Annotated in this window: 53 protein-coding genes and 1 tRNA gene (2 of these 54 only partly in view); 30 read left to right on the plus strand and 24 right to left on the minus strand. The window is 63.2% G+C overall.

The genetic code is table 11. From position 1 onward, the window contains the following. The 6 genes from AC5ZGW_RS11560 to AC5ZGW_RS11585 form a co-directional block, all read right to left on the minus strand. Positions 1–70, minus strand: the beginning of a protein-coding gene (locus AC5ZGW_RS11560) for a putative motility protein (protein WP_028163775.1). The gene continues 119 nt to the left of window position 1, outside the view; only the first 70 of its 189 coding nucleotides appear in the window; its start codon is at positions 68–70; its stop codon lies off the left edge, out of view. 99 nt (positions 71–169) lie between these two features. Beyond that, the gene (locus tag AC5ZGW_RS11565) at positions 170–1,051 is read right to left on the minus strand and encodes a 3-hydroxybutyryl-CoA dehydrogenase (RefSeq protein ID WP_028163776.1); all 882 of its coding nucleotides are present in this window, start codon (positions 1,049–1,051) and stop codon (positions 170–172) included. Between the two features lie 243 nt (positions 1,052–1,294). After that, positions 1,295–2,245, minus strand: coding sequence for an electron transfer flavoprotein subunit alpha/FixB family protein (locus AC5ZGW_RS11570; RefSeq protein ID WP_130229358.1), 951 nt, complete (start codon positions 2,243–2,245; stop codon positions 1,295–1,297). Continuing rightward, entirely contained in the window at positions 2,246–2,995 is a 750-nt protein-coding gene (locus AC5ZGW_RS11575; protein ID WP_130229359.1) for an electron transfer flavoprotein subunit beta/FixA family protein, read from the minus strand. It abuts the gene before it with no gap. Positions 2,996–3,115: 120 nt separating this feature from the next. After that, on the minus strand, positions 3,116–3,688 hold the full coding sequence (locus tag AC5ZGW_RS11580; protein WP_130229360.1) for a cob(I)yrinic acid a,c-diamide adenosyltransferase: 573 nt from the start codon (positions 3,686–3,688) through the stop codon (positions 3,116–3,118). A gap of 50 nt (positions 3,689–3,738) precedes the next feature. Further along, entirely contained in the window at positions 3,739–3,933 is a 195-nt protein-coding gene (locus AC5ZGW_RS11585; protein ID WP_035690040.1) for a twin transmembrane helix small protein, read from the minus strand. A gap of 121 nt (positions 3,934–4,054) precedes the next feature. Between AC5ZGW_RS11585 and AC5ZGW_RS11590 the strand changes: the two genes are divergently transcribed. Then, positions 4,055–4,948: a YihY/virulence factor BrkB family protein gene (locus AC5ZGW_RS11590; protein WP_130229361.1), complete on the plus strand. Its 894-nt coding sequence runs from the start codon at positions 4,055–4,057 to the stop codon at positions 4,946–4,948. Here the strand turns inward: AC5ZGW_RS11590 and AC5ZGW_RS11595 are convergent. Together AC5ZGW_RS11595 and gluQRS are read right to left on the minus strand one after the other, a co-directional pair. After that, the gene (locus tag AC5ZGW_RS11595; protein WP_456640898.1) at positions 4,875–6,125 is read right to left on the minus strand and encodes an ATP-binding protein; all 1,251 of its coding nucleotides are present in this window, start codon (positions 6,123–6,125) and stop codon (positions 4,875–4,877) included. The two genes, AC5ZGW_RS11590 and AC5ZGW_RS11595, sit on opposite strands and share 74 nt — an antisense overlap. 167 nt (positions 6,126–6,292) lie before the next feature. Beyond that, entirely contained in the window at positions 6,293–7,165 is an 873-nt protein-coding gene (gene gluQRS, locus AC5ZGW_RS11600; RefSeq protein WP_130229752.1) for a tRNA glutamyl-Q(34) synthetase GluQRS, read from the minus strand. Between the two features lie 117 nt (positions 7,166–7,282). Between gluQRS and AC5ZGW_RS11605 the strand changes: the two genes are divergently transcribed. Continuing rightward, entirely contained in the window at positions 7,283–7,951 is a 669-nt protein-coding gene (locus tag AC5ZGW_RS11605) for a DNA-3-methyladenine glycosylase family protein (RefSeq protein WP_130229751.1), read from the plus strand. 96 nt (positions 7,952–8,047) lie between these two features. Here the strand turns inward: AC5ZGW_RS11605 and AC5ZGW_RS11610 are convergent, their stop codons facing one another. Both AC5ZGW_RS11610 and AC5ZGW_RS11615 read right to left on the minus strand, forming a co-directional pair. Then, positions 8,048–8,563 carry a hypothetical protein gene (locus AC5ZGW_RS11610; RefSeq protein WP_130229750.1) on the minus strand — a complete coding sequence of 172 codons (516 nt, stop codon included), beginning with the start codon at positions 8,561–8,563 and terminating at the stop codon, positions 8,048–8,050. Between the two features lie 157 nt (positions 8,564–8,720). Next, complete coding sequence (locus tag AC5ZGW_RS11615) at positions 8,721–9,608, minus strand: LysR family transcriptional regulator (protein ID WP_130229749.1); 888 nt, start codon at positions 9,606–9,608, stop codon at positions 8,721–8,723. Positions 9,609–9,738: 130 nt separating this feature from the next. Here AC5ZGW_RS11615 and AC5ZGW_RS11620 point away from each other — a divergent pair, with 130 nt between their 5' ends. The 8 genes from AC5ZGW_RS11620 to AC5ZGW_RS11655 all read left to right on the plus strand — a co-directional run bounded on the left by AC5ZGW_RS11620 (position 9,739) and on the right by AC5ZGW_RS11655 (position 20,441). Beyond that, on the plus strand, positions 9,739–10,713 hold the full coding sequence (locus AC5ZGW_RS11620) for an NAD(P)H-dependent flavin oxidoreductase (protein WP_130229748.1): 975 nt from the start codon (positions 9,739–9,741) through the stop codon (positions 10,711–10,713). Between the two features lie 213 nt (positions 10,714–10,926). Continuing rightward, positions 10,927–12,108 carry an ABC transporter substrate-binding protein gene (locus AC5ZGW_RS11625; RefSeq protein ID WP_130229747.1) on the plus strand — a complete coding sequence of 394 codons (1,182 nt, stop codon included), beginning with the start codon at positions 10,927–10,929 and terminating at the stop codon, positions 12,106–12,108. 29 nt (positions 12,109–12,137) lie between these two features. Beyond that, on the plus strand, positions 12,138–13,664 hold the full coding sequence (locus AC5ZGW_RS11630; RefSeq protein ID WP_130229746.1) for an acyl-CoA synthetase: 1,527 nt from the start codon (positions 12,138–12,140) through the stop codon (positions 13,662–13,664). 133 nt (positions 13,665–13,797) lie between these two features. Continuing rightward, entirely contained in the window at positions 13,798–14,658 is an 861-nt protein-coding gene (locus AC5ZGW_RS11635) for a helix-turn-helix domain-containing protein (RefSeq protein WP_165435557.1), read from the plus strand. A gap of 108 nt (positions 14,659–14,766) precedes the next feature. Next, the gene (locus AC5ZGW_RS11640; protein WP_130229744.1) at positions 14,767–16,128 is read left to right on the plus strand and encodes an FAD-binding oxidoreductase; all 1,362 of its coding nucleotides are present in this window, start codon (positions 14,767–14,769) and stop codon (positions 16,126–16,128) included. A 244-nt stretch (positions 16,129–16,372) separates the two neighbouring features. Next, entirely contained in the window at positions 16,373–17,458 is a 1,086-nt protein-coding gene (locus AC5ZGW_RS11645) for a DUF2855 family protein (protein WP_130229743.1), read from the plus strand. A gap of 92 nt (positions 17,459–17,550) precedes the next feature. After that, entirely contained in the window at positions 17,551–19,338 is a 1,788-nt protein-coding gene (locus AC5ZGW_RS11650) for a flavin-containing monooxygenase (protein ID WP_130229742.1), read from the plus strand. Positions 19,339–19,466: 128 nt separating this feature from the next. Beyond that, positions 19,467–20,441, plus strand: a complete 975-nt coding sequence (locus AC5ZGW_RS11655; RefSeq protein ID WP_130229741.1) for a peptidyl-alpha-hydroxyglycine alpha-amidating lyase family protein — start codon at positions 19,467–19,469, stop codon at positions 20,439–20,441. 302 nt (positions 20,442–20,743) lie between these two features. On the opposite strand, the gene AC5ZGW_RS11660 is transcribed toward AC5ZGW_RS11655, so the two are convergent. Then, entirely contained in the window at positions 20,744–22,504 is a 1,761-nt protein-coding gene (locus AC5ZGW_RS11660; protein ID WP_028163792.1) for a chloride channel protein, read from the minus strand. A 190-nt stretch (positions 22,505–22,694) separates the two neighbouring features. On the opposite strand from AC5ZGW_RS11660, the gene AC5ZGW_RS11665 reads away from it, so the two are divergent. The 3 genes from AC5ZGW_RS11665 to AC5ZGW_RS11675 all read left to right on the plus strand — a co-directional run bounded on the left by AC5ZGW_RS11665 (position 22,695) and on the right by AC5ZGW_RS11675 (position 26,301). After that, positions 22,695–23,252: an HNH endonuclease gene (locus tag AC5ZGW_RS11665; RefSeq protein ID WP_028163793.1), complete on the plus strand. Its 558-nt coding sequence runs from the start codon at positions 22,695–22,697 to the stop codon at positions 23,250–23,252. A 42-nt stretch (positions 23,253–23,294) separates the two neighbouring features. Then, on the plus strand, positions 23,295–23,909 hold the full coding sequence (locus AC5ZGW_RS11670) for a class I SAM-dependent methyltransferase (protein WP_130231107.1): 615 nt from the start codon (positions 23,295–23,297) through the stop codon (positions 23,907–23,909). 412 nt (positions 23,910–24,321) lie between these two features. Next, positions 24,322–26,301, plus strand: coding sequence for a hypothetical protein (locus AC5ZGW_RS11675; RefSeq protein WP_130231105.1), 1,980 nt, complete (start codon positions 24,322–24,324; stop codon positions 26,299–26,301). Positions 26,302–26,469: 168 nt separating this feature from the next. Here AC5ZGW_RS11675 and AC5ZGW_RS11680 read toward each other — a convergent pair whose 3' ends face one another. After that, a complete protein-coding gene (locus AC5ZGW_RS11680; protein WP_130231103.1) occupies positions 26,470–26,769 on the minus strand; it encodes a hypothetical protein in 300 nt (99 codons plus the stop codon). Positions 26,770–27,016: 247 nt separating this feature from the next. Here AC5ZGW_RS11680 and AC5ZGW_RS11685 point away from each other — a divergent pair, with 247 nt between their 5' ends. Then, entirely contained in the window at positions 27,017–27,259 is a 243-nt protein-coding gene (locus AC5ZGW_RS11685) for a DUF3551 domain-containing protein (RefSeq protein WP_080663745.1), read from the plus strand. A 159-nt stretch (positions 27,260–27,418) separates the two neighbouring features. Beyond that, positions 27,419–28,537 (plus strand): class I SAM-dependent methyltransferase, encoded by a 1,119-nt coding sequence (locus tag AC5ZGW_RS11690; protein WP_463327135.1) that lies wholly within the window; start codon positions 27,419–27,421, stop codon positions 28,535–28,537. Between the two features lie 100 nt (positions 28,538–28,637). On the opposite strand, the gene AC5ZGW_RS11695 is transcribed toward AC5ZGW_RS11690, so the two are convergent. Further along, a complete protein-coding gene (locus AC5ZGW_RS11695; RefSeq protein WP_130229109.1) occupies positions 28,638–28,817 on the minus strand; it encodes an ACT domain-containing protein in 180 nt (59 codons plus the stop codon). 198 nt (positions 28,818–29,015) lie between these two features. Between AC5ZGW_RS11695 and AC5ZGW_RS11700 the strand changes: the two genes are divergently transcribed. Then, complete coding sequence (locus AC5ZGW_RS11700; protein WP_130229110.1) at positions 29,016–30,698, plus strand: Na/Pi cotransporter family protein; 1,683 nt, start codon at positions 29,016–29,018, stop codon at positions 30,696–30,698. Between the two features lie 35 nt (positions 30,699–30,733). On the opposite strand, the gene AC5ZGW_RS11705 is transcribed toward AC5ZGW_RS11700, so the two are convergent. Continuing rightward, positions 30,734–31,855: an AI-2E family transporter gene (locus AC5ZGW_RS11705; RefSeq protein WP_245474998.1), complete on the minus strand. Its 1,122-nt coding sequence runs from the start codon at positions 31,853–31,855 to the stop codon at positions 30,734–30,736. Positions 31,856–32,061: 206 nt separating this feature from the next. Then, a complete protein-coding gene (locus AC5ZGW_RS11710) occupies positions 32,062–32,328 on the minus strand; it encodes a GlsB/YeaQ/YmgE family stress response membrane protein (RefSeq protein WP_028164462.1) in 267 nt (88 codons plus the stop codon). Positions 32,329–32,705: 377 nt separating this feature from the next. Here AC5ZGW_RS11710 and AC5ZGW_RS11715 point away from each other — a divergent pair, with 377 nt between their 5' ends. Next, positions 32,706–33,011: a hypothetical protein gene (locus AC5ZGW_RS11715; protein WP_028164461.1), complete on the plus strand. Its 306-nt coding sequence runs from the start codon at positions 32,706–32,708 to the stop codon at positions 33,009–33,011. A gap of 22 nt (positions 33,012–33,033) precedes the next feature. Here AC5ZGW_RS11715 and AC5ZGW_RS11720 read toward each other — a convergent pair whose 3' ends face one another. Beyond that, the gene (locus tag AC5ZGW_RS11720) at positions 33,034–34,272 is read right to left on the minus strand and encodes a cytochrome P450 (protein ID WP_130229111.1); all 1,239 of its coding nucleotides are present in this window, start codon (positions 34,270–34,272) and stop codon (positions 33,034–33,036) included. A gap of 135 nt (positions 34,273–34,407) precedes the next feature. Continuing rightward, positions 34,408–36,255, minus strand: coding sequence for an outer membrane protein assembly factor BamB family protein (locus tag AC5ZGW_RS11725; protein WP_130229112.1), 1,848 nt, complete (start codon positions 36,253–36,255; stop codon positions 34,408–34,410). A gap of 282 nt (positions 36,256–36,537) precedes the next feature. Here AC5ZGW_RS11725 and AC5ZGW_RS11730 point away from each other — a divergent pair, with 282 nt between their 5' ends. From AC5ZGW_RS11730 to AC5ZGW_RS11740, 3 genes are all read left to right on the plus strand, one after another. After that, positions 36,538–36,762, plus strand: coding sequence for a dodecin (locus AC5ZGW_RS11730; RefSeq protein ID WP_028164458.1), 225 nt, complete (start codon positions 36,538–36,540; stop codon positions 36,760–36,762). A 121-nt stretch (positions 36,763–36,883) separates the two neighbouring features. Further along, positions 36,884–38,773 (plus strand): AMP-dependent synthetase/ligase, encoded by a 1,890-nt coding sequence (locus AC5ZGW_RS11735; protein WP_130229113.1) that lies wholly within the window; start codon positions 36,884–36,886, stop codon positions 38,771–38,773. Between the two features lie 292 nt (positions 38,774–39,065). Continuing rightward, positions 39,066–40,583 carry an AMP-binding protein gene (locus tag AC5ZGW_RS11740; protein ID WP_130229114.1) on the plus strand — a complete coding sequence of 506 codons (1,518 nt, stop codon included), beginning with the start codon at positions 39,066–39,068 and terminating at the stop codon, positions 40,581–40,583. A gap of 180 nt (positions 40,584–40,763) precedes the next feature. Here AC5ZGW_RS11740 and AC5ZGW_RS11745 read toward each other — a convergent pair whose 3' ends face one another. Beyond that, positions 40,764–41,183 (minus strand): DUF1810 domain-containing protein, encoded by a 420-nt coding sequence (locus tag AC5ZGW_RS11745; RefSeq protein WP_130229115.1) that lies wholly within the window; start codon positions 41,181–41,183, stop codon positions 40,764–40,766. Continuing rightward, entirely contained in the window at positions 41,180–41,671 is a 492-nt protein-coding gene (locus AC5ZGW_RS11750; protein WP_283813312.1) for an NUDIX hydrolase, read from the minus strand. Before AC5ZGW_RS11750 ends, AC5ZGW_RS11745 begins: the two co-directional genes overlap by 4 nt. Positions 41,672–41,923: 252 nt before the next feature. On the opposite strand from AC5ZGW_RS11750, the gene AC5ZGW_RS11755 reads away from it, so the two are divergent. Next, complete coding sequence (locus tag AC5ZGW_RS11755; protein ID WP_130229116.1) at positions 41,924–42,895, plus strand: S1C family serine protease; 972 nt, start codon at positions 41,924–41,926, stop codon at positions 42,893–42,895. 17 nt (positions 42,896–42,912) lie between these two features. Beyond that, a complete protein-coding gene (locus tag AC5ZGW_RS11760) occupies positions 42,913–43,986 on the plus strand; it encodes a carboxylesterase family protein (protein ID WP_130229117.1) in 1,074 nt (357 codons plus the stop codon). Positions 43,987–44,059: 73 nt separating this feature from the next. On the opposite strand, the gene AC5ZGW_RS11765 is transcribed toward AC5ZGW_RS11760, so the two are convergent. Next, the gene (locus AC5ZGW_RS11765; RefSeq protein WP_130229118.1) at positions 44,060–44,800 is read right to left on the minus strand and encodes an SDR family oxidoreductase; all 741 of its coding nucleotides are present in this window, start codon (positions 44,798–44,800) and stop codon (positions 44,060–44,062) included. Positions 44,801–44,921: 121 nt separating this feature from the next. Between AC5ZGW_RS11765 and AC5ZGW_RS11770 the strand changes: the two genes are divergently transcribed. Then, positions 44,922–45,809 (plus strand): LysR family transcriptional regulator, encoded by an 888-nt coding sequence (locus AC5ZGW_RS11770; RefSeq protein ID WP_130229119.1) that lies wholly within the window; start codon positions 44,922–44,924, stop codon positions 45,807–45,809. Between the two features lie 71 nt (positions 45,810–45,880). Next, positions 45,881–46,087, plus strand: a complete 207-nt coding sequence (locus AC5ZGW_RS11775; protein WP_028164448.1) for a hypothetical protein — start codon at positions 45,881–45,883, stop codon at positions 46,085–46,087. 15 nt (positions 46,088–46,102) lie between these two features. On the opposite strand, the gene AC5ZGW_RS11780 is transcribed toward AC5ZGW_RS11775, so the two are convergent. Both AC5ZGW_RS11780 and AC5ZGW_RS11785 read right to left on the minus strand, forming a co-directional pair. Beyond that, positions 46,103–46,765 carry a DsbA family protein gene (locus AC5ZGW_RS11780; RefSeq protein WP_130229120.1) on the minus strand — a complete coding sequence of 221 codons (663 nt, stop codon included), beginning with the start codon at positions 46,763–46,765 and terminating at the stop codon, positions 46,103–46,105. 217 nt (positions 46,766–46,982) lie between these two features. Then, positions 46,983–47,477: a hypothetical protein gene (locus AC5ZGW_RS11785; protein ID WP_130229121.1), complete on the minus strand. Its 495-nt coding sequence runs from the start codon at positions 47,475–47,477 to the stop codon at positions 46,983–46,985. A 189-nt stretch (positions 47,478–47,666) separates the two neighbouring features. On the opposite strand from AC5ZGW_RS11785, the gene AC5ZGW_RS11790 reads away from it, so the two are divergent. From AC5ZGW_RS11790 to AC5ZGW_RS11800, 3 genes are all read left to right on the plus strand, one after another. Beyond that, a complete protein-coding gene (locus tag AC5ZGW_RS11790; protein WP_130229122.1) occupies positions 47,667–47,942 on the plus strand; it encodes a PsiF family protein in 276 nt (91 codons plus the stop codon). 140 nt (positions 47,943–48,082) lie between these two features. Beyond that, a complete protein-coding gene (locus tag AC5ZGW_RS11795; RefSeq protein WP_463327165.1) occupies positions 48,083–49,147 on the plus strand; it encodes an AbrB family transcriptional regulator in 1,065 nt (354 codons plus the stop codon). A gap of 1,000 nt (positions 49,148–50,147) precedes the next feature. Further along, positions 50,148–50,471: a YnfA family protein gene (locus AC5ZGW_RS11800; RefSeq protein ID WP_130230691.1), complete on the plus strand. Its 324-nt coding sequence runs from the start codon at positions 50,148–50,150 to the stop codon at positions 50,469–50,471. 144 nt (positions 50,472–50,615) lie between these two features. On the opposite strand, the gene AC5ZGW_RS11805 is transcribed toward AC5ZGW_RS11800, so the two are convergent. Further along, entirely contained in the window at positions 50,616–51,152 is a 537-nt protein-coding gene (locus AC5ZGW_RS11805) for a disulfide bond formation protein B (protein ID WP_130230689.1), read from the minus strand. Positions 51,153–51,304: 152 nt separating this feature from the next. On the opposite strand from AC5ZGW_RS11805, the gene AC5ZGW_RS11810 reads away from it, so the two are divergent. Together AC5ZGW_RS11810 and AC5ZGW_RS11815 are read left to right on the plus strand one after the other, a co-directional pair. Next, a tRNA-Leu gene (locus AC5ZGW_RS11810) sits at positions 51,305–51,389 on the plus strand. Positions 51,390–51,599: 210 nt separating this feature from the next. After that, on the plus strand, positions 51,600–52,970 hold the full coding sequence (locus AC5ZGW_RS11815; protein ID WP_130230687.1) for a tyrosine-type recombinase/integrase: 1,371 nt from the start codon (positions 51,600–51,602) through the stop codon (positions 52,968–52,970). 29 nt (positions 52,971–52,999) lie between these two features. On the opposite strand, the gene AC5ZGW_RS11820 is transcribed toward AC5ZGW_RS11815, so the two are convergent. Beyond that, positions 53,000–53,266: a helix-turn-helix domain-containing protein gene (locus AC5ZGW_RS11820; RefSeq protein WP_130230685.1), complete on the minus strand. Its 267-nt coding sequence runs from the start codon at positions 53,264–53,266 to the stop codon at positions 53,000–53,002. A gap of 1,968 nt (positions 53,267–55,234) precedes the next feature. Here AC5ZGW_RS11820 and AC5ZGW_RS11825 point away from each other — a divergent pair. Further along, a protein-coding gene (locus AC5ZGW_RS11825) for an AAA domain-containing protein (protein WP_130230683.1) crosses the window boundary here: on the plus strand, positions 55,235–56,780 show its 5' end (the start). Its footprint extends 2,027 nt past the window's final position; only the first 1,546 of its 3,573 coding nucleotides appear in the window; the start codon lies at positions 55,235–55,237; the stop codon falls past the right edge of the window.

Raw genomic sequence — 56,780 nt, forward strand, 5'->3', positions numbered from 1 at the left:
TCTGAATCTGCGACTGCAGGCCGCCGGCCTGCATGGCCAGAATGCCCGAGACCATGCTCATCATATCCATACGCGGTACTCCCCAATTCGGGCGCACCATAGGCGGCGGGGGTTAATGAAAGCTGGATTGAGGATGGATTGCCGGGTCAAGCCCGGCAATGACGACAAGTTAGCGCGTCGGGACCGGCTTCTCGCCGCGATAGTCGTAGAAGCCGCGCTGGGTCTTGCGGCCGAGCCAGCCGGCCTCGACATATTTCACCAAGAGCGGGCACGGCCGGTATTTTGAATCGGCGAGCCCCTCATGCAGCACCTGCATGATCGACAGACAGGTGTCCAGTCCGATGAAATCGGCCAGTTCCAGCGGGCCCATCGGATGGTGGGCACCGAGCTTCATCGCCGCGTCGATGGCCTCGACGTTCCCGACGCCCTCATAGAGCGTGTAGATCGCCTCGTTGATCATCGGCAGCAGGATGCGGTTGACAATGAAGGCCGGAAAATCCTCCGATACCGCGACCTGCTTGCCGAGCTTGCCGACGAACGTCTTGGCAGCGTCGAAGGTGGCATCATCAGTGGCGATGCCGCGGATCAGCTCGACCAACTCCATCAGCGGCACCGGATTCATGAAATGAATACCGATGAAACGCTCGGGGCGGTCGGTGGAGGCGGCGAGCCGCGTGATCGAGATCGAGGAGGAGTTGGAGGCGACGATCGCCTCCGGCTTCAGGACCGCGCAGAGATCGTGGAAGATCTTGCGCTTGGTCTCTTCCTTCTCGACCGCGGTCTCGATCACAAGATCGCAATCCGCCAGTTCGTCGAGGCTGTCAGTCGCGACGATCCGGGACAGCGCCTGCTTGCGCTGCTCCTCGGTGATGGACTTCTTGGCCACCTGGCGCGACAGATTGCCGTTGATGGTTGCGAGCGCCGATTTCACGCGATCGGCGGAAATGTCGTTGAGCAGCACATCGAAGCCCGCAAGCGCCGCCACATGGGCAATGCCGTTACCCATCTGGCCCGAGCCGATTACGCCGACCTTCTTGATTGCGACCGTCATGTTGTCACCACCGGGACAGCGCGTCCATCGCGCCTCGCCCAAGTCCCCTACTACGTCCCCAATATCCGACAAGTCTTACGTTTGCGCATGATCTTTTTCGTAAACCGGCGCCCACTTAGCGCCGACGCGGCGCTCCGGGTACGGATCATGCTACGGGCGAAAGGTACCTGCTTCGCCGAAAAACGCCATTCAAAAACAAGAACACCGGCCGGGGCCGTACCATCCGGCCGGTGTTCTCTTTGCTTATTTTCCGAGCTTGCCGAGCGCTTCGGTCAGCTCCGGAACTGCCTGGTAGAGGTCGGCGACCAGGCCGTAATCGGCGACCTGGAAGATCGGCGCGTCCTCGTCCTTGTTGATCGCGACGATCACCTTGGAATCCTTCATGCCAGCCAGATGCTGGATCGCGCCGGAGATGCCGACCGCGACATAAAGTTCCGGCGCCACCACCTTGCCGGTCTGGCCAACCTGCCAGTCGTTCGGGGCATAGCCGGCGTCGACCGCAGCGCGCGAGGCGCCGACACCGGCACCGAGCTTATCGGCCAGCGGTTCGATGTACTTGGCGAAATTTTCCCGGCTCTGCATGGCGCGGCCACCGGAAACGATGATCTTGGCCGAGGTCAGCTCCGGACGATCGCTCTTGGCGACCTCCTCGCCGAGGAAGCTGGAGAGACCGGGATCGGCCGCAGCCGCCACGGACTCGACCGAGGCGCTGCCGCCCTCGCCCGCCGCGGCGAAGGTTGAGGTGCGGACCGTGATCACCTTCTTGGCGTCCTTGGACTTCACTGTCTGGATCGCGTTACCGGCGTAGATCGGACGCTCGAAGGTATCAGGCGCGACCACCTTGATGATCTCGGAGACCTGCATGACGTCGAGCAGGGCCGCGACGCGCGGCATCACGTTCTTGAAGCGCGAGGTCGCGGGCGCAACGATCGCGTCATAGGACGGCGCCAGCGAGACGATCAGCGCGGCAAGCGGCTCGGCGAGATCGTGCGCATAGGCCTCGCCTTCGGCCACCAGCACCTTCTTGACGCCGGCGAGCTTCGCCGCCGCTTCGGCCGCAGCCTTGGTGCCCGCCCCGCCGCCGGCGACCAGCACATGCACGTCGCCGCCCAACTGGGTCGCCGCGGTCAGCGCCTTGTTGGTGACGTCCTTCAGCTTCTCGTGTTCGTGTTCGGCAATCAGCAATGTCGTCATTTAGAGAACCCCGGCTTCGGTCTTGAGCTTCGACACCAGTTCGGCGACGTCCTTGACCTTGACGCCCGCCTTGCGGCCTGCCGGTTCCGAAGTCTTGAGGATTTCGAGATGCGGTGTGAGATCGACGCCGTAATCGGCGGCGTTCTTCTCGTCGATCGGCTTCTTCTTCGCCTTCATGATGTTGGGCAACGAAGCATAGCGCGGCTCGTTGAGGCGAAGGTCGGTGGTGACGATCGCCGGGCCCTTCAGCTTCACGGTCTGCAGGCCGCCGTCGACCTCGCGCGTGACCTTGAAGTCAGAACCTTCGACATCGAGCTTGGAGGCGAACGTCGCCTGCGACCAGCCGAGCAGCGCGGCCAGCATCTGGCCGGTCTGGTTGCTATCGTCGTCGATCGCCTGCTTGCCGAGGATGACGAGGCCGGGCTTCTCAGCCTCGACCACCGACTTCAGGAGCTTGGCGACTGCGAGCGGCTCCACCGTGCCCTCGGCCTTGACCAGGATGCCGCGGTCGGCGCCCATCGCAAGGCCGGTGCGGATGGTCTCGGAGGCTTGCGCCGGGCCGATCGACACCACCACAACCTCGGTCGCCTTGCCGGCTTCCTTCAGCCGCAACGCTTCCTCGACCGCGATCTCGTCGAACGGGTTCATCGACATCTTGACGTTGGCGAGCTCCACGCCCGATCCATCGCTCTTGACGCGGACCTTGACGTTGTAGTCGACGACCCGCTTTACCGGCACAAGAACCTTCATCGATCCTCTTTCGCTTTGAAATTAGGGGGTTGATTGGCTTGGGCGCGGAACCTAAAGGTCCCGCTATCGGCGGTCAACGCGCGAAAGCCAAAAATCGGCCCCGTGGATCTCAGACCCATTCTAGCGGTTCTGGCCCGGCACCCACAACACATCACCGGCACCCTTGTCGTTCTGGAAACGGCTGGCGACAAACAGGAAATCCGACAGGCGGTTCATATATTGGATGCCAGCCTCGCTGACTGGCTCATCCGGCTTGGCCGCAAGTTCCACCATCATCCGTTCCGCCCGGCGGCAAATCGTACGGGCGAGGTGCAGATAGGCTGCCGCCGGGGTACCGCCGGGAAGTACGAACGAGGTTAACGGCGCCAGCTCGGCATTGAGCGTATCGATGTTGCGCTCGAGCCGCTCGACCTGGCTCGCCAGCATCCGCAAACGCTCCGCCTTGCCCTCGCGCTGGGGCACCGCGAGGTCGGCGCCAAGATCGAATAGGTCGTTCTGGATCAGGCCGAGCATGCGGTCGAGCGCGGGATTATCCGCAAGATGAAGCCGCACCACGCCGATCGCGGCATTGGTCTCGTCCACCGTGCCGTAGGCGCTGACGCGCAGATCATATTTCGGCCGCCGCTCGCCGCTTCCGAGCGCCGTCGTACCGTCGTCGCCGGTGCGCGTATAGATCTTGTTGAGCACGACCATGTTCCAGCTCCGGTATTTGCGACCACCTCTTCCTTTTGGAGAGGTAAGAACTAGCGCCCCATCGCCCAGACCGCGAGCATCGCGATTACGATGGCGACGAATTGCAGCAAGACGCGCAGCCGCATCAATTTCTGCGAGGTGTTCGGGGAGCCGCCGCGCATCATGTTGGCGAGACCGAGCAACAGGACCACCCCGACGGCGCCGACCGCGATCGGGAGAATGAACGTACTTAAGAAGGATGCCATCTACGCTACATAACACCGCGATATCTGAAGCGCCACATAGGGCAAGTGCAACGATCTGGCGTTTGGCGCGATTATATCGGAAGCTGGTGTGCGGCCTCGGCTGGCCGGATCAGGGTGGGAAGTGAAGCAGGTTCGCTACGTCTACCACGTCGTGATGGATGCGTTCTACACGTTCCTCGCCGACGACGGCTGGGCGATTGCGAGCCATATCGCGCTGTCGACCCTGATGGCGCTATTCCCGTTCCTGATCGTGCTGACCTCCCTCGCCGGCTTTTTCGGCTCCAAGGAACTGGCCGACCAGGCTGCGAGCCTGCTGCTGCAGACCTGGCCCAAACAAGTCGCCGACACGCTGTCCAGCCAGGTCCACGACGTCCTGACGACCACGCGCGGTGACATCCTCACCGTCGGCGCGGCGCTCGCGGTCTATTTCGCCTCCAATGGCGTCGAGGCGCTGCGGGTGGCGTTGAACCGCGCCTACGCCGTCCCCGAGCGGCGCCGCTGGTACTGGCTCCGGCTTGAATCGATCGGCTACACCCTGATCGCCGCCGTCACCTCGCTCGCGATGGCGTTCCTGATCGTGCTCGGTCCGTTGATACTCGAGACGGCACGGCACTACATTCCGTTCTTCGTCGAGAGCAACGAGCGCATCCTCAACATTGCACGCTACGGCATCACGATCACCGCGTTGACCGTTGCGCTGTTCATCCTGCATGCCTGGCTGCCGGCGGGGCGCCGCAATTTCCTGCAGATCCTGCCCGGCATCATCTTCACCATGGTGGCCTCGCTGATATCAGGCATCGTGTTCGGCCAGTACCTGGCGCGCTTCGCTAAGAACTATGTCACGATGTATGCGGGGCTCGCGTCGGTGATCATCGCTTTGGTGTTCCTGTATTTCATCGCCGCGATCTTCGTCTATGGCGGCGAATTGAATGCGGCGATCATCAAGTCGCGCCTGCGGAAGGGCGTATCGCTTCAAGCAGCGCAGTCGCTAAAGCACGCGGACTCACAGGCTTGACCAGGAACGCGTCGGCGCCGGCCGCCCGCGATGCCGCCTCGTCCTCGCTGCGGCCGGAAATCCCGATGATCGGAATGCGGCCAAGCGGCGACTGAAGCGCGCGGATACGCCTGATCGCCTCCACCCCATCGATGCCGGGCAGCACCATATCCATCAGCACGGCGTCGAAGGCGCCCTGCTGAAGCCGCTCCGGCGCCGCTTCTCCATCGCCGATGAACTCCGCCTGATGGCCGAGCTCGGTGAGGATGGTGTTGAGCACGACGCGGCCGAACGGATTGTCCTCGACGCTGAGCAGCCGGAGCGCGCGCGGCGACCCGGCCGGGACGTCGCTCCCGGCATCGCCGTTGGATGCGGCCGGTTCGCCGGCGGACGCCAGCACGATCGTCAGCGTAAAGGTGGTGCCCCCGCCCCGCCGCTGCCTGGCGACGATGTCGCCGCCCATCGCCCGCGCAAGCTGCTTGACCGAGGATAGGCCGAGGCCTGCGCCGCCGAAGCGCGAGGCGACCCGGACATTGGCCTGCGAGAACGGACGGAACAGGCGCTTGATCTCGGCGAGCGAAAGCCCGATGCCGCTGTCGGAGACCGCGAAGGCGACCCCGACCTTGCCTTTCGCGGCGCGCGTCGGCGTAACCTCGAACGCGACTGTTCCCCGCTCGGTGAATTTGACCGCGTTGTCGATCAGGTTCTCCAGCGCCGCACGCAGCCGAATGGGATCGCCGACGGCGAAGGCGGGCAGCTTTTCGGAGATATCGACCGAGGGCTGCAGGCCCTTGGCCGCCGCCCGCCCGGCGAGTGAATTCCCGGCGTTGCGGGCAAGCGTGCCCAGGTCGAAAAAATCCTGCCGGATCTCAAGGCCGGGGCCACGGCTTCGCGCGGCATCGACGAACAGGGTGGCAAGGCTGGCCAGATGCTCGGCGCCGGCCTGGATGGTATCGACCCAGCGCCGCTCGCGCTCGTCGAGGTCGGAGGTCGCAAGCAGGTTGCTGATCGCGAGAATACCGGTAAGCGGGGTGCGCACCTCATGCGCGAAAGCCGCCAGCGCAGTCTCGACCACGCCGGGGCCCGCCTTGGCAGGCGCGCGTCCGCGGCGTGCCTTTGCCGCCTTCAAGACACGCTTCCGCGACGGCGTCTTCTTGGGATGCCGAATGGTGCGCCCAACGCGCGATCTTGCCGCCATGATTCCCGTGAACCCTGCCCCGGCCGGCAGAATGGCATGCGAGGGTGGTGGGTGTCACGGAGACCTTTTTGGCGACGGCGCCATTACGCGAAGTGGGCTGAGGCCGTTTGGTTGAGCTCGATCTGGCCGCGAGGACCACCTCTCCCCATCGGGGAGAGGTGAAGCACCTAGGGTAACCCCACCAGACGGCGGATATCAGCGGGCGTCGCACCGCCGGCGCGCAGTTCCCGCAAGGCGGTTGCCTTGGTCGACTTCGACAGCTTCTGTCCGACCGAATCGCGGATCAGCCGGTGGTGCCGGTAGGCCGGCGAAGCGATGCCGAGCAGCGCCTGCAGCAGCCGGTGCACGCTGGTGGACCAGAACAGGTCCTGCCCCCTGATAACGTCAGTCACCCCTTGCAGGGCGTCGTCGATCACGACCGAGAGGTGATAGCTGGTTGGCGTCTCCTTGCGCGCTAGGATGACGTCACCCCACGCCTCCGGCCGGGCGATGACGGTTCCGTGCTCGCCGGCAGGTCCCGCCCCCTGTTCGGCCCAGCTCAGATCTTTCACCCGCGCGCGAGCCGCCGCCATGTTCAACCGCAGCGCGTAAGGCGCCCCCGACTGGATCAGCCGCCGCCGCTCCGGCGCCGGCAGCGATCGCGCGGCGCCCGGATAAAGCGGCGCGCCATCCGGATCGCGCGGCCATGGTCCCGCCGCCTCGCGCTCGGCGACCAGGCGCGCGATCTCAGCGCGGCTTTCAAAGCTCGGATAGAGCAGGCCCTCGGCGGTCAATCGCTCGACCGCCTCGCGATAAGCGTCAAGATGCTCCGACTGCCGCCGCACCGGCGTCTCCCAGGCGATGCCGAGCCAGGCGAGGTCCTCGTAGATCGCAATCTCGAACTCCGCCCGGCAGCGCGTCGGATCGATGTCCTCGATCCGCAGCAGGAAGCGTCCCCCGGCCTCGCGCGCGAGGTCAAAATTCAACAACGCCGAAAAAGCGTGGCCGAGATGGAGATAACCGTTCGGGCTCGGCGCGAATCGGAAAACGGGTGGCGACATTGTATTGGAATTCGTCATTGCCGGGCTTGACCCGGCAATCCATCCTCTAGGACTCTTATCGATAGCAGATGGATGCGCGGGTCAAGCCCGCGCATGACGCGACGAGACTGTTCCTCCATGCTCATCCACTTCGAAACCCAATCGGACCTCGAAGACGCGATCAAAACTCTTGTGAAGCAGGACAAGCGGCTGAGGCCAGTCCTGGAGATCACCGGCATGCCGGCGCTGCGGCAGCGCGAGCCGGGCTTTGCCGGGCTTGCCGCGATCGTCTGCGGCCAGCAGCTTTCGACCGCGAGCGCCGCGGCGATCTGGGGCCGGGTCAGCAAGGCATTCGATCCCTTTCATCATGATGCGATCAGCAAGGCGCGCGCCGACCGGCTTGGCCGGCTCGGCCTGTCGGCGGCGAAGATCAAGACACTGAAGCACATCGCGCGCGAGCTCGCCGCCGAGCGGCTGAACCTCGACGTGCTCGCGAACGAAGACGCCGACATCGCCCACAACACGCTGACCGCGCTGCCCGGCATCGGACCATGGACCGCGGACATCTATCTGTTGTTCTGCCTCGGCCACGGCGACGCCTGGCCGGCGGGCGACCTCGCCGTGCAGGAAGCGGTCAAGATCGGGCTGGGACTGAAGGAACGGCCGACGGCAAAGCAGATGGCGCCGCTGGCCGAGCCCTGGCGCCCGCTGCGCGGCGCCGCGGCGCATCTGTGGTGGGCCTACTATCGGGTGCTGAAGAAACGCGAGGGCGTAATTGCCGGCGCGAAAACGAGCGCAGGATCGTAGCCCGGGTGAAGCGTAAGCGTAACCCGGGCCCGGCGGCAAACGTCGATACTGGTGTCCCCGGGTTGCGCTTCGCTCCACCCGGGCTACGGGGCTTCGTCAAAGTTTTCGGCTGTCGTAGGCCCAATGGAGCAGCGCTTGGCGTTGCCGCGGCCTGCACGTCAGATCACCGGGTTCGCAACTGCGCTTGATCTGCGCGACATGTCGCCGGATCGCTTTCCAGCGCCTGATCTGCCGCGCATCCTCCATCGATATGCGACGGCCCATGTAATAGCGGCAATACCACTGAAACCAGCCGCGCGGATCGTCGGGGTGGATCCATCCTTTCTGTCGCCAGACCGAAAGAGGCTGGCTCGCGTTGACGCCGAAGTAGTTCAGCGAGCAGTCGCGTCTCGAAAGCGAAAGCCGGGCGCCGGCAAACCAGCTCGCCGGGAATTCCTTGCGGCAGTCCGTCATGTACTTGCCGCAGAAGATGCCGAGGGCCAGCAGCTGCTTCGGCGTGAGTTCGGGACGAAATTCCGGATCGAAATTGCGTCCGGCAGGTTCGGTGAGGACGTAGCGGTACCCCCGCTGCATCTTGTCGTTGACTGTAACACTTACAGAGCGTCGGCGCATGATTGTGAGCCTCATGTCCTTTGACAAGCGCGGCGGGCGGCGAAAGTTCTCTGGACAGGCCCGTAGCCCGGGTGAAGCGCAGCGTAACCCGGGACCGATCGTCAATGTTGATGCAGATGTCCCGGGTTGCGCTGCGCTCCACCCGGGCTACGGGGCACTAGCCGCGCAGCCTGATGCGGTCTTCGCGGGCACAGGCGGTGACGAAGCTGGTCACGGCGCGGACGGCGGGCAGTTCGATCAGGTCGGGATGCGCGAGCAGCCAGAGGTCGGAGACGCTGCCGAGCTTCTGCGGCGCGACCCGCACCAGGTCCGGGCAGCTCTCGGCGACGAAGCAGGACAGCGCCGAGATGCCGAGCCCGGCGCGCGCGGCGGCCAGCATGTCGCCTTGCGACGAGCAGCGCATCACCACCGTTCCCTGCCGCGTAATGAAGTCGCTCCAGCGCGCCAGATGCGCGTTGGACGCCTGGTCGGCAAACCCGATCACGCTGTGACCCCGCCACTCCTCGCGCCGCTCCGGCAGCTTGCGCCGCGCGGCATAGTCGCGCGAGGCGTAGAACCCGGTGCCGAGCCGGCCTATTCTGCGCCCGATCAGGTTCTCCTCGCCGGCATCGACCGGCCGCAGCACCACATCGGCCTCGCGGCGGCGCACGCTCGCCGGAAACGGATGGGTGATGATCTCGAGCTGGATATGGTCGTGGTCGCGCAGGAACGGGCCCAGCCGCGGCATCAGCCAGTGCGCGGCCAAGGTCGCACCGATCGACAGCTTCACGACGCCGCGAGCCTGTTCGCCGGTTGCGGACGCCGCGGCCTCGGCGCGCAGCGCTGCGGCCGCCATGGCGTCGGCATGCTCGCGAAACTTGCGGCCCTGCGAAGTCAGCGACAACCCGTCATTGGAGCGCGCGAACAGGCGGGTGCCGAGCTGCTTCTCCAGCGCCGCGATCTTGCGGCCGATGGTCGGGTGGCTGGCGCGCAGGCGGCGTGCGGCGCCTGCGAAACTCCTGGTGTCCGCGACGGCGACGAAGGTCTTGCACAGGTCCCAATCCATCCGGCAGCCTCGCATAGCCTGTTCATTTCTGCTGAAACGACTGTTCAATATTGAACAGCGCCACCGCTTCGTCCAGCCCTATATTGACAGCGTCAAGATCAAGATGCCGCAGGCACCGGAGGACCCAGGAATGACGCTGCCCGCTTTTCTCGCCAATAGTCTCGAACTACCGGTGGTCGGCTCGCCGCTGTTCATCGTGTCAGGGCCCGATCTCGTGATCGCCCAGTGCAAGGCCGGTATCGTCGGCTCGTTTCCGGCGCTGAACGCCAGGCCGGCCGAGAAGCTCGACGAATGGCTGACGCAGATCGAGGACGAGCTCGGCGAGTACAAGGCGCGACATCCGGACAAGAAGGTCGCGCCTTACGCGGTGAACCAGATCTGCCATGCCTCCAACGACCGGCTGATGCGGGACATGGAAACCTGCGTGAAGCACAAGGTTCCTGTCATCATCACCTCGCTGCGGCCGCCGTCGGAAATCGTCGAGGCCGCGCATTCCTATGGCGGCGTGGTGTTTCACGACGTCATCAACGTCAAGCATGCACGGAAAGCCGCCGAGCAGGGCGTCGACGGCCTGATCCTGGTCTGCGCCGGCGCCGGCGGGCATGCCGGCACGCTGTCGCCGTTCGCGCTGGTGCGCGAAGTCAAGCAATGGTTCAAGGGCACCATCCTGCTGTCGGGCGCGATCTCCGACGGCTGGAGCATCGCCTCCGCGCTCGCGCTTGGCGCCGACCTCGCCTACATGGGCACTCGCTTCATCGCCACGCAGGAAGCCAATGCCGATCCGCGCTACAAGCAGGCGCTGACTGAACATGCCGCCCACGACATCGTCTATTCGAACCTGTTCACCGGCGTGCACGGCAACTACCTCGGACCGTCGATCGTGGCCGCCGGTCTCGATCCGAACAATCTGCCTGTTGCCGACAAGTCGACGATGAACTTCGGCTCCGGCGGCAACATGAAGGCCAAGGCGTGGCGCGACATCTGGGGTTCGGGCCAGGGCATCGGCCAGATCACGGATGCGCCGCCGGTCGCCGAACTGGTGGAGCGGCTCAAGACGGAATTCACCGAAGCAAGCAGCGACTTCCAGAGACGCGCGAGCGCATGAATTCACCTCGCCCCGCTCTTCGCGGGGAGAGGTCGAAATTCAAGCTGCGCTTGAATTTCGGGTGAGGGGCTGCCTCCGCGAATGTCTCTGTCATCGTATTCGCGGAGAGAGCTCCTCACCCCAACCCTCTCCCCGCAAGAGCGGGGCGAGGGAAAGGCGCGATCAAGCGCCCTCAATTCAGAATAAAAATCTTTAGTCATCGGGAGAGAGACCATGAAGCTGCGGCACGCATTGGCCGTTCTGTTTACCTTGGGCGCGATCGCAACGGCCTTCGCCGAGGACAAGGAAGACATCCGCATCGGGCAGACCCTGCCCTACAGCGGTCCGCTGTCCGGCTTCGGCATCATCGGGCGGACGCAGGAAGCCTTCTTTGCCAAGGTCAATGCCGAAGGCGGCATCAACGGCCGCAAGGTGAAGTTCATCACGATGGACGACGCCTACTCTCCGCCCAAGACGGTCGAGCAGACCCGCAAGCTGGTCGAGCAGGAAGAGGTGCAGATGATATTCGGTTCGCTCGGCACCGCGACCAACAGCGCCGTGCACCGCTACCTCAACGGCAAGAAGGTCCCGCAACTGTTCCTCTTGAGCGGCGCCACCAAATGGGCCGACCCGAAGAACTTTCCCTGGACCATGCCCGGCATGGCCGCCTACGAATCCGAGGGCGTCGTCTATGCCAAATATGTGTTGCAGGCCAAGCCCGACGCCAGGATCGCTATCCTCTCCCAGAACGACGATTTCGGCCGCGACTATGTCGCCGGCTTCAAGCGCGCGCTCGGACCAAAGGCCGCCAACATGATCGTCGCGGAGGCGAGCTACGAGACCAGCGCGCCGACAATCAGTTCGCAATTGGCGACATTGAAGGCCTCCGGCGCCAACGTGCTGTTCGCCGTGGTGCTTGGGAAATTCACCTCGCAGTCGATCAAGGGCGTGGCCGAGCTCGGCTGGAAGCCCGAACTGTTCTTCGTGCCGACCTCGGCCTCCTCGATCTCGTTCCTGGAGCCGGCGGGACTGGAGAATGCAGTCGGCCTGATCTCCTCGAGCAATCAAAAGGACACGATGGATGTGCAGTGGGCCGATGACGCAGGTGTGAAACAATATTTTGCGTTCATGAAGCAGTATCTGCCGAATGCCGATCTGAACAATTCGAACTACGCCGCCGGCTACCACTATGCGACACTTCTGATGGCCGCGCTCAGGGCATGCAAGGACGATTTCAGCCGCGACAACATCCTGCGCCAGGCGATGTCGCTGCGCGAGGTCAAGCTGCCGCTATTGTTGCCGGGAATGACCGTTACGACCGGTCCGGATGATTATCTGCCGTTCCAGCAGTTGCAGTTGCGGCGCTTCAACGGCAAAAGCTGGGTCGCTTTCGGCGAGATCCTGGACGACCGCTAGGCCTGTCGCGATAGATTGAGGGTGTGAGAATGATCATCAGCGGTGAACGCCGGATCGGCTATGGCGAGATCAACGAGCGCATCGGCCGCGCAGCATCCGGGTTGCGGGCGCTGGGCGTGCGCGATGGCCAGCCGGTCGCGATGATGTTGCGCAACGATTTTGCGCTGTTCGAGGCGGTGGCCGCCTCCGCCGCGCTCGGCAGCCCAATCGTACCGATCAACTGGCACCTGAAGGCCGACGAGGTCGCCTATATCCTCGCCGATAGCGGCGCGGACGTCCTGATCTGTCATGCCGACCTGTTGCCGCAGATCCACGATGGGTTGCCCGCCGGGCTCAAGCTGCTGGTGGTGGCGACGCCGCCCGAGATCGCCGCGGCCTACGGCATCACGCCTGAACTGACGCAGGTGCCTGACGGCCTGACCGACTGGGACCGCTGGCGCGACACCCATGCGCCCCTGACCGATGCCCCGATCGGCGCTTCGCCGATGTTCTACACCTCGGGCACCACGGGCCAGCCCAAGGGCGTGCGGCGCAAGCCGATGCCGCCCGAACTGCAGGCCGCGGCCGCCCGCGTCAGCGCGATCGCCTACGGCGTCAAGCCGAACGACAACCAGATCGTGCTGATGAACGGGCCGATGTATCATTCGGCGCCGCACAGCTACGGCATGCTGGCGTTCCGCTGCGGCTGCACCATCGTGCTCGAGCCGCGCTTCGATCCCGAGGATCTGCTGCAGCTTATCGAGCGCCACCGCGTCACCCACATGCACATGGTGCCGACGATGTTCGTGCGGCTGCTGCGGCTGCCGGAGGAAACGAGACGACGCTACGACGTCTCCTCGTTGCGCTTCATCATTCACGGCGCCGCGCCCTGTCCGCAGGATGTGAAGCGCGCGATGATCGACTGGTGGGGACTGGTGGTGAACGAGTATCTGGGCTCCACCGAGACCGGGATCCCGATCTGGCATTCGGCGACAGAGGCGCTGGCAAAGCCCGGCACCGTCGGCCGCGTGATCGAAGGCGGCATCGTCAAGATCTTCCGCCCCGACGGGACGGAATGCGACGTCAACGAGCCCGGCGAGATCTTCATGCGGCAGACGGCAATCCCGGATTTCGACTATCACGGCAATGCCAAGGCGCGCGCCGAGGCCGGGCGTGAAGGCCTCGTCAGCGTCGGCGACGTCGGCTATCTTGATGCGGACGGCTATCTGTTCCTGTGCGACCGCAAGCGCGACATGGTGATCTCGGGCGGCGTCAACATCTATCCCGCCGAGATCGAGAACGCGCTGATCGGCATGGAAGGCGTGCGCGACTGCGCGGTGTTCGGCGTCGCCGACGACGAATATGGCGAGCGGCTGTTCGCCTGCATCGAGCCCGAGCCGGGCGCGACGCTGTCGGTCGCCGCCGTGCAGGATTTTCTGCGCAGCAAACTTGCCAACTTCAAGGTGCCGAAGGACATCCAGTTCATGGACGCGCTGCCGCGCGAAGCCACCGGCAAGATCTTCAAGCGCAAGCTGCGCGATCTGCATCGCGAAGGCACGCTCCGCGCAGCCGTTTGATGCGGCCGAGGCAAATGCGCTCTCACGCCTTTTCACGTGTGCGTTAGGAACGGCTTCGCCGCCCTTTCGCAGCCTCCATCCGCGCCCAACCTAGCAACGTTGTTTCATGCGTTGCCAATGGAGCGCGATCGGCGTGACGAAGTTCGGTCAGGTGCGCTGGGCTCAGAAGGATGGCAGCCCGCCGACGACGTCCCAAGCGGACGGTCCGGCGGGCGAAAGCGGCGTGCGGGTGTTCCGGGCGCTGTTCGACGGCGGGGCGCATTTCAACGCCACACCGGATCAGCACCTCGTCTTCGTTCAGATGTCACCCCATCTGCAGCTCGATTGCCGAATAGCCGGACGGCAGCTTCGGCACGAGACGACCCACGGCGCGCTCGCGATCTGTCCGGCCGGCATTGACTCGTCCGCCGACGCCGACGGCACGGCCGATATGCTGCTGGTCGCGGTCAAGCCGACCCAGCTTGCGCTTGCGGCCGCGGAAGATTACGCGCTCGAAGCAGAGCTGCCGGAACGGCTGTCGGGGTACGACCAAACGCTTCAGCAGACGGCGCAGTCGCTGGCCGCGGAGAGTGCGCAAGGCTATCCCAATGGTCCGCTGTTCTGGAGCGAAGCCGCGAGCCGCTTCATCGGCCGCCTGGTGTCCAACTATACGTCGACGCCGCGACGCCCAGTTCGCGGCCGGCTCGGTCAACGCGCGCTGCAGCGGATCAGAGACTATGTGCTGATCAATCTTGCCGAGCCGATCGAGGTCGCCGATCTGGCCGCACTCGCCGGCCGCAGCTCGTTCCATTTCTCGCGCGTATTCACTCGATCGGTCGGCATGACGCCGTATCGCTACGTGGTCCATCTCCGCCTGCAGGCGGCGGCGCGGCATATGCGCGAAGGACGAATGGCTCTCGCTGAAATCGCTGTCGACACCGGGTTTGCAGATCAGAGCCATTTGTCGCGATGGGTCCGACGCGTGTACGGCGTCGCGCCCTCCGAGTTTACCTGAGCGAACCAGCAAAACCGCAGGAATCTTCACGAACGCAGGGCCCGCTTCTCCGTAAATCGGCAGACACGCCGAGCACTCCGCTCGCGCCGATCACAGGAGAGTGAAGCCATGTCTGCTACGATCGATGCCGCCGTTTGCGGCCTGAGCGAGGACTTGCCCGGGCTGGTGTCATTGCCCGGCGATGATCGCTATGCGGCGGCGACCAGTATCTGGGCCAAGCAGGTCGGCATCGCGCCCGGTGCGGTCGTGCATTGCCGAACCGCTGGGGATGTCCAGGATGCAATCCGGGCTGCGCGCGAGCGCGAGCTGCCACTGTCGGTCCGCGGCGGTGGCCACGACTGGGCGGGCCGCGCGCTCTGCGACGGCGCGGTGATCGACCTGTGCGGCATGCGCAGCGTCGCGCTGAGTGCCGACCGCCGCAGCGCCTCGATTGCGGGCGGCGCCCGCGCCGCCGATGTCATAGCTGTCACCGATCCACACGGGCTGGCGGTGGTGGCGGGATCGGTTTCGAGCGTCGGGATCGCCGGACTCACGCTCGGCGGCGGCTATGGTCCGCTGATCGGACGCTTCGGACTGGCGATCGACAACATGCTCGCCGCCGAGATCGTGCTGGCCGACGGCCGCATCGTGCATGCCGACAGCGAGAGCAACGCCGATCTGTTCTGGGCGCTGTGTGGCGGCGGCGGCAATTTCGGCGTGGTGACGGCGATGCGTCATCGCGTCCATGAACTGCCGAGCGTCCATTCCGGCATGCTCGTCTATCCCTTTTCCGAGGCCCGCGCGGTGCTCGAACGATGCGGCGCATTGATGGCGTCGGCGCCGGATGAGTTGACGGTGCAGCACACGCTCATGGTCGGTCCAAGCGGCGCGATCGTGGTCCTGGTCATTCCAACCTGGAGCGGCCGGCCCGAACAAGGTGAAGCAGGGCTTCAGCCGTTCGCGCGGTTGGGAACGCTGCTTGCGGGCGGAATCGAGCGGCAATCCTACGCAGCCCTGCTCGGCATGTTCGATCCCTACATCGCGAGCGGATTGCAGACCGTGATGGACAGTTGCTGGCTGCCGGCGCTCGACCGCGACGCCATCGACGTGTTCATCCACGCGATGGAAAACGCGGTCTCGCCGGGATGTGCGATCATTACCCACGAATTCCGCGGCGCGGCGTCCCGCGTCGCGGAGGCTGCGACGGCGTTCGGACTGCGTCGCGATCACCTGCTGGTCGAAATCCTGGCAAGCTTTCCGGATCGCTCCAACGCCAGCGACTGGCCGCGGCACCTGCACTGGACGCGCTCAACGCGCGAGCGCTTCGCCTCAGCGCTACCCGGCGGTTATCCGAACTTTCTCGGCAAGGATGAACTCGATCGCGCGAGACAGAGCTACGGCGGCAATGCCGGGCGGCTGATGGAGATCAAGCATCGCTACGATCCCGACAACGTCTTCTCTTCTGCCATTCCGCTGCCGCGTTCCGCTTAACGTTGAGGACGCGCATGCTGATTCATGTCGTTAGCACTGCTGTCGCGTTCATGCTGACGGCGTTCAGGGCAAAAAAGGTGGCCCCGTGTCTTCCTCGGGTCCACAATTTCAAACGGCTTGTCAGGCCGGCGTCCGCTTCATCGCAGCCGCCGGAAGCGAACAGCGTTTTAAACTATGTTGCCGTTGCAAAACGTCCATCGCCCGACGCAAAGATGGCGGCACGTCACGAGCCGGAGCCGCCGCCATGACATCGACCGACTTCGTCGTCGCCCGCAACGATCTCAAGCAATGCAAGTTCATCGAGCAGACGGTGCCCGATGCCGCCGTGCTTCCAAGCGAGACATTGCTGGTCAAGGTGACGCGCTTTGCGCTGACCGCCAACAACATCACCTATGCGGTGCTCGGCGACGAGCTGAAATACTGGCAGCTCTTTCCTGCACCGGATGGGTTCGGCAACATTCCGGTGTGGGGATTTGGCGAGGTCATCGCCTCCCGCCATCCGAACGTTGCCGAGGGTGAACGGTTGTTCGGGTATTTCCCGATGGCGACGCACCTTGTGATCGAGGCCGCCGAAGTCAGCAAGCGCGGCCTGCGCGACGGCGCCGCACATCGGCAGGGCGTGGCGCCGGTCTACAATGCCTATGCACGTGTGAGCGGCAATCCGGCCTTTGCCGGACGGCAGGGCGACTACCAGGCCTTGCTGCGGCCATTGTTCATGCTGTCGTTCCTGGTCGACGACTTCCTCGCCGAGAACGGGTTTTTCGGCGCGGAAAGCGTGATGCTCTCCTCCGCCTCCAGCAAGACCGCCTTCGGGCTCGCGCATCTCTTGCACTCCAGAGGCATCAAGGTGATCGGCCTGACGTCGGGGGCAAATACCAACTTCGTGACATTGCTCGGCTGCTACGACGAGGTCATCACCTATGATCGCGTCGCGTCGCTGGCTGCCGATCGGCCGGCGGCGTTCGTCGACATGGCCGGCAACAGCGGCTTGTGCGAGGTGCTGCACCGGCACTTCGGCGCGCAGATGAAATATTCCGGGCGCGTCGGACTGACGCATCGACTCTCCTCCGAGAGCGAGCCGGAGTTGCCGGGCGCCAAGCCGAGCTGGTTCTCGGCGCCCGAGCAGATCCGTAGACGTGCCAAGGAGTGGGGACCGGGCGGAATCGAGGCGCGCCTGGGCCCCGCATGGGCCGGCTTCGCGCCGAAGCTTGAGCAATGGCTCAAGGTGAGCGAAGGCCGTGGTCCCGCAGCGGTGCAAGCAGCCTATCTCGACACCCTGAGCGGCCGCGTGCCGCCGGAACTGGGGCTTATTCTCTCGCTCTGGGAATAGCCGACATCCCGTCACGACCTTTCTGCGGCCTCCCGAATAGGTATAGGCTGCACGGGAACACGCCGCGGAGACGGCCGTGATGGGAAACGCTCATGCTCGACAAGACCGACGACATCTCGGTGGCCGCCGACACTTGGCTCGCGCGATTCGAGGACGCACTTCGCAAGCCCGGCGACGGCGCGCTCAATTTCCTTTTTCTCCCCGATAGTTTCTGGCGCGATATACTGGCGCTGAGCTGGAACATCCAGACCATCGACGGCGCGGACGCCATCATTGCCGAGTTGAAGCGGCATGCGGGCCGCGCGGCACCACGCCGCCTTGTGATCGATCCCGACCGCCGCGCCCCGCGCAAGGTGATGCGGGCCGGCACCAATGCGATCGAGGCAATGTTCAAGTTCGAGACCGCTGATGGCCGCGGCAGCGGCATCGTCCGCCTGATCCCTGACCCTACCGACGGCAACGCGCTCAAGGCCTGGACGCTGCTGACCGAGCTCGGCGAGCTCAAGGGCTTTGAGGAGCAGCTCGGCGTCAACCGCCCCCGTGGCAACGCCTATTCGCGTGACTTCCGCGGGCCGAACTGGCTCGACCTCCGCAAGGCGTCGACCGACTATGCCGACCGCGATCCGACCGTGCTCGTGGTCGGCGGCGGCCAGAGCGGGCTTTGCATCGCGGCACGGCTGAAGCAGTTGCAGGTGGATACGCTGATCGTCGACCGCGAGGAGCGCATCGGCGACAATTGGCGCAAGCGCTATCACGCGCTGACCTTGCACAACCAGGTGCAGGTCAACCACCTGCCCTATATGCACTTTCCGCCGAACTGGCCGACCTATATCCCGAAGGACAAGCTTGCCAACTGGTTCGAAGCCTATGTCGACGCCATGGAGCTGAACTTCTGGACCAGCACCGAGTTCGAGGGCGGGCACTACGACGCGAACGAAGGCCGCTGGACGGTGACGCTGCGCGGCGCCGATGGCTCGAAACGCCAGATGCATCCGCGCCATGTGGTGCTGGCCACCGGTGTCAGCGGGATTCCGAGCGTGCCTGATATCCCCGGCCTGAAGGATTTTTCCGGTAAGGTCCTGCATTCCAGCGGCTATGACGACGGCGAGAACTGGAAGGGCAGGCGCGCCATCGTCATCGGCACCGGCAACAGTGGCCACGACATCGCCCAGGACCTCTATTCCAGCGGCGCCGACGTGACGCTGGTGCAGCGCAGCCCGACGCTGGTGGTCAGCATCGAGCCGTCGGCGCAGCTCGTCTACGCGCCCTACAATGAGGGAACGCTCGACGACAACGACCTGATCGCGATGTCGATGCCGCTCAAGCTGGGGCGCAAGAGCCACGCGATGGTGACCGAGAAATCGAAAGCGCTCGACAAGGACCTGCTCGAGGGCCTTAAGCGCGTCGGCTTCAAGCTCGACTACGGCGAGGACAACACCGGCTGGCAGTTCAAATATCTCACCCGCGGCGGCGGCTATTATTTCAACGTCGGCTGCTCCGATCTGATCGTCAAAGGCGAGATCGCGCTGAAGCAGTTTGCCGATATCGAGACGTTCGTTGCCGCCGGCGCCAGGATGAAGAACGGCGAACTCCTCCCCGCCGACCTCGTGGTGCTCGCGACCGGCTACAAGCGCCAGGAGGAACTGGTGAAGAAGCTGTTCGGCGCCGACGTCGCCGACCGCGTCGGTACGATCTGGGGCTTTGGCGAGGAGCAGGAGCTCCGCAACATGTACACCCGCACGCACCAGGCGGGCCTCTGGCTGATCGCCGGCGGACTGGCGCAATGCCGGATCGGCTCGAAGCATCTGGCGCTGCAGATCAAGGCGATCGAGGAAGGCCTGCTGCCGCGCGACGTCGGGCCGCGGGCGATGTTTGCGTAGTTTACACCGTCATTCCGGGGCGCGCGAAGCGCGAGCCCGGAATCCATAACCACCATCATGAGTATGGATTCCGGGCCTGCGCCTTGCGGCGCATCCCGGAATGAAAACGACCTTGGGGAGGAAAACACATGTCGACCATCCTCGGCTCCGGCGAGCATCGCTACCGCGTGGTGCAGAACTGGGCCAAGCTGCCCGACGGCTGGCAGCTCACCGACGTCGCCTCCGTCGCGGTCGACAGCAAGGACCGCATCTACGTCTTCAATCGCGGCGAGCATCCGATGATCGTGTTCGACCGCGAGGGCAATTTCCTGCGGAGCTGGGGCGAAGGCCTGTTCTCCCGCGCCCACGGCCTGCACATCGACGCCGATGACAATCTCTATTGCACCGATGACGGCGACCACACTGTGCGCAAATGCGCGAGCGAGGGCAAGGTGCTGCTCACGATCGGCATCCCAGCTAAGCCCGCGCCGTTCATGAGCGGAGAGCCGTTCAACCGCTGCACCCACACCGCGCTATCGCCAAAGGGCGAGATCTATGTCTCAGACGGCTACGGCAACGCCCGTGTCCACAAATTCACGCCCGACGGCAAGCTGATGCGGAGCTGGGGCGCGCCCGGCACCGATGCCGGACACTTCAACATCGTTCACAACATCGCGACCGATGCCGACGGCTTTGTCTATGTCGCCGACCGCGAGAACCATCGTGTGCAGGTGTTCGACGGCAACGGCAAATACGAGACGCAGTGGAACAATCTGCACCGTCCCTGCGCGCTCTGCTGTTCTGGCGGCAAGCAACCCAATTTCGTGATCGGCGAACTCGGTCCCGGCATGGCTGTCAACCGCAAGGTACCTAATCTTGGACCCCGGCTGACCATCGTCGATGCCAAGGGCAATCGCATCGCGCGGCTCGGCGGCGAAACCGGCCCGGGCGTGGAGACCGGCAAATTCCTGGCGCCGCACGGCATCGCGCTCGACTCCAAAGGCGACATCTATGTCGGCGAGGTCGGCGTCACCGACTGGAGGACCAGCTTTCCCGAGACCGAGATGCCGGCCGAGGTAAGGGTGGCGCGCTGCCTGCAGAAGCTGGAGAAGATCGTAACGTAGCTAGAGTTTGATGAGCTAAGGTTGAACTGTATCCGCCGTGGGTGCTGCCTCTTTTCACCTCTCCCATAGGGAGAGGTCGGCGCGCAGCGCCGGGTGAGGGGATCTGCTCTATCGAGGGACCGCAACCCCTCACCCGCGCCTCCGGCGCGACCTCTCCCTTCGGGAGAGGTGAACTTGCGGCTAAGCCGATTCAACCAAATGACATCGCGCTCTTGAGCATGATCCGGAAAGTTGGGAACCGGTTTCCCTCGCGACAAACGCGAAGCGTTTGCGCGGAGATCATGCTAAACAAAGAGCCGCGATCAAATATCGCCGATCACCTCGCGCCGGCGCTGCTCGGATTCCTCGGCATAACGCCGCATCGCGTGCGCCTCGTTGAGGACGCCGATCGGACAGCGTTCCGCACCCTCCTCGACCACGGCGAGCGATTCCGCTTCGGCTGCATCGAACACCGCAATCGCCTCCTGGATGTTCATGGACGGATGCAGCACCACGTCGCTGTGGCGCAGGATGCCGAGGAGGCCGTTGTGCATATCGATATCGGGCGCATGCGCGTCCGCGATCAATGCCAACCCGGCGTAACGCCCCTCGCCATCGACCGCGACCACCTGGGTTTTGGAGCCGAGCGGGAACTGCTTGCGGAACTGCGCTATTGGCACGTCCGCATTCACGGTCGTCATGTCCCGGCGCATCAATTTGTCCACCGTGAGATCGCGGATCCAGCCGACATCGGCGGCGCTGCGGATGGTCTCGCCGCGCAGATGCAAGCGCCAAGTCGCAAATGAATAGCCGAACAGTTCCCGCGTGATCATCGTGGAGATGATGACGGAGACCAGCACCGCCGTGGTGAGCCAGAGATTGCCGGTCGATTCCAGCGCGATGAAGGACATCGTCAGCGGTCCGCCGATGACCGACGCCGACAACGCGCTCATGCAGATCACCGCATAGACGTCCGGATCGAGTTGGAGGCCCGGCCACAACATGTCGCAACCGGCGGCGAACAGCCGGCCGCCCAGTGCGCCCATGAACAGCGTGGCGAAGAACAGGCCGCCGCGAAATCCGCTGCCGAGCGAGACGATCGAGGCCATCGCTTTCAGGAACAGCACGCCGGCCATGAAGGCGAACGGTATCGACACTATGCCGCCGAGATGCAGCGCGCCATGACCCGAGGACATCACCTGAGGCGTCAGCAGCGCCATCAGTCCGACCGCGAAGCCGCCAAGGGCCGTACGCAATGGCGGCCAGAGCCCTGTCTTTCCGAGCAGCGTCTCGCACAGCGTGACGCCGCGCATGATGGCGATGCCGAACAGCGCCGCCAGCACGCCGAGCAGCGCGGCGATGGCGAGGTCGCGCCCCAGCACATCGCCGGCGGCATCGACGCCGACCCCCAGCGTCAGCACGCTGAAGGAATGGGCGACAAAATAGCCGGCGACCGCGGCGACCCCGACCGGCGCCAGGCTCGCGGGCGTATAGCCGCCGATCACAAGTTCGAAAGCATAGAAGGCGCCGGCCAGCGGCGCGCCGAAGGCGCCGGCGATCGCCGCCGCCGCTCCGCATCCAACCATGATGCGCTGGTCGATGCGGCGCAGGTGGAAGGCGCGGCCGACCGAAGCTGCGATGCCGCTGGAGAGCTGCGTATAACCCGCCTCGAGCCCGACCGAGGCGCCGACGCCGGAGGACCAGATCGTCTGCAGGGCGACGATCACGCTGCCGCGGAACGACATCCGCCCGCCGTAAAGGGCATTGGCCTCGATCGGATCGATCTCGCGCTTCGGCCGCCAGCGCGCCAGCGCGAGAAAGGCCAGGCCCAGCAGCAGCCCACCCAGGCTCGGAACCAGCACGGCGCGCAGCGGATCGAGGCTGATCTGGCTGGACAGCCGCTCGCCGAACGGCAGATCGAACAGGGCGACATGCAGGACCGACACCGCGCCACTCATGGCCGCCACCACCAGCCCGCCAATGGTTCCGGTCAGTGCCGCCAGGACCACCAGGCTCGTTTCATGCGCGCGGACGAAGGCGCGCAGCCGGCGTGGAGCCTCGAGATAGCGGGACTTGGTGAGCATTGCAGAGGCCGCCGACGCAGGAGGTATCTGCGGCCTCGTTTACGGGCCTTGCAAGCGGGTGGCAATCACGGCGGGATCATGGCAGCGTGGAATACGATAAACGGCTCAACGCTCTTCACAATCCCGTCACGCTGCATGTAGTATGTCAGCACATGCTGCTTCGCAGCGATATGGAGGCCGGGAGCGTTACTTGAACGCACATGTCTCGCAAGGCGGTTGGCCGGTACTGGTCCTGAACGCGGACTTTCGGCCGCTGAGTTATTATCCCCTGTCGCTATGGTCGTGGCAGGACGCGATCAAGGCAGTCTTCCTCGATCGCGTAAATATCGTCGAGTATTACGACCGGGCCGTCCGGAGCCCCTCCTTCGAAATCCAGCTCCCCAGCGTCGTCTCGCTGAAATCCTTCGTCAAGCCGACCACGCATCCGGCCTTCACGCGTTTCAACGTTTTCCTGCGCGATCGTTTCGCCTGCCAATACTGCAATTCGCCTGACGATCTCACCTTCGATCACATCATCCCGCGCAGCAAAGGCGGCCAGACGACTTGGGAGAATGTGGTCGCGGCCTGCTCGCCCTGTAACCTCAGGAAGGGCAACCTGACGACGCAGCAGGCCAAGATGTTTCCGAAGCAGACGCCGTTCGCGCCGACCGTGCATCAGCTCCACCGCAATGGCCGCCTGTTCCCGCCAAACTATCTGCACGATAGCTGGCTCGACTACCTGTACTGGGACACCGAGCTGGATCCGTAAAGGGTGCGGCCGTATTTGTGTGCTGAGTCCCACTGCCTGTGTATGAGTGACCTCGCCAGCCAGATTATCCCTCACTACGAAAAGCACGCAGCAGCGTGGGACCGAGACCGTCGGAACGCCTATTGGAACGACAAGGTCTGGCACGACCGTTTCATCGGCCGACTAGCCAAGGACGCCACGGTGCTTGATCTCGGCTGCGGTCCAGGGCAACCGGTTGCGCAGCAGATGATTGAACGAGGACTGCGCGTGACCGGCGTCGACTCCTCACCGACGATGATCTTGTTCTGCCGTGATCGCCTGCCCGATCAAGAATGGATTGTTGCGGATATGCGGCGACTGTCGCTCGGTCGGCGGTTCGACGGCATTCTCGCGTGGGACAGCTTCTTTCATCTTAATCACGACGACCAGCGAAGAATGTTTGCGGTTTTTGCCGACCACGCCTCTGTCGGAACGATATTGATGTTCAATACCGGACCGCAGCACTGTGAGAGCGTCGGCGAATACAGGGGCGATCCGCTGTATCACGCGAGCCTATCACCTGCCGAATACGAGATGTTTACCGCGCGCTTTGGGTTCGGCGTGCTGGAACACGCGACGAACGATGCGCAGGCAGGCGGACGAACGGTGTACCTCTGTCAACGGAATGACTTCGGGTGATGTCGCCTGCTGGGCCCCTGAGCTGAACCGCGCTTCCGCTTTCATCATGTCGGCTGTCCGAACCAGGGCGGATGTCGCCGTGCGCCTGCCCTGACCGCCGCTTCTGAACACAAAGGGACATCCCGCATTGGTCAGCATCACTGACCTCTGCGTGGCGGCGCGGCAACAACCACTTCACAAAATCGCGCCGTGCCGGTTTTCGCCATATCTACGGCGTTTCGCCTGACAATCGTGGTTCTCGGTTATTCGCATGCTCGGCTTCTACTTTGAGAACTACGCCGGCTGGAGTGGCAACTGACCTCAGCCGGGACAGTGACGGCGCGTGAAGGTAGCGGCGGCTGAGCCATGGACGTCCGAGTGGGGATCGGCAGGACCGAATGCGGTTTCGGCTTCCTCCAGAAAGGTTGTCAAAATGCATCTCGCCAGCCGGTTTGCTGCTGCAACAGCCGCGTTCATTTTCGCAACAGTTGGATCGCCAGCCCACGCGGCGTCGGGCCCGTGCGGGGAGATGGCCGGGATATCGGTCTTGCCCTCGCCGTTCGCTCCTTGGAAGGGGGCGCCGCTGCGCGTCATAATCGTCAGCGAAAAGCCGCTCGAGGGTGTGATGTCGCTGGTCGCGCCCGATGGAAGCGTCGCGGCCAAATCGTCTGATCGGCACGGCGGTGCGCCATACTCCTGGTTTGCCGAGGTCGCCGCGCCGGCCGCGGGGACGTGGCACGCCACGCTCGCGCTCGACCACCCGACGGCGGATTGCGGCACGATCACACACGATATCTCCGTGAGCGCGCGCAAGCCGGACCCTGTGGCTATTCCCGCCGGCCGCTTCTGGAAGGTGCGCAACAGCTGGAATCACGAGACGGAAGCCTTGTTCTCGGCGTGGATCGAGAAACTGTTCGACGCGCCGCCCGATCAGGATCTGTCCTGGAAAGCCTGGCATGAAGTCCTGCGCGACCGGTCACGCAACTTCCTGTTCAACTATCTTGGTCGTGGCGAAGACAACGTGAAGACCGGCCTTCGCCCCGACTGCGCCGACTTCGTGTACTTCCTGCGCGCCTATTTTGCCTACAAGGTCGGGCTGCCGTTCGGCTATTCCAACTGCTCACGCGGCACCGGCGGCAGGGCGCCCAAATGCTACCAGTGGTTCGACATGGAGCATCCGGAGATGACACGTCCGCCGGCGCCGCCCGAACAGGAGATCGCGCCGGCGACGATCGCCGACGCCACGCTGCCTGGGCAAACGCCGAGGATCCTGAACATGTTCGGCGGCGCCCCGTCGGCCCAGACACCAGTTCCCGTTGCGGCTCCGCCGAAGCCGCAGCCAAAGCCGCCGACGACGTTCAGTGAATATCTGCGGGATGTCGGCGACGTCGTGCATACGGGCGCAGTGCGGGTCGCCGCGAGCGACGAAAACACCGATTTCTACACCGTTCCGCTGGCACAAGAGACGCTCCGCCCGGGCACGGTGTACGCCGATCCCTATGGACACGTGTTGATGCTCGTTCATCGCGTGCCGGAGATGGACGGCAAGCCGGGCGTCTTCCTCGCCGTCGATGCCGAGCCGGACGGGTCGATCACGCGAAAGCGCTTCTGGCGTGGCAATTTCCTGTTCGTGCACGATCCCGCGCTCGGCAGCCCGGGTTTCAAGCACTTCCGGCCGATCGCGCGCGACAAAGGCGGTTCGTTGCGGCGGTTGGCCAACGCCGAAATTACCAGCAATCCGCAGTACGCCGATTTTTCGCTCGATCAGTCAAAGATGAGTGCCGAGGACTTTTACGATCGCATGGATGACGTGATGTCGCCCGAGCCGCTCGATCCCGTGAAAGCGATGACGGACGCGATCGCGAGTTTGAACGAGCAGGTGAAGACGCGTGTGACCTCGGTCGAAAACGGACGAAAATATCAGGAGAAGCAGGCTGGCGACGTGGCCATGCCCAACGGCCCCTCGATCTTCGAGACGTCAGGAGCCTGGGAGGATTACTCCACGCCGGCGCGCGATTTCCGCCTGTTGATCGCGATGGACGTCGTGCGGGGCTATCCTGATCGCGTCGTGCGGCGGGGGGCGCGCTACGCGATGCCGAACGGCAGGGACATCGCGGATGTGAAGAACGAGCTGCAAGGGGTGCTAGCGTCCGAACTCGCCTCGCGAAAAATATCCTACACCCGCAGCGACGGCTCGCAGTGGACACTGTCGCTCAAGGAGGTCCTCGATCGGGCCCCGAGCTTCGAGATGGCCTATAACCCGAACGACTGCGTCGAGGTGAGGTGGGGCGCGCCTGACAACAGCGAGGAGGCTTCCACGTGCAAGCGGCATGCGCCGCAGGCACAGCGCGCAAAGATGTCGTCGGAATATCGCAACTGGTTCCGCGAGCGGCACTGGCCGACGCACACCTGAATCGCGGTACAGGGCATATCAGGGCCAACCGCTCTCGTGGCGCAAGCAGAACGCACGACCCGCGCTTGTATCCCTACACCGAAGAAGGTTTTTTGGTTACTTCATGAGTCCCGGCACATGTCGTGCTGGGACTCATGACAAAAGCACGTGTCACGTTTTCCGCCTTCACTAATCTCGACCATAGACGCACTTGGCCATAGACCGCAGCGGAACGCCGAACCTGTTGTGAAGGTCATACTCTACGAACGCCTCGAGGCGGCTGTGCGGCTGCTGCGGAGGCCAGGCAAAATAGGGCGTGAAGAAGACCGGCTGCTGCCATTCGATGAGGTTGACCCGGCGATACGCCGAGGGCGCCAGCATCCGCTGTTTCACCGCCCGCTCGCACCAATGACCGAACGTGGATGCCTGTGCGCCGCAAGCCGGGGCAAGCGAAAGCACCAAGGCTGCGAGCGCTGACGTGGCCTTCATATGACTGCTCCTCGTGAGGATGACAACGCAGGAGATTGCGCCAGTCTTTCATGGACGTCTACCAAGATGTCGTGGCGGCTGTGTCGCACCAGTCTGCAATCACCTCGGCCGCCAGTCCACAAAAAGGCTGTAACGCATCTGCGCAGTTAATCTCGAAAATTTTAATCCAGTGATGTGAGCCAGTTCACGTCGAACCCGCACGTTTGGTCCCAGCGTCGCGTGGGGCACTTCAACGTGGGAGAGAAAGATGCGTAGCTTCCTTCTTGCTCTCGCGACGTCCGCGACCGTCCTCGCAACTGGCGTAACCCCGGTCGCAGCTAGCGAGTACCGGTATTGCCTCCAAGGCGAAGAGTTTGCCGGCACCGGCGATTGTAGCTTCACCAACTACCAGCAATGTCAGGCTACCGCATCAGGCCGCATGGCCTATTGCGCTGCCAATCCCGACTTTGCGACCGTCCCGACAATTCGTGTCAGGCCGCACCACCGCTGACGCCGCGTGCGTCGCAAGCAAATCAGATGGCTTGGTCCGCTGTGCATCATAAGGCGAGATCGATCATGTGATCGCAGCGGCCAAGTCTGGTATTGGGCCGGTAGCCGACCTGCTGCAGGTAGCTCGAATGTGCGGGCAACCGGAACGAAACCGCCTCGAGTGAAGGCGTCCACTCATCCAATGGTTGTCGCATCTGGCGTCACCCGCTACTGTGGTGGCCGCCACAACGGGGATCTGTCTTTGACGGCCGGATGTTCATCATACCTCGATCTTTATAGACGGCTGCAGCAATCATGGTCCGCCGAGACCAGCAGCAAATGGCAGTGCGACAACCCGGCAGCAGGGCAATGCGCAGTCACCGCCTTGGTGGTTCAGGACATCCTCGGTGGAGATATCCTGAAGACAAACGTTGATGGAGCGTGGCATTTCTACAATTGCCTCGATGGACGCAGAGTTGATTTCACGGCGGGCCAATTCGTTAGTCCCATCGGCTACGACGATATCGTCAGCAACAGAGACGAAGCCTTTAACGAGACCTCTGCAAGCCAATATGAGCTTCTTCGTTCCTGTGTGACCCTTCTTGGTAGGGAACGTAGTCCAGCACTTGCCGAAAGGCGGTTTGCTGAGCGACGACAAGAATTCATCGGCCTCGATCGCGGCGCGCGCTTCAAACTGATCTATCAGACCAATCTTTGGGGAGCAAAATCGTCTGTATCGGGCGTCGGCTCTGAAATCACTGCGACGCAGAAGCTTCGCGAGGAATTGTCGGATTTGCTGCGCGGCCTGGGTGTGAGAACGTTGCTGGATCTGCCCTGCGGCGACTTCTCATGGATGGCTGAGACTGACCTGGCTGACATTCGATATCTTGGTGCCGATATTGTATCTGAAGTCATCGAGGCCAATTTGTTGAAGCATAGCAAGGGCGACCGGGAATTTCGGCGCTTGGACATCGTCGAAGACCCAATTCCACGACACGATCTTGTCTTGTGCAGGGATTGTTTCGTGCATTTCTCATTTGCTCAGATCAACCGCGCGATCGACAACATCAAGCGATCCGGAAGCAAATGGCTGCTGACGACGACGTTCCCGGGCATTCGCCAGAACCGGGATATTGAAGATGGAGACTGGCGGCCGCTGAACCTTCGATCTGCTCCATTTCTGTTTCCTAGTCCGGATACAACAATCAATGAGGGTTGCACGGAAGCCAGCGGCGACTATTCGGACAAGTCCCTGGCCTTGTGGCGTATCGACAGTTTGCCTGTCCCCCATGAGCGATAACCGAAACGGAATCATTGAGGCTTCCGGTGACAGTCTTTTGGGTCTCAGGACAGTAAATCTAGCAAGGCGAACTGCCCTTCGGGCCAATAGCGGCTATCATCTACGTAGGAGATCGAGGGCCTCGTCTGCGCACACCTCCACACTGCGATGTGCTGTGTCGGTCGGGAATTTCCTCGTCTCTCGCAATCGTGCAAAACACGAAACTGCTCTCCTGCATTTCGGGCTTCATATCTCTCAATAGCGTCTTAAGGTTGAGTTCACCTGCCACAGTCGTATCCATTTCAATAACTCTGGGCCCACCTCTAATGCGAGGATTTGGCTGACACCTTAATCCCCCATAAGCTTGCCTTTCTTCCCCGGAATACCAGCCACCGTCCCCGCGTGGAAGGAAGGGGCGTCGACGCCGCCGGAACGATCGGCTGCCCTCGCTCCGCAACTGCGCTAGAGTGCAGGACTGGCCTGATCGTCAGGAGCCCGCATGTCTACGGCAATCTCAACACTCGGCGGCGTCGGCCTCTTCCTGCTTGGCATGACCGTGATGACGGACGGCCTGAAGGCGCTGGCCGGGTCCGCCCTGCGCACGGTGCTAGCCAAGGCGGCGGCGACGCCGCTGCACGGCTCGTTCTGGGGCGCTATCGTCACGCTTCTGGTGCAATCCTCCAGCGCAACGACCATGACGACGATCGGTCTCGTCAGCGCAGGTCTGCTCACGTTCCAGCAGGGGCTGGGCCTCGTCTTCGGGGCGAATGTCGGCACCACAGGGACCGGCTGGCTGGTCGCCCTCATCGGCGTCCGCGTCTCGCTCACGGCTGCGGCACTGCCGATGATCTTTGTTGGCGCGTTGACCAAGCTTCTGGCCCGCGGGCGAATATCCGGGATGGGCGCCGCCCTCGCCGGGTTCGGGCTTGTGCTTTTTGGGTTGACGACCCTGCAGCAGGGCATGGGCGGGCTGGCCGAACGGTTGCACCCGGCGGACCTGCCTGCCGTTCTCGGCAGTCCCGAGGCCGGGTGGTGGTCGGGCCTGTTCGGCGTGCTGGTGCTGGTCGTGGTCGGGCTGGTGATGACTGCGCTGATGCAGTCGTCAACGGCCGCCGTCGCGGTCACACTGTCCGCCTACTTCGCCGGCGCGGTTGGGCTGGACCAGGCCTGTGCGCTGATCATTGGCCAGAACATCGGAACAGCGACGAGTTCCGCCCTGGCCGCGATTGGCGCCAGCACCACCGCCAAGCGGCTGGCCATCGCTTATGTCCTTTTCAAGCTTATCTCCGCCGTTATCGCGCTGGCGCTTTTCCCCGTCGTCATCCCTCTACTCGTGCGCGCCTCGAGCACCGTCGATGGCGTCACGCTGCTGGCCTTGTATCACACGGCATACAATGTTGTCGGCGTGGTGGTCCTGCTGCCGCTGATCAACTGGTTCACGCGACTGGTCGAGCGTATTCTGCCCGAGCGTGGCTCGCCGCTCACGCGGTGCCTCGACCCTTCCGCGCTTGAGACCCCGATCGTGGCGGTGGAAGCGGTGCGGCGAACGATTGCACGCGCGCTCGTAACGGTATGCAGTTCGATCGAGGCGGCACTGGCCGGCCGTGCTGAACCAATCCGACTGGGGAAGGACACCGCATCGGTGCAGGATGCTGCAGACGCCTTGCGTCAGGCACAGATATTCCTGTCTGATGTGACCGGACCGCCTGAGAGCGACGACGAGCAACAGCGTCTCACGAGCACACTGCACGCACTCGACCACGCGTCTCGACTGACGGAGATGGCGAATAGCGGAATCAATTTCGGTTCGGTGAGTGGCGGACCGGAGGACATCCGCGCCGGAGAGCTATGCGCAGAAGCGATGCGAAGCGCGGCCGCGATTGCGCGCGGGGTGGCGGCGCCAGCCCGCGCCGACGGATCGCCGCAGGTCACAGCCTCGCATGGCGACGTCATGGCCGGTCCGCGCGCGGTCTCCACTGACGAGGCCATGCCCGAGCTCGAGCGTTGCGCGACGCAACTTGGCGAAATGCTGCGCACCCACCGCAGCGCGACGCTGGGCGCGGTCGCCAATGGAACGCTTACCGCCGACGCGGCGCTCGTTCGCGTCGAAACGGTTCGAAGCCTCGAAGCGCTGTCGCGTCACGCCTGGCGCTCCGCAGCCCATCTCGTCGGTCGCGGCTAAACCCGACCGACGGCCTCCGGCGCCTGGTCGCGCGCCTAGGGCTCAGTCTCCGTCGCTGCGGTGGCGCTCGAGGCATACAACGAGCTCGCATAGTAAGTGCGGAATGAAAACCGCGTCAGCACGCCAATGGCGGAAGCGAGCGGTACCGCGACCAACAGGCCCACGAACCCGAACAAATAGCCGAAGGCGAACAGCGCGAACATCACCCAAACCGGATTCAGATGCACACGACGGCCCACCAGATTTGGCGCCAGGACGTAGTCGGCCAGCGCTTGTCCGACAATGAAAATGGCCAACACGAGCCAAATCGGCTTCCAGTCCGGCGAGAATTGAGCAATCGCGATGCACACAGATACCACCAGGCCCGAAAGCGCACCGAGATACGGGATGAAGCTGATCAAGCCGGCCACGACGCCTACCAGGATCCCGTGTTCGAGACCGATCAGTTTCAATGCCGCTGCGTAGTACACCGCGAGCACGAGGCAGAGGAAGCTCTGCCCGCGGACGAATCCGCTGATCGTCTTATCGACCTCGCGTGCAAGCATCCGAACCGTTTCACGATGTGCCGGCGGAACCCAATTGTCGACCGTCGCAATCATTTTGTCCCAATCGTAGAGCAGGTAGCAGGCAACGATCGGCGTGACGATGCCAAGCGAGACGATCGAGATCAGAGCCCGTCCCCCGGACCACAGCGACCTGAGGATGGTGTCGAACCAACTGGTAGCCATTCTCGTCAGCTCGCCGATCGAGCGTTCGGTGTGGTTCAGTCCCTCTCCGACGATCCTGCTTACCCACGGTCGGTCCGGATCGGTTGCCAACGTATGCACCCGTCGGACATAGAGCGGCAGGTGTTCGCCGAAATACCAGAGCTCACGGACGATGACGGGCACTGTCAGAACCATCGCGATGCTGATCAGCGCAACGACGAACGCGATAATGGCAAGCGTGGCCACGAGCCGGTTCACCCCCAAGCGCTCGATGCGAGAAGCCAGGGGATTGAACAGATACGCAAGCGCCATGCCGGCGACGAATGGCAGCAGAACTTCGCGCAACAAGATCACGACCGCGGTGATTGCCGCGAAAGTCGCAATCCAAAACACGAGGGGCCGGGTGCGGCGGACGCCGATCGAGCCCATTGCGATTGGTCGTTTCGACAATTCGCCGGTCATGTGTTGAACACGGTCCGTTGGCGATTTCTTAAACTTGCACGTTTGGCCTACCGCTTATGTGCTTGCGATGGATCCGGATGGCGACCGGATCAGGCAGGACGTGGATATGGTCACGTAGCGCGTCATTCTCGGCCGATGGTCGTCTTGCAGCGCTGCCCGCACCGATAGGTCAGAGGCGCTGCCTCTCCTCCACATCAGGTCGCGCGGCCTTGGCGGCCTGCGAACAGGCCGTAGACAAAGAGTACGACGACTGCGCCCACCACGCCACCAAGGAAACCTGCAGATTCACCGGGCTGATACCATCCAACGGACTGGCCCAGGTAAGTCGCGACGAATGCGCCGACGATCCCCAAGATGGTCGTCAGAATGAAGCCCTTCGGCTCCGTCTTGTCGCCAGGCATGATGAATTTGGCAATCACTCCAACGATAAAGCCAATGATGATCGTCCAAAGGATGCTCATCTCATTGCCCCTGTGTTGAAACCGCCGATCGACAAATCTGCATTCCGGCCGCCCCCACGCCAGTTTCTTTGATACAGATCAAACAGACCGACTTCATTTTTCTAGCGACCGCCTCTTCGAGGAGATCGAGCAAAGCGCGCGCGGCCGACAGCAATCTCGCGATTGCATCAAATTTTAGAGATAGATCGAAGCGACTTTTCAAGGATTTGCGTTAGGTATCGGGTCATGAGCACCCCGACCTACACACTCTGCTCGCGCGCGCTGACGCTGCGGGCCGACTGAACCAACACGTAACTCCCTTCCCAATCCCGCGAAGCAATGGCCGCAGGCGTCCTCGTCTGCGAACTGCGGAACTTTGCCCGTGAACAGGACCGACGATGACCGTCTCTTACTTGAGCTTCCGCGTGCCCTACTCGGCCAACCGGGACTGCGTGATCGTCATCAAGCCCCAGAGGGAGGCTTATCAAGCAGTCTGCGTCGACGCTGCGACCAGGCGGACCATCGGCAGTCCATCTGTTCAGCGTGACTCCAGCGGCGCCCGGCCACAGGTCTCGCCCGCCGATGTCATCGGCCGGATCGGCAGCTATCGCCTGGCCTCCGCCGCTGTCGACCTGGAGGCGGACGAATTGGCCGACCGCAGCCGCCGGATCTCCAGCCAATTGCGGTCGCGCCGGCGTCTGTAGCGCAGGAATTTGCCGGACCGTCTTACGGCTTCCAGGAGAGCCGCATGGTGTCGGCGCGGCGGATTCCGAAATGGCCGCTGATTTTCGGCGGCACATCCAGGTTGAGCTGCGGTATGCGGCCAGCGATTGCGCTGAGGCTTTCCTCCAATTCGGCGCGGGCGATCGCCTCGCCGATGCACCGATGCGCGCCATAGCCGAAGATCGGATGCAGCCGTGGCTGGTCGGTGCGATGAATATCGAAGGTGTCAGGACGATCATAGGCCATCTCGTCGCGCATGGCCGACATGGTCGATAGCGTGACAAGCTGGCCGGCCGGGATGACAGTTCCGCCAACATCGACATCCTCGCTTGTGACCCTTGCGACCGCCCCGACGCTGGGTTCGAAGCGCATCGCTTCGGTGACCGCGCCCGAAACCAGAGCGGGATCACGACACACCTCCGCCCATTGCTCGCGATGCTGAAGCAGAAGAGCGACCTGTACTGCGATCGCGACCCTGGTGGTATCGGTGCCACCGACGATCAGTTGGAAAATCTGGTAAAGCATCTCCTCGGGGGACATTTCACCGGCTTCGCCAGCGGCAGCCAGGAACGCGGACAGGAAATCCCCGCGCGGGCTGCAGCGACGTTCGCCGAGGATCTTGTCGACGTACTCGCGTAGCCTTTGCCCCGCCCTCTCGATCTCGACGAGATCGTCCGGACTGAGCCCAAGACTGAAGGCCTTGGTCACCTCATAGACCAGCAGCGTAAACTCCGGGATGTCCTCGCGCGGGAGTCCGAGAAGATCGGCAATGATGCGGGCGGGTATCTTGGCCGCGAATTCGTCGAGCAAATTGACCTCGCCATCGCCGTACCAATCCTCGATGATATCTTCGGCCGTACGGCGAATGCTTGGACGCATCTCAGCAATTGCGCGGGCAGCAAATAATCGTGAGAACGGCGCGCGACGGCGCCGATGTACATCGCCGTCGGCCGTCAGCATGCCATAGTCGAACACATCGAAGATCGTCCCGCTGTCGAAGCCCTGCATCGTGGGAAAGCTCGTTCCGGTGGGGCGGAAGCGTAGATCCTTGCTCAGACGGTCAACATCGGAAAAGCGCAGCACGAAATATCCGCCGGTTTCGTGCAACACCACGGGGTATTCCTTACGGTAGGCACGGAATACACCGTGAGGATCCGCTTCAAGCTCCTGCAGGGTAACCGTCGGGACTTCATTGCTGGCGAAGCCGACGGAAAGTTTCTTGGTGCTGATCTCTGCCCTCATCGTACAGTCTCCGCCTTTCTAACATGCCCCGGTCTACGAAAGGGGAATGTTGGTCGCGGGGAGTTTCAGCTCGATTTCGCAGGATCATTAGTCTGTTACGTTCGTAACGCGCCCGATCGGTCACCGCGTCCCATTTCACGGAGGGCTCACCTCGAACGCGAGCAGCACGTTGCCGGGCATGCCGCTCCATTGCGCGTAGCCTGAATTGACATAGAGCATGCCGTCCACAATCACCGGACCGGGCCCGTCAATGGCGCCGCCGTGTGCCGGGACGCCGTTCACCGTCTCATAGTCGCGCGCGGTGTCGAATTCCCAGAGCAGACGCGCATCGTCGGTCGCGTAGGCGCGCAAATAACCGCTCACGCCGCCGGAGAAGACAACACCAGGAATGGCGCTAACCGCCGCGGAGAGGGCTGGACTGCATCGCTCGCGCTCACCACAGGAGACCGGCGCCACCTGCATGGTGACCTTGCCATCAGCCAGATTCAGCCCGAACAGACCGCCGCCGGCGTTCGGATCGAGACGCCTTGTGCCATCGCGAAGAAACCGCACGTCGGAGTTCGCGACATAGATCCGCTGCTGATCAGCGGCGGAGCCCCACTCGCTGCCGCCCAGCGGCCCTCCCTTGCCGACCCGCGTTTGCCAGATGATCTTGCCCTCGTCATCGGGATCGAAAGCGTGGACTATTCCTGACTTCTGCCCGATCACCAGCATGCGGCGCCCGTCCGGCAAGCTCACCAGGATTGGCGATTGGCCGAAATCGTGGTCCGGACCGGGATCTTCCGGACAGTTGGTCTTGTCGTACCCGTAGCAGGCGACGACATAGCTGTCCTTGGGGGTTGCCTGCCGATGCCACAACATCCGGCCGGACTTCAGGTCGAATGCGACGATGGCGTCGCTCGTATCCGCCGGCGGGTTCGAATAGGAGTTGCTTGTCGCGACGTACAGGGCCTCGCGCTTCACATCGATCGTCGGCGCGGACCACACCGAGGCGCCGGACGGACCGTAAAGTTGCACCCCCGCGGCATTCCTGGTCGTCGGACGAGGCGCTTCCGGAATCGTGTACGACTTCCAGATCGGCGCGCCGGTCGCCGCGTCCAGGGCCACCACGCTGCCGCGAAACGTGCAGCATTCGTAAGCGGGCCGCGATCCCGTCGCTTCCTCGATGGAGGAGACTGGAACGTAGAGGACGCCGGAAAACAGAGCCGGCGTTCCGGTAATCCGGGCGGCGGGATGGTCTTCCACCTTCTGCTTCCAGATCAGTGCGCCCGTTGTTGCGTTGACGGCGTAGGCATTGGCACGGATATCGCCGAAGAAAATCGCGAACTCATTCTTGCCCGGCAGCGGACCGAAGCTGATCGCGGTGCGTACTGGCGCGTCCGTCGCAAACGTCCAGAACGTGCAGCCGCTCCTGGCGTCGAGCGCGTGCACCTTGCTATCGGCGCCGCCGACAAACAGCATGCCGCCGATCACGGCGGGCTGGGCATTGGCAGTGGAGACGCCAGGAAAGCCGAACGTCCATTTCAGGCGCAACCGAGGCACCTCGTCCGCCGTCAGGCCCGCCATCTCGGCGGCTTGAAATCGGCTGTTGTTGATATCAGCGCCCCAACCGGTCCATCGCGGCCGGTCGAACGCCCCGTCGAAGCCGTGGGCGGCTTCCACGCAGTGCCCCGCTGCGTCGGCCTTGGCGGCAGGAGCGCTGTCGCCAACCTGTCTCCCCGTGACGAAGGAGGCGATCGCTTTGCGCTCATCATCGGTGCGGTCCTTAAGCATGGGAGCCATGCTCCCCGACGTGATGGCTCTGAGCACATGCTCGAACGCCATCGACTGCAATGCGGCGCGGTTGGGAATGCGGCTCTGCGGATCGCCCGCATCGTGGCACTGGGCGCAGTGCTGCGCATAAAGCTCGGCACCGGACTGCGCCGCGGTGGCGGGAAGACAGGACCAGATCAAGAGGCCAACGGCCGCAGCGCTCGATCTCATGAGGCTCCCCCCTGGGCGCGACGATCTGAACTTATCGTCTCGGAAAGATCTGCAACCTGGGGATGATAGCGTGATCGGGAAATCTCGACCAGTCAGAACCGGCGCTGGGGCCATGACCACCGGCGCATGTTGTTGGGCGAGCAGCGAGGCGAGCGGAACTCCAGGTGCAGTGAACTCGTTCAGACTGGACGCCGCGCCACTGCCGACTGATCCTGGGTGGACGGAGCGACAATCCGGATACGCCGCGAATGACCTGAAACCACTTGCAAAGGAGGTTTTGCCATGCCGACGACAGCCGAGAAAGACCACGTCTACAAGATCCTGGACCTCGTCGGATCGTCCGAGAAGAGCATCGAGGATGCGATCCAGAATGCCATTGCCCGCGCTGCCAAGACCATTCGCGAGATGAAGTGGTTCGAAGTCGTGCAGACGCGAGGCCATATCGAGAATGGCGCCGTTCGCCACTACCAGGTCACGCTGCGGGTTGGATTCACATTGGAGGAGTGAGTCCGGACATCCGGCGCGCCACATAACCATTCTTGCGCCAAGTCAAAGATGTGAGGTAGCCCCCGTGCGACAGATTCATGTTTTCGTTTGACGCTCAACGTCGTCGGGAGGCTAAGTGCAGATGGAAGAACGGTCCGGCGCCCCTTTGATCCCGCAAACCGGCGCGCCGGATACGCTTGCGCAGGTCCGCACGCTGCCCGAGCTGCTGCGTTGGCGCGTCCGGGCAACGCCTGATACGGAAGCCTACCGGCATTTCGATGCAGCCGCCGGGCGCTGGGTCAGCCATTCCTGGCACCAGATCGACCTGGAGTTCGACCGCTGGCGGCGCGCACTCGCCGCCGAGGGGTTCGCAGCCGGCGAGCGCGTCGCCATCCTGATGCCAAATGGCATCGAACATATCGCGATGGACCAGGCCGCATTGTCGCGCGGCCTGGTGCCGGTGCCGATGCACGCGATCGATAATCCCGAAAGCATCGTCTACATCCTGAAGGATTCCGCGGCGTCGCTGCTGCTGGTCGACACCATCGACCGTTGGCGGATCCTCGCAAGCGCCGGCGCGCCGACGGATACGCTCAAGCGTGTCGTCTGCGTCGATCTGCAAGGTACCGAAAACCCGGCAATGATGGATCATCGCCTCATGGCGCTGAAATCCTGGCTGGAGCGCGGACAGGCGGCCGAGGCCGTCACAGACGACGTCGCGTTGCAGCCGGATGATCTTGCCGCGATCGTCTACACCTCCGGCACGACCGGGCGCCCCAAAGGCGTCATGCTCTCGCACGGCAACCTCGTGGCGAACGTCAAGGCGATCCACGCGCGCATCGCCGCCAGCCCAAATGATGTCTTCCTGTCCTTCCTGCCGCTGTCGCATACGTTCGAGCGCACCGGCGGCTACTACTATCCGATCGCCGCCGGCGCCTGCGTCGCCTATGCGCGATCGGTGCAGCAGCTCTCCGATGATTTGAAGCAGGTGCGGCCGACCGTGCTGATCTCGGTGCCGCGGATCTATGAGCGCATCTATGCCCTGATCATGCAGCACAGCGAGGCGGCCGGCCGCTTCGAACGCGAATTGCTCGATCTTACCGTTGCCGTCGGCGGACGGCGCTTTGACGCGAGGCAACAAGGCCGCAGCCCGTCGCTGTTCGACCGGATGCTCTGGCCGCTGCTCAAGCGCCTGGTCGCCGACAAGGTGCTGGCTCAGTTCGGCGGGCGGCTGCGCGTCGCCGTCAGTGGCGGCGCGGCGATCGGCGAGCGCGTGATCCGGCTGTTCCTCGCGCTCGGACTGGACATCCTGCAGGGCTATGGCATGACCGAGACGTCACCCGTCGTCTCCGTCAATACCGCAGATGACAACGATCCCCGCTCGGTCGGCCGGCCGCTCGACGGTATCGAAGTCAGCATCAGTGAGGATCAGGAGCTATTGGTGCGGGGGCCCAACGTGATGCTCGGCTATTGGCACCGTCCGGACGAGACGCGCCGAATCAAGCAAGCCGACGGATGGCTGCATACCGGCGATCAGGCCCGCATCGAAGGCGGCCGCATCAGCATCACCGGCCGCATCAAGGACATCCTGGTGACCTCGACCGGCGAGAAGATCGCGCCCGTCGATCTCGAAACCGCGATCCTCGCCGATCCCTTGTTCGAGCAGGCCATGGTGATCGGCGAGAATCGTCCTTTCCTCGCGGCGCTCGTGGTGCTGAATGCGAAAAGCTGGGAGCGGGAGAAGGCCAGACTCGCGGGCAGCGGCGCGGACGCAGAAACCGCGTTCCTCGTCAAACGGATCGCCGAGGCCGTCAAAGCCTACCCGGCCTATGCGACACCGCGCGCGGTATGGTGGACGCTGGAGCCATGGACCATTGCTGCCGGCCTGCTAACGCCGACGCTGAAGAACAAGCGCCCGGCGCTCGAGCATCGCTTCGCGGCCGAGATCGAACAAATCTACACGCGCAAGCCACAGGGTGGATCGCGTCCTGCACCTGCGCACGCGATCGAAGGATCGGCCGATAGCCGGTGAGGTGTACATGCGCTGTCATTCCGGGGCGATGCGCAGCATCGAGCCCGGCATCCATTTTCCCACCAACACCTGCGGCCCCATGGATTCCGGGCTCGCGCTGACGCGCGCCCCGGAATGACGGGTGGCGATTGTTGGCGCGAACGAATGACGAATTCACTTTCCGCCTTCGTCGCTTTCAGCCACAGCTTGACTCGCCTGGCGCCTTGTTGATGAAGTGTTTGAGTGGCGACACGCGACATGCCTCAGAACACAAAAGCGGCTGCGAGCAGCCCACTAAAAATGGAAACGCCTCATGCTGATCCCGATCGCCGACGTGCCGCGCTGGTATGCTGAACGCCAGCCGGCGGATACGATCGCCATTCGTCATGGACAGGATACGCTGACGTGGGAGCAACTCGAGCGCGGTGCCAATGCCCGCGCGCGGGCGTTTGCGGCCAAGGGCGTCAAGCCCGGCGACTTCGTCGCGATCGGGCTGCCCAACAGCAACGCATTCTTCGAGACCACCTTTGCGGTATGGAAGTGCGGCGCGACGCCGACCTCGCTGTCCTGGCGATTGCCGCGCGGCGAAGCGGCCGCGGTGCTCGATATCCTCAAGCCCGCGCTGGTGGTGGGCGGCGAACCCAATTGGAATGCGCCGAACTCGCTGCCAATCGGCTTCGTGCCCGAAGGATTTTCCGACGAGCCGCTCGCGGCTCCCGTCTCGCGCTATTGGAAGGCGATGACGAGCGGCGGCTCGACCGGCCGGCCGAAAGTGATCCTCGATCATCTGCCCGCCGTGGTCGATACCACCATGGCGCCACCGCTCAGCATCCCGCTCGGCGCCTCGCTGCTCAATCCGGGGCCGCTGTATCACAACGCGCCATTCATCGTTTCGCATTTTGCCTTGTTCGGCGGCGGACGCCTCACCGGCCTGACGAAGTTCGATGCCGAGGAGACGCTGCGGCAGATCGAGGCCGAGCGCGTGCAATGGGTCAATTTCGTGCCGACCATGATGCACCGGATCTGGTCGCTGCCGGACGAGGTGCGCAACCGCTACGATCTCTCCAGCCTGCAGGTCGTGTTCCACATGGCGGCGCCGATGCCGCCATGGCTGAAGGAGAAATGGATCGAGTGGCTGGGGCCGGAGCGGATCTGGGAGCTCTATGGCGGCACCGAACGGCAGGGCTCCTGCATCATCTCCGGCGTCGAATGGCTCGCGCACAAGGGCTCGGTCGGCAAGATCGGCGAGACTGCGCGCCTGCGCATCATTGGCGAGGACGGCAATGACGTCGCTCCCGGCGAGACCGGCGAGATCTATTTCCTGCCCAATGATGGCGCCGGCACCACCTATCACTATCTCGGCGCCGAACCGAAGCGCCGCGCCGACGGCTGGGAGTCGCTTGGCGACATCGGCCGGCTGGATGAAGATGGCTATCTCTATCTCGGCGACCGGCTCGCCGACATGATCCTGCGCGGCGGCGCCAACATCTATCCGGCGGAGGTCGAGGCTGCGGTGTGTGCGCATCCCGACGTGCGCTCCTGCGTGGTGGTCGGCCTGCCCGACCCCGAATTCGGCCAGCGCATCCATGCGATCATCGAGTGCGATCCGGCGGTCAACGCGCAGGCGATCGCCGATGGCATGAGCGATTTCCTCGCCGACAGGCTGAGCCGCTACAAGCATCCGGAGAGCTTTGAAATCGTGGACGCGCAGGTGCGCGACGATTCCGGCAAGGTCCGTCGCACGCTGTTGCGCGACGAGCGCGCCGCATGGCTGAAGGAGAATCGCCCATTCCGGATCATGCCATCGCGCGTGCACGCGAAGGCGGAGTGACTTCGAGACAATTTCTGCATGCCTCGCGTTCGATACGCGCCGTCATTCCGTGCGCGCGTCAGCGCGAGCCCGGAATCCATTTCTCCACCTGCGCATGCGGCCTGATGGATTCTCTGATGTGCAATTGCACATCATAGCTCGCGACTTCGTCGCGCCCCGGAATGACAGCGAATGGACTGGCTAGCCGAGCAACTCCAGCGTTCTCGGATCGGCTTCGCCGCCATAATATTTCTTCAGCGCAGCGGGAAATTCCGGAGCGGCCGACGCGGCGGCGAACAAGGTCATCGAGGAGCGGAACTTCAGATCATCGGGGCTGCCGAGAATGTCCCGGATGGTCTTGCCTTCGACCGCGTTGACCAGACGCATGCACTCCAGGAGCCGCGGTCCCAGGATATCATGCTGGAGATAGGCGATCGCCTCGTCGCGGGAAGCGATCGCAAAACGCTGCGCCATCGCGCTGAACCCGAGGCCGGCAAGCTGTGGGAAGATGAACCACATCCAGTGGCTTTGCTTGCGGCCGCGGCTGAGCTCCGCCACAACCTGCCGATAAACCGGAGCCTGTGCATCGACAAAGCGCGCGAGATCAAAGCGGTCGCTCATAAACTCCTCCCTGATGGGCCGACAAGCTCGGCGAGACGATCGAGCAGCGGCCGCTGGCCTTCGAGGATCTTCGCATGCGCGGCCGCGAGATCGAACCATTCGGCGCGGTCGATCTCAGGGAATGCCTGCATCTTCCCGCTTCTCGGTGGCCACTCGATCTCGAACATATTACTCCTGATAGCATGCACATCGAGATCGCCTTCGACGGCGAAGGCGATCACGCGCTTTCCGGCACGCTGGCGGATCTCGCCCAGCGGCTCAAACGGCTGATCAAGGACGACGCCGGTCTCCTCGGCAAATTCACGACGGGCCACCGCGATTGCATCCTCTTCCCCGTCCATCTCGCCCTTCGGGATCGACCACGCGCCCTCGTCCTTGCGGCGCCAGTAAGGCCCGCCGGGATGCACGAGCAGAACTTCCAGCCGCGCCCCCGAACGGCGATACATCAGGATGCCCGCACTTGCGGGCGCGCGACGTTCCGCCTTCAACGATCTTTGCTCCCGCGACACATACCCGCTCGGGCGTAACCCGCTAGCCAGACCCGATGCTATCCCCGGATGCGTTCGGTTTCAAAATCGTCAGCACCGGCGGGGCTGACGCATTTGTAGTCGTTCCAAACGATGAAGCCCGCTCGCGCTGGGCTCATTTCGTTGTTATATTGCCTCCGGGACGATCGACCGGACATTGACTATTGGGTGCGGCGTTAGTCGAAGGAAACGCGATTCTTACGGAGATCCTTCATGTCTTCCTTGACCGAATGGAAAGTGCCACCGGCGCACCAGCCCAGTTCCGGCAACTACAAATTCGACCTCGACCGCACGCTTACCGCCGTGGTGGGACTGCACTCCATCATCCCGTCCGACGCGTTCAGCGCGGAGACGCTCGGCACGGAGCGCGCCGGCAACGGTGTCCTGATCGACGACGGGCTGGTGCTGACGATCGGCTATCTCATCACTGAAGCGGAAACCGTGTGGCTGCATCTTGGCGACGGTCGTGTGATCGAGGGCCATCCGCTCGGCTTCGATTTCGAATCCGGCTTCGGCCTGGTGCAGGCGCTGGGACGGCCGGGCATCGAGCCAATGCCGATCGGCTCCTCCGCCGCGACGAGGGTCGGCGACAATGTCGTGGTCGGCGGCGCCGGCGGCCGCACCCGCTCGCTGGCGAGCCAGATCGTGGCGAAGCAGGAATTCGCAGGCTATTGGGAATATCTGCTCGATGAAGCGATCTTCACCTATCCCGCGCATCCCAATTGGGGCGGCACCGCGCTGATCTCCGGCAAAGGCGAATTGATCGGCATCGGCTCGCTGCAGCTCGAACGCGAGCGCAACGCCCGCGCCGAGCACGTCAACATGATGGTGCCGATCGACCTCTTGATGCCGGTGTTCGACGACCTGCGCAAATATGGCCGCGTCAACCGGCCATCGCGGCCCTGGCTAGGCATGTACACGACCGAGATCGACAACCGCATTGTCGTAGTCGGCATCGCCGGCAAGGGGCCGGCGGCGCGCGCCGAGCTGAAGACCGGCGACGTCATCCTCGCCGTTGACGGCGAAAAGGTGATGAGTCAGGCGAGCTTCTATCGCAAGCTCTGGTCGCTCGGCACCGCCGGCGTCGACGTGCCGCTCACCGTCTATCACGAAGGCGTCACCTTCGACGTCACGCTGGCCTCGATCGATCGCACGAAACTGTTGAAGGGGCCGCGGCTGCATTGAGCACCGGGAGCGTCGCAATGAGCGAGGCCGTGGTGGACGACATCGTGGCCGTGCTGCCGCCGCTGTTGCAGACGCTCGAATCGCTCGGCTTCATCGCGCGCCATTTGCACCCGCCGGAGTTCGGCCATGTGATGCAGATCGCGGGCGAGCCGGACGAAGCGCTGCGCGCGGTCCGCCCGCGGCTCGCCGACTGGCCGGAGCAATTTGCCGCGATCAGCGCGCAGCTCGAAGCCGCAAGCGATGCGGCGCTCGCCGCCTGGCAGGGCCTGCGCGCGGTACAGGACGGCAATGGCGATCTGGTGAGCGTGTTCCGCGCGCTGCGCTACACGCCGCGCGCGCTGGAAGCGCTCTATCCGCTGGCCGCGCGATTGCCGCCGGTGAACGAGTTCTTCACCGATCCCGCCTTGCGCGGGGATGCCGAACTGCTGGCGCGGCTGGCCGAGCCCGCCGGTGAAACCACCGGCATCCTGCACGACAGTAACGAGCCCGGCAGCCGCGGCGGCTTTTCGCTCTACGTGCCGGAATATTACACACCCGAGCGCGCCTGGCCGCTGGTGATGGCGCTGCACGGCGGCAGCGGCAATGGCCGCGGCTTCTTGTGGAGCTGGCTGCGCGATGCCCGCAGCCGCGGCGCCATCCTGGTCTCGCCGACCGCGCGCGGAAGCACCTGGGCCTTGATGGGCGACGATATCGACACGCCGAATTTGGTCCGCATTCTCGATTTCGTGCGGGCGCGCTGGACTATCGACGAGAAGCGAATGCTGATGACGGGAATGAGCGACGGCGGCACGTTCTGCTATGTTTCAGGCTTGGACGGCGCCTCGCCCTTCACCCATCTTGCGCCTGTCGCCGCGACCTTCCATCCGTTGATGGCGCAGATGGCGGATGCGGATCGCCTGCGCGGCCTGCCGATCCATATCGTGCATGGGAAGCTCGACTGGATGTTCCCGGTGCAGGTCGCGCGCCAGACGCAGCAGGCGCTGAGCGCGGCCGGCGCTGCCGTCACCTATCGCGAGCTCGACGACCTCAGCCATACCTACCCGCGCGAGATGAACGCGGCGATCCTGGAATGGCTGAACGAAGTGCCGTAGCCCGGGTGAAGCGCCAGCGTAACCCGGGAATGCTTGCTACGCTGACGCAAGAGGCCTCGTCGACGTCGAAGTTTCAGACCAGACCACCATTGGCACGCAGCGTCTGGCCGTTGATCCAGGCACCCTCGGGGCCGGCGAGGAAGGACACCACCGAGGCGATGTCTTCGGGCGTGCCGAGTCGCTCCAGCGGATTCGCCTTGGCAAGGCGGTCGATCAATTCCGGCGACTTGCCGTGCAGGAACAGATCGGTCGCGGTCGGACCGGGGGCGATCGCGTTGACCGTGATCGCTCGTCCGCGCAATTCCTTGGACAGGATCGCGGTCAAGACCTCGATCGCCGCCTTCGTCGCGGTGTAGACGCCGTAGGTCTCGAACTTTGTGCCGACGACGCTGGTCGAGAAATTGATGATGCGCCCGCCGTCGCGCAGCCGGCGCGCGGCCTCGCGCATCGCATTGAAGCTGCCCTTGAGGTTGATGGCGACGTGCTGATCGAACAGCGCGTCATCGGTGTCGGCGATCCTGGCAAGCTTCATGATGCCGGCGTTGTTGACGAGCACGTCGACGCCGCCGAAGGCGGCCTCCGCCGCATCGAACATGCCGCGCACTGCATTGGGATCGCTGACATCGGCCTTGGCGGTAAGCGCCCGTCCGCCGGCCGCTTCGATCCGGCTCGCCACCGCCTCGGCGGCTTTGGTGTCTCCGGCGTAATTGATCACGACGGTGAAGCCGTCCTTTGCAAGGCGTTGGGCGACCGCAGCGCCGATCCCGCGCGAGGCGCCCGTTACCAGTGCTACTTTTTTGGTCCCGTTCGACATCTTTGTTCTCCTGCTGATTTGCGGCCAGGCCGCTGGGTGGCAGGAGTAAAGTAGGCGCTTCCATCTCCCGGATAATTATGTATTTTTTGGCCTTACTGTTCGTAAAACTCGGACAATCGAGATGGATCGGTTCGATGCGATGCGGGTGTTCACCCGCGTGGTGGAGCGGCGCAACTTTTCGTTGGCGGCGGAGGATCTCGGGCTGCCGCGCTCGACGGTGACGGACGCCGTCAAATCGCTGGAGGCACGGCTCGGCGTGCGGCTGATCGAACGCACGACACGGCATGTCCGCCCGACCCTCGATGGCGAAGCATATTATCGCCGCTGCCTGTCGCTGATCGCCGACCTCGAGGATGCCGAAGGTGCATTCGCCGGCGGCAAGCCGAAGGGGCTGTTGCGGCTGGAAGTGCAGGGCACGTTGGCGCGTCACTTCTTGTTGCCGAACCTGCCGGGCTTCTTCACGGAATATCCCGACATCGAGATCAATATGAGCGAGAGCGACCGCTGGATCGACCTGATCGAGGAAGGCGTCGATTGCGTGTTGCGCTTCGGCCATCTGCCCGACAGCGACATGATCGCAAGGCAGGTGGTGATGCTGGAGCGCCTCACCTGCGCGGCGGCTCGTTATTTCGAGCGCTTCGGCACGCCGTCTGGTCCCGATGTGCTCGAAGGCCACCGCATGATCGGGATACGCTCGCTGACAACGGGACGGCTGCGGCCGATGGAGTTTGTGGTCGACGGCACAGTTCGCGAAGTGATGCTGCCGGCGATCATGTCGGTGACGGGACCGGAGAGCTACCTCGCTACCGCGCGGCTCGGCCTTGGCCTGGTCCAAGTGCCGCGCTTCCACGCCGAAGCCGATCTCGGGCGCGGGGCCCTCGTTGAGGTGCTCACGGAATGTCCGCCGCCCTCGGTCCCGGTATCCCTGCTCTACCCACGCAATCGCCAGCTCTCGCCGCGCGTACGCGTGTTCATCGATTACGTGTTGCGCGCCTTCGGGCGGGCGTGAGTGCGGTTCCGGCCCGACCCGGAACCATCCGCCGGCCATCCCCGTTATCTGCGGTCACCGGAGGTTTCGTCATGCGAACGTTTTTCGGAATGATCTTGGGTGCGCTGCTGCTGATTGCGGGCGTTTATCTCTATGATTCGATGCGAACGTCGAGCGTGGCGGGCGGCCAACTCGCGCAGAGCGGCCGCACCATCGTCAACTGGGACGTTGCCGCCGATGACCTGAAGGCGCTGAAGGCTCGCGCCCATGAGGATTGGCAGAGGATTTCGTCGCGCTAGCGAGCACGACGGCCATTAGCGGCTCATGTTCGCCTTGCGCGCATCGGCAATGGCCTGCACGAACTGCTCCTTGGTCAGGATGCCGGGCACGCGGAATTTACCGACGATGAAGGACGGCGTGCCCTGAAAACCAAACGCCTCGGCCTGCGCGTTGTTGCGCGTAAGAATGGCATCGATTGATGTGGCATTGGCCGCAAGATCGCGCTTCAAGCGATCCATATCGATGCTCGCACCTGCGAGCACCTCCTGTATCCGCGGCTCGGTCAGCTTCGTGGTGAGGCCCATCATCGCCTCATGCGCGGCCTGAAACTTGTCCTGATACTTCGCCGCCAACGCCATGCGCGATGCAACCTTCGATACATCGCCCAGGATCGGCCAGTCCTTCCACACCAGGCGCACCTTGCCATCGTCCTGCGCAATTTGCTGCAGTTCAGGTGCGATCTTGCGGCAATAGGGACATTGATAGTCGAACCACTCGACGATGCTGATGTCGCCCTTGGCGTTGCCGGCGACAGGGATCTCCGGATCGCGCAGCACGGCCGCTTCGGTCAACACCTTCTCTTCGTCCTGCGCGGCGGCAGCGCGGCTGAGCAGCGTAACGCCGACAGCCATCAGGCCGAGCGCGGCGCGGCGCGTGGGTTCCGGATTGATCCCGGCACGATCGGTCGATGGGCTCATGTCAAATCTCGCGGCTGCCTGCGCTGTCTACGCTCGGCGGGCCGAGATGTCACGCCGCTTTGCCGAGCCCGCACAGCCCATCGCAATGTCGGCCGAAACACGGCACCATGAAGGCTGGTGCGGCCAGTGTCGTACTCCGGCCGCGCCATTTGCTTTGTTTGGGCATGATCTTTTTCGGAAAACCGGTGTCCACTTTTCCGGATCATGCCCTAGGAGATCAAGCAGCGCCCTTCAACCGCTTGGTGCATTCGCTGTAGTAGCCGCCGCCCTTCTGGATCCACTTCAGGCCGCCATTGGCATTGCTGGCCTTGTTGGCATTGTACTGGTCGACGCAAGTGTGCATGCGGGCCTTGCCCTCGGTCTCCTTGGAGTATTTCGGATCGACCGCGTTCGGGAATACCGCCGGTCCTGCCGGCGACGTGGGCGCTGCGGCTGGAGCAGCTTCCTTCTTGGCCTCCTTGGCGGCCGGGGCCGGCGCGGGCGCGGCGGCTGTCGGTGCAGCGGGCGCGGCAGCGGCTGGCGTTGCGTTTGCGCCGCACTCGGCCTTGCGGAAGTCGTTCCACTTCTGGCCGCCCAGTGTCCCGGCTGCCTTGGCTGCCTGGTACTTGGCGCTGCATTCCTGCGCGGTCAGGGCCTGCGCCGGCGCCGACATCACGAATGCGGCAAGACCCGAGGCGGCCATCGCACAAAGCAGTTTGGCTTGAATTGTCATGGTTGTTCTCCCTTTCCGTCAAACCTCAGCGCGTTGACGAGGGCCGCATCCTAACGCAACCGGAACTTGCGACAACGCATTGGCGAACCGCCCGCTCAAAATATTGTGGCGCCCGATACGCGCGATATTCATCGGCGGTTCAGCATCGGGCGACGACGGTTTCGCGTCCACTCATTCGAGGTGCGCTCCATGCCGAAGTTTTCCTCCCTCGCCACCACAACCGCCCTCGCCGCGTTCCTGCTGACGGGCACCGCCTTTGCGCAAACCACCACGCCCGCACCGAAGGACACGGCCAAGACCGAGACCAAGGCGGCGCCGACGCCGGAAGAGAAGAAGGCGCGCAGCGCCGCCTCGCTGGAATGCTCCAAGCAGGCCGATGCGAAGAGTCTGCACGGCAAGGAGCGCAAGAAATTCCGCCGCGAATGCCTGAAGGAAGCCGCCGACAAGAGCGCGGGAGCGAAGTAAGCGGCACCCCGCCATCCCGAACACGGGGATGGCGAGCAGCGACGCTCTAAAAATCCGGCGCATTGCTGCAATCGCGAGATGCATTTGTCGCGGGCCTGCGGATTTGGCATAACGCCAGCGTGAACCAGCTTCCCGCATCGATGGCGCTTGCCATTCCCAGCCGCGCGAACATCCTCAATACGACCGAGACGCTCGTCATCGGCGCCGCGGGCGGCCTGCTGTTTTTGTGGGCGAACCTGCCGGGCGGGCTGATTTCCGGCGCGATGATCGCGGTCGGCATCGCCGCGCTCGCCGGCCGGCCGCTCACCGTGCCGCCGGTGGTGACCCAGACCGTGCTGGTTCTGCTCGGCATCTCGCTGGGCTCCCTGGTATCGCGGCAACTGATCCAGCATGTGAGCGCCTATCCGCTCACCATCGCGCTGCTCTCGCTCGCCACCGTCTGCTCGATCTTCGGCAGCAGCTTCTACCTGCAGCGCGTACATGGCTGGGACCAGACCTCGGCTTTCCTCGCCGGCAGCCCCGGCGCGCTGTCGCAAATCACGATGCTCGCGATCGAGAAAGGCGCCGATGTCGCCGCGATCGCCGTGGTGCAGACCATGCGCGTGATCATCCTGACCGCCGCTTTACCACTGATGCTGGCGGTGCTCGGCATAGCACCGGCGGCGCCGCCGACGATTGCCTCCGCCAGCGCCTCGCCGATCGAGCTCGTGGCGCTGATCGCAGCCTCCATCGGAGCGGCGCTCGTGCTGCGCTGGGCGAAATTTCCGGCAAGCTGGATGTTCGGCGCCATGCTCGCCTCCAGCCTGCTCCACGGCGTCGGCGCGATCGAGGGCGGCTTGCCGCCGTGGGTGCGCGGCGTCGCGCTGGTCGGCATCGGCGCCCTGATCGGCTCGCGTTTTGCACGGATGAAGCTCTCGACCCTGCGCAGCCACATCAATGCCGGGCTGGGCTCGTTCGCGGTCGCGATCGTGATCTCCGCGATCTTCGTTGCCGCGATCACGCTGACGACGCAGGTCCGCCTCTCCGACGTCGTCGTCGCCTTTGCCCCCGGTGCGATGGACGCCATGCTGGCGCTGGCGCTGACGCTGCATATCGACCCGATCTTCGTCGGCGCGCACCACCTCTCGCGCTTCGTGTTCGTGACGCTGGCGACGCCCGGCATCGTGCACCTGTTCGGCCGCCCGCAGGAGGATGTGGACGATTAGGCGGGCTTTCCCCGTGTACGATCTCGTCCCCCCTTGCATCGGCGTCACTGGCTTTTGTGGTGTGAGCAAGGGTTTGCTAATCCAAATTTCAAACAGCGGTCCCGTAGGATGGGTAGAGCGAAGCGAAACCCATCAGCTTTGAACCCAGCTGCGCGAATGATGGGTTTCGCTTCGCTCTACCCATCCTACGTCTGAAACAGCGGATGTGAGTTCGCGTTCTCGCGGCGCTTCGCGCCCGAGCTTTGCATCTACTTTCCGCCCTCCTCGATATCAGAGGGCGCAGGGAAAGCCGGGTGCCGGTTGCACCCATGGGCCCCGTGCAACAAAAAGCACGGGGGTAGGACCACAGGTTCAACCGAAAACACTCCGGCTTTCCCTGCGCAGTGGTTTACGACTTACTTCGTGCTCTTCCCGGTGACCGGGCTTTCTTGCCACCGTCGCCTCTCGCGCGAACTTGTTTCGCGCAAAAAACTTAGCGCCAGCGTCGGGGCGCCAGAACCACACGACTTCGCCGTCCGCGCATAGCTGCGTTCGTCGTTCGCAGCACCCGCGTCCACCGCATCTCACCGCAACGTTCGTGACGATCGCGACCCGCCCCTCATCCGCCGTGAGACGCGCGGAGTTAAATCACTGATTTGCCCGACGGCGGAAGCGGAATGTTTTTTGCGCGAGGACTGGACGACCCAAATCACCTTGGAAACACTGGCGAATTCTTCTCCTCTGTCATTCCGGGACATCGCGCAGCGATGAACCCGGAATCCATTTCTCCACTCGCGCAAGCGGCCCAATGGATTCCGGGCCTGCGCCTTCGGCGCATCCCGGAATGACGAAGAGGAGTTGGTGGTCACCCTGGCGCTGTGGTGACGGCGACGGTGTTATTGACGATCACCGTATTATGGCCGCTGCACCAGAAGCCCCTTATTCGAGCGCCGCGGGTTTGACGGCGACGATTTGACCCGCCGCCTTGAACAGCAGCGGGAGCCGTGAGAGATGATCCCTTATGAGAACTGCCGTCGTCTATGTTGGCGCCGCGATCGCTGAAATCGCCGGTTGCTTTGCGTTCTGGGGCTGGTTGCGTCTTGGCAAGCCTGTCTGGTGGCTGCTTCCGGGCCTGCTCTCGCTCATCGTGTTCGCGTACCTGTTGACGCTCGTTGAGACCGAGGCGGCGGGACGCGCCTACGCCACCTATGGCGGCATCTATATTGTCGCCTCGCTTGGGTGGCTCTGGGCGGTCGAGAGCGCACGTCCCGATCGCTGGGACATTACAGGCGCTTCCATATGTCTGATCGGCGCAGCCGTCATTCTATGGGGACCACGTGGGTAGCGGTAGTCGGAACAATGACGGGACTGTCATTCCGGGGCATCGCAAAGCGATGAGCCCGGAATCCATTTTGCCGCTTGCGCCTGTTGCCCGATGGATTCCGGCCTGCGCCTTCGGCGCATCCCGAAATGACGAACGGGCGATCTCTCAGGCTCTTACCGTCCGAGCAAAGCCCCAGGCGGAGATGGCGGCCATCAGAAGCGAGATCAGCACGTTGTAGCCGGCGAGCGAGAGGCCGAGGAAGCGCCACTGCACCTCGTCGCAGCGGATGACCTTCACCGTATCCAGCCGCTGCAGCAGCGTGCCGGCGCTGCCGAGATTGCCGACCGGCCCGGTGCAATCGGTCGGCCCCTGCCAAAAGCCCCATTCGACGCCGGCGTGGTAGGCGCCGAGCCCGGCATTGACGAGTGCGGCGATCACGAGGACCGCGAGCCCTGCAAGCAACAGCGGCCGCGGCGCCCCCTTCGCGGCGGCGAACGCCACCAGCGCTCCGAGCGGGACCGCGAGATAATAGGCATAACGTTGCTCGAGGCAGAGCGGACAGGGCAGGATCTCCAGCACAAGCTGGAAAAACCAGGCCCCCGCCAGCGTCGCCGCCGCGATGACAGCGACGGCGGTCGACGCCGTCAGCGCCGGATTGGCCGATCTATGTGTGGACAGCGGATTGGCGGTCGCGAGCGTCACGGCTAAAGCTCCTGCAATACCAAGGTGGTATCCCCTGGACCCGGCGCTGTCGAGCCGCGTCCGGATCAAAACCGCGCGGGTTGACCCCACCACCCCGCCCGCTATATTCCGCCCGCTTCGCGACGCCAGCCTTCCGGGCTGATGGGGCGAATGCCCCTGTGGCGGAACTGGTAGACGCGCTCGACTCAAAATCGAGTTCCGCAAGGAGTGCTGGTTCGATTCCGGCCAGGGGCACCAACTAGATTGTTCGGGCCCGTTCGCGAGCGTCCGCAGCCGTGCGCGCGGCGCCTCAAGCCCTTGAAAAATAGGCACTTCTGCATAAGTCGGTGTTCGTCACCGTTTGTTCTCATCCGACCCCAGCCGCGCGATTTGTTGGTATTTTTGTTGGTATCGGGAGAACAGACGTTCACGGTGACTTCGGCTATTCCGAACGATGGAATTGAGCAGATGGCTCGCAAGAACGACGGCGCGGACGCAAACCCCAAGCAGATCAGGAGCGACGTCGACTGCCGCGCCGCCCGACCAAAATTCGGCGGCGGCGCGTGGAGCCCGGCCAAGATTTCCGACGTGACCGGCGGCGGCCTCTATCTATTCGTCACGCCCGACGCGAGCAGGCCCGGGCACGCTGCTTCCAAACTCTGGCGGATGAGCTACCGCTTCCACGGCCGTCAGAAAACCTACTCCATTGGCCCTTACGGCAATGGCAGTGATGGCTCGTTCTCTCTTGCTGACGCGCGGCGCGAGCGCGACAAGGCCAAAGAGCAGCTTAAGGAAGAAAAAGATCCGAGCACCGAGAAGCAGCTGGACAAGCACAGGCAGGCGGCCGCCCGGTCTTTCGGGCAATGGGCGGACGAGTGGCTCGCGAAGAAGAAAGTGGAGAAAGTCAAACGCGGCAGGATCGTAGCGGTGCGCGATCCCAAGACCATCGAGGTGCTTGAGCTTCGGGTCGGCTACGTCAAGGGCCGCTTCGGCAAGCTGTGCAGGCAGGACATTAAGCGTCCGGACGTGCTCGCTTTCATGCGTTCATATGAAGCCGACGGGAAGCTGGAAACCCGCGACCGCGTGCGCAGCATCGGTGAGCAAATCTGCGACTATGCCGATGTCGAAGGAGACGGCTACAATCCATTCCGTAACCTGAATGGGCAGATGATTGCGAACATTTCGACGCCGCGTCCTGGCGTCACCGAACCACGCGACGTGACGCGCGTTTTCAAGCTCATCAGCGCACCGTGGACGAGAGCGAGGTTTAGTGACGTTGTTGGCCTTGCCTTACGGTTTGACGCGCTGACCGTTCCTCGCCCCGGGATGGTCAATGAAATGGAGTGGACCGAGGTCGACTGGGACACCGAACGCTGGACTGTTCCAGCCGCCAAGATGAAGACCGGCTGGGACCACGTCGTGCCTCTGTCACGCCAGGCACTTGCGATTCTTAGGAGCGTTCAGAAGCTAACGGGTCATCGCCGGTACGCGTTCTCCTGCTCGAGAGACACGCCGTTGTCGAACAACACGCTCAACAAGCGCTTGCGGCTGCTTGGCATTGACACCAAGACTGAACATTGTGCCCACGGATTTCGGACCACCTTCTCGACCTTGTCTCACCACGAAGAGATCAAGGACGCCAAAGCGTGGGACGGTGATGTCGTCGAGCTGCAGCTCGCGCATCTCGATAGCTCTACCGTCGAAGGTCTCTACAAGAAGCACGGACCGCTCGCGCTGATCGGCTCGCGCACAAAGCTGATGCAGCATTGGGCTGATCGGATTGACCAATGGCTCAATCCCAAGGGGGTCATTCCGATCAAGGGAGGTGCGCAGCGCTGAGCGCGCCTACGAGGCTGATTAAGGCTCGGTCACGCCGAAATAGTTGTGCCTACAAGTTCAAGAAGCGATCGCACTATCACCAAGCGGCGACGCCCAATCGTTGTTGTGACAAGTTGGCCCGATCCAATCAACTCATAAAGCTTCGTGCGTCCCAAGCCCGTTACCGTGCAGGCCTCGTCCACCGTGCAGCTCAGTCGCTCCCGAAACGGGACCACCTTCGCGTCGCGATCGTTCCTAGGAGAAAGCGGGCTTCTGGGCGAGTTCCGCCCATCCTCTTCCAATAGGTCATCCGTCATAGCCTCTCCTTGTCACGAAAGCAGTCGCTTGGTTACAGCGCGCGGGAGACAGATCGGATTAGCAAAACCCAATAGTGAAGGCAGTTCAACAGCTCCGAAAATTCACGAACTCAGCTGTGGCAATTTCAATCGAGTTACGCCACATGCACATCAAGCCCAGGCAAGCTTCGGCGCATGTGGTGAAACTGTTCAATAAGGCGTGAGCGGTCCAAGTGCCATGAGCTAACTGCCGGGGAAGAACGAGAGAGATTAATACACGCTATCGCCAAGACGCATCGGTCCCACCGCTCATAACGGTCTGGTTGCAGGTTCGAGTCCTGCCGGGCCCACCAGGGATTACGGGCACTTACGACCTGCCTGCCGCCTGAGGATTCGGGACCGCCACAGTTACCGCCACAGAAACGATTGCCGTTTCGTTCGCGGAATGGTCTCAAGAAAGCAAGTTTGATCCAGGCCAGAGCCGCCTTCGCCGGCAAGACGCACGCCAGGCGCTCGTCTCCGTTCTGCTGAGAGCCAGTCGGCATAGGGTGGAGGAACCGAACGCTCGGTCCGTAACGAAGACACGCGGCGCTTACTGTCCAGACGGGCCGGCACCCGAACTCTCGCGCATCGCTGGAGTAGTCCGCCGAATAGACAGCCCTCGCCCGCGCCGCTCGGATTGCGCGACCTTGAGCACCGGCTTTCCCAGGCACAACCGCGGCGTGATTTCCCCGCCCATGGACCTCACACGACTCTTTGCAGCTTCCCCGCAATCGCATCATCACTTCCCGCCATCGAACAGCTGTGGTTCGAAGCGCCCGAGGGTGGGCGATGGGGTCCCGCGCCGCGAGCGGCTTCACGCAAAGCGCAACGAGATCTTTTGCCAGCGGCGTCGAGCACAAGCCTAACCGAAAGCTTCTGAGTTTTGACAGAGGGACCCGTCCGCGCCCTCGGACGCTGTATTTCGGCGGAGCCATCGACGACAGCAAAGACACTGAGTGAGCCGGCGAAGTCGAGAGAGCCAAAGATCTTGAGCGTGCGCCGCCGCTAGCTGGCGGGCTCTTTTGCCGGTTGGCGTAGTTGGAAGCCTCACCAGGACTCGCGGCGTCGGGCTGACAATCCTCCCTTTCGCCGGACAGCCGCATTTCGAACCCGGCGGAGTATCTTTGAGAGTAGCACTGGGAAGCCGACTGCTCGGGTGCGCTCCATCTCGCTTCAAGCAAATTGTCGCTTTTTTTCCCGATTTCGTGAAGCAGGTCATATCGCCTGGCTGGGGCAAGTCGGAGAGTGCCGGTAGCGGAGGGGTCAAAACCATGGCCGAACCTGCGAAGCGAATACCGAACTGGCTGACGACCGACATGTTGATAATTGTCGTAGGGCCGGCGGTTATCCACACCTCGGAAATCAAAAATGACGGGCACTGAGCTATCAAGCCACATCGCGGGAAAGCATTCATCAGGGAATGCGAGGAGGAAGTGTCCCTGGATCTTCGTGCGCCTGAGATCATCCTTTCCGTTACTAAACCGTGGATAGTCTCGTTTTAGGCGGGTGCCATCAACAACCCACACCATATTTCCGTAAAAGCGCTCGCGTGCAGCCCGTTCTAGCGGATCGAGATGCGAATGCTGAAACTCAATCACAAGGCCATGAGGAGTACGAACATCAGCGATATGCTTCTCCCCGGATTGCCCATCGTACTGGATAAACTCTTGGCATTCGGCCGGAAAGTTGTTTTTCCACGCGCGGTGCCAGTCGGTTTCCTTTTCGGCCCAGGTATCACAATCCCGCATTCCGCGGTGCGCCCAATGGCTTCGTTCAACTCGCGTCAATCAGGCTATAGCTGCCCCTTTATGGGTCCGCGTCCTAGATCCGTTTCTTGTTGCGAACAAAACGAGAAACAGGGATTGTACTGGCTCCGCTGCGACTGATTCGAACCAAAGCGCAAGCTCCACATCGACGTTTGGGTCCACGACGGCGGTGGGGAGATTGATGCATCCGAGGAATGCCAAGCGGGAACTAGATACCCTCGAGCAGCGCTTTGAGCTCGATGAAACCTTTCTGTCCTCCCCCAATACGGCCGCGCTCAAATCCGCCGTGATCCGCGCCACCGATCGCCGGACCGGCGACCCAGTGGTTCTCAAATACTGGGAGAAAACCGGGACCGCGGTGGATGCCGATTTCAGAGAGCTTTGGCGGCATGAAATGCGCCAGAGTGAGCGGGTGCGCGCCTTTCCTCGCGCCGACGAAGTCGTTGTGGAGGTATTGGCTTCGGGAGAAAGCGACGACGCGTTCTACATCATCATGCCAAGCGATGTAGCGCCTCTCGAACACGCCGCGCGGTTTGTACGTCCCGATCATTGGCTCCGTGCATTGCAGGGGCCACGTCAACGCGCCCTCCTTTGGAAGAATTTGCGTCGTCTGGCGGAAGCCCTTGGTACGGTACATGGCCAAGGCCTGGTCCATGGACGAATAGATGGCCGGGCCATCTATTCCACCGGGGCTGCGACAAAACCCGACTTCCGGCTCGGCGGATTTGAGTTTTGCCTGCGGGTCGCCGAGCTCAACAAGGCTCCCCTTCGCGTGATCGCGAAAAGCCGTCCGGTAGGCTCGGTCATTTTCTCGTTTCTGGACGATTGGCGTGCTCTCGGCCAGGTTGTGACCAATCTCATTGGTCTGGATGCAGACAAGCTCGACGAAGAAGAAATCGAGTTCATTGAGGGGCGGACGAAAATCGATCTTCGGGCTTCGGAAATCGACCTGATAAGGCTCCTGTTTGAACCTGAACGCAATCGCATCCTTAATGCAGCAACAGTCACGAGCCGAATCGACGCCGTTCTCAATGAGCTGGATGCGGAGGCGTTTGCCGACAACGGCCGCTATGTGCTGGCACTCCGGCTCGGGCCGACAAGTCGCCTTTCCGGGACGTTGAATGCAGCATCAGGCGATGCATTCGACGCCGACGATGCCGATAGCCAGGTCGATTTCATCCGCGCAGACCTGGAGACCGGCGCGAGCCTTAGCCGCACGGCAAGGGGCGATTTCCTGTTGATGACCGAAAGCCTGGTCTACGACCTTCAACCGCTTCGTGTCGTAGGGTCCGACGAGACCTGGAATGTGGCTTCATGCAACAACGCTCGTCCCAGAGACGGCGTTTTTCTGGGACGGCGGGAAACAATTGACCTTCCCGCGCACCGGATCGAGATCATCCGCTTTGCTGCGGCTTCGCGCCGATTGAATGAATTGCGTTCCGATGCGCTTGATTGGAGCGCAGCTTTCGACATGACACCGGATGGAGATCCGACTCTTGCCGTTCGACGCGGCTTGCTGCTCGCCCAGATCGCCGAAGCGCTCTTCAGGGCAGCCGAGATCGCACCGGTGGAGCTGGTGGACCAACGGCGTCAAGGGAACAAACGGATCGTTGAAATCGCGCCAAGCGACTCCGAACATCGCATGCGTCTGTCGCAGGCGCTAAGTGTGGACGAACCGCACAAGCTCATGCGAAGGCTCTTCGATCGCGAAGAAGCTGACGTCGACG

Source organism: Bradyrhizobium sp. Crot121 (genome assembly GCF_059512385.1).

Coding starts and splice junctions, on each gene's coding strand:
- AC5ZGW_RS11770 (WP_130229119.1), top strand. CDS start 44,922: ATGGATCGGTTCGATGCGATGCGGGTGTTCACCCGCGTGGTGGAGCGG.
- AC5ZGW_RS11725 (WP_130229112.1), bottom strand. CDS start 36,255: ATGAGATCGAGCGCTGCGGCCGTTGGCCTCTTGATCTGGTCCTGTCTT.
- AC5ZGW_RS11740 (WP_130229114.1), top strand. CDS start 39,066: ATGCTGATCCCGATCGCCGACGTGCCGCGCTGGTATGCTGAACGCCAG.
- AC5ZGW_RS11595 (WP_456640898.1), bottom strand. CDS start 6,125: ATGGCGGCAAGATCGCGCGTTGGGCGCACCATTCGGCATCCCAAGAAG.
- AC5ZGW_RS11680 (WP_130231103.1), bottom strand. CDS start 26,769: ATGAAGGCCACGTCAGCGCTCGCAGCCTTGGTGCTTTCGCTTGCCCCG.
- AC5ZGW_RS11660 (WP_028163792.1), bottom strand. CDS start 22,504: ATGCTCACCAAGTCCCGCTATCTCGAGGCTCCACGCCGGCTGCGCGCC.
- AC5ZGW_RS11760 (WP_130229117.1), top strand. CDS start 42,913: ATGAGCGAGGCCGTGGTGGACGACATCGTGGCCGTGCTGCCGCCGCTG.
- AC5ZGW_RS11655 (WP_130229741.1), top strand. CDS start 19,467: ATGTCGACCATCCTCGGCTCCGGCGAGCATCGCTACCGCGTGGTGCAG.
- AC5ZGW_RS11815 (WP_130230687.1), top strand. CDS start 51,600: ATGGCTCGCAAGAACGACGGCGCGGACGCAAACCCCAAGCAGATCAGG.
- AC5ZGW_RS11775 (WP_028164448.1), top strand. CDS start 45,881: ATGCGAACGTTTTTCGGAATGATCTTGGGTGCGCTGCTGCTGATTGCG.
- AC5ZGW_RS11785 (WP_130229121.1), bottom strand. CDS start 47,477: ATGACAATTCAAGCCAAACTGCTTTGTGCGATGGCCGCCTCGGGTCTT.
- AC5ZGW_RS11580 (WP_130229360.1), bottom strand. CDS start 3,688: ATGGTCGTGCTCAACAAGATCTATACGCGCACCGGCGACGACGGTACG.
- AC5ZGW_RS11610 (WP_130229750.1), bottom strand. CDS start 8,563: ATGCGCCGACGCTCTGTAAGTGTTACAGTCAACGACAAGATGCAGCGG.
- AC5ZGW_RS11745 (WP_130229115.1), bottom strand. CDS start 41,183: ATGAGCGACCGCTTTGATCTCGCGCGCTTTGTCGATGCACAGGCTCCG.
- AC5ZGW_RS11800 (WP_130230691.1), top strand. CDS start 50,148: ATGAGAACTGCCGTCGTCTATGTTGGCGCCGCGATCGCTGAAATCGCC.
- AC5ZGW_RS11615 (WP_130229749.1), bottom strand. CDS start 9,608: ATGGATTGGGACCTGTGCAAGACCTTCGTCGCCGTCGCGGACACCAGG.
- AC5ZGW_RS11700 (WP_130229110.1), top strand. CDS start 29,016: ATGTCTACGGCAATCTCAACACTCGGCGGCGTCGGCCTCTTCCTGCTT.
- AC5ZGW_RS11730 (WP_028164458.1), top strand. CDS start 36,538: ATGCCGACGACAGCCGAGAAAGACCACGTCTACAAGATCCTGGACCTC.
- AC5ZGW_RS11820 (WP_130230685.1), bottom strand. CDS start 53,266: ATGACGGATGACCTATTGGAAGAGGATGGGCGGAACTCGCCCAGAAGC.
- AC5ZGW_RS11570 (WP_130229358.1), bottom strand. CDS start 2,245: ATGACGACATTGCTGATTGCCGAACACGAACACGAGAAGCTGAAGGAC.
- AC5ZGW_RS11640 (WP_130229744.1), top strand. CDS start 14,767: ATGTCTGCTACGATCGATGCCGCCGTTTGCGGCCTGAGCGAGGACTTG.
- AC5ZGW_RS11710 (WP_028164462.1), bottom strand. CDS start 32,328: ATGAGCATCCTTTGGACGATCATCATTGGCTTTATCGTTGGAGTGATT.
- AC5ZGW_RS11620 (WP_130229748.1), top strand. CDS start 9,739: ATGACGCTGCCCGCTTTTCTCGCCAATAGTCTCGAACTACCGGTGGTC.
- AC5ZGW_RS11765 (WP_130229118.1), bottom strand. CDS start 44,800: ATGTCGAACGGGACCAAAAAAGTAGCACTGGTAACGGGCGCCTCGCGC.
- AC5ZGW_RS11565 (WP_028163776.1), bottom strand. CDS start 1,051: ATGACGGTCGCAATCAAGAAGGTCGGCGTAATCGGCTCGGGCCAGATG.
- AC5ZGW_RS11695 (WP_130229109.1), bottom strand. CDS start 28,817: ATGGATACGACTGTGGCAGGTGAACTCAACCTTAAGACGCTATTGAGA.
- AC5ZGW_RS11720 (WP_130229111.1), bottom strand. CDS start 34,272: ATGAGGGCAGAGATCAGCACCAAGAAACTTTCCGTCGGCTTCGCCAGC.
- AC5ZGW_RS11675 (WP_130231105.1), top strand. CDS start 24,322: ATGCATCTCGCCAGCCGGTTTGCTGCTGCAACAGCCGCGTTCATTTTC.
- AC5ZGW_RS11715 (WP_028164461.1), top strand. CDS start 32,706: ATGACCGTCTCTTACTTGAGCTTCCGCGTGCCCTACTCGGCCAACCGG.
- AC5ZGW_RS11790 (WP_130229122.1), top strand. CDS start 47,667: ATGCCGAAGTTTTCCTCCCTCGCCACCACAACCGCCCTCGCCGCGTTC.
- AC5ZGW_RS11780 (WP_130229120.1), bottom strand. CDS start 46,765: ATGAGCCCATCGACCGATCGTGCCGGGATCAATCCGGAACCCACGCGC.
- AC5ZGW_RS11650 (WP_130229742.1), top strand. CDS start 17,551: ATGCTCGACAAGACCGACGACATCTCGGTGGCCGCCGACACTTGGCTC.
- AC5ZGW_RS11605 (WP_130229751.1), top strand. CDS start 7,283: ATGCTCATCCACTTCGAAACCCAATCGGACCTCGAAGACGCGATCAAA.
- AC5ZGW_RS11575 (WP_130229359.1), bottom strand. CDS start 2,995: ATGAAGGTTCTTGTGCCGGTAAAGCGGGTCGTCGACTACAACGTCAAG.
- AC5ZGW_RS11670 (WP_130231107.1), top strand. CDS start 23,295: ATGAGTGACCTCGCCAGCCAGATTATCCCTCACTACGAAAAGCACGCA.
- AC5ZGW_RS11795 (WP_463327165.1), top strand. CDS start 48,083: ATGGCGCTTGCCATTCCCAGCCGCGCGAACATCCTCAATACGACCGAG.
- AC5ZGW_RS11630 (WP_130229746.1), top strand. CDS start 12,138: ATGATCATCAGCGGTGAACGCCGGATCGGCTATGGCGAGATCAACGAG.
- AC5ZGW_RS11755 (WP_130229116.1), top strand. CDS start 41,924: ATGTCTTCCTTGACCGAATGGAAAGTGCCACCGGCGCACCAGCCCAGT.
- AC5ZGW_RS11735 (WP_130229113.1), top strand. CDS start 36,884: ATGGAAGAACGGTCCGGCGCCCCTTTGATCCCGCAAACCGGCGCGCCG.
- AC5ZGW_RS11645 (WP_130229743.1), top strand. CDS start 16,373: ATGACATCGACCGACTTCGTCGTCGCCCGCAACGATCTCAAGCAATGC.
- AC5ZGW_RS11685 (WP_080663745.1), top strand. CDS start 27,017: ATGCGTAGCTTCCTTCTTGCTCTCGCGACGTCCGCGACCGTCCTCGCA.
- gluQRS (WP_130229752.1), bottom strand. CDS start 7,165: ATGTCGCCACCCGTTTTCCGATTCGCGCCGAGCCCGAACGGTTATCTC.
- AC5ZGW_RS11625 (WP_130229747.1), top strand. CDS start 10,927: ATGAAGCTGCGGCACGCATTGGCCGTTCTGTTTACCTTGGGCGCGATC.
- AC5ZGW_RS11585 (WP_035690040.1), bottom strand. CDS start 3,933: ATGGCATCCTTCTTAAGTACGTTCATTCTCCCGATCGCGGTCGGCGCC.